Origin of the sequence: Nonomuraea sp. NPDC049158 (assembly GCF_040648335.1) — a bacterium.
Taxonomy (GTDB): domain Bacteria; phylum Actinomycetota; class Actinomycetes; order Streptosporangiales; family Streptosporangiaceae; genus Nonomuraea.
Genome location: NZ_JBEZDM010000006.1, coordinates 275,651 through 329,070, shown reverse-complemented (window position 1 = coordinate 329,070; position 53,420 = coordinate 275,651). Strand labels below are relative to the sequence as shown.

General features: G+C 67.5%; 65 protein-coding genes, 1 tRNA gene and 2 pseudogenes (2 of these 68 running past the window's edge). 25 read left to right on the top strand and 43 right to left on the bottom strand.

Annotated features, from left to right (window positions below; translation table 11 throughout):
- Positions 1 to 323 carry the end of an ABC transporter ATP-binding protein gene (locus AB0B61_RS16835; RefSeq protein ID WP_358432265.1) on the top strand. 652 nt of this gene lie to the left of the window's left edge, so only the last 323 of its 975 coding nucleotides appear in the window; the start codon falls outside the window, past its left edge; it ends in the stop codon at positions 321 to 323.
- Positions 320 to 1,324 carry an ABC transporter ATP-binding protein gene (locus AB0B61_RS16830; protein ID WP_358432263.1) on the top strand — a complete coding sequence of 335 codons (1,005 nt, stop codon included), beginning with the start codon at positions 320 to 322 and terminating at the stop codon, positions 1,322 to 1,324. Before AB0B61_RS16835 ends, AB0B61_RS16830 begins: the two co-directional genes overlap by 4 nt.
- Here the strand turns inward: AB0B61_RS16830 and AB0B61_RS16825 are convergent.
- Both AB0B61_RS16825 and AB0B61_RS16820 read right to left on the bottom strand, forming a co-directional pair.
- Entirely contained in the window at positions 1,314 to 2,138 is an 825-nt protein-coding gene (locus AB0B61_RS16825) for an NAD(P)H-binding protein (RefSeq protein ID WP_358432261.1), read from the bottom strand. The two genes, AB0B61_RS16830 and AB0B61_RS16825, sit on opposite strands and share 11 nt — an antisense overlap.
- Before the next feature lie 67 nt (positions 2,139 to 2,205).
- Positions 2,206 to 3,381, bottom strand: a complete 1,176-nt coding sequence (locus AB0B61_RS16820) for an FAD-dependent monooxygenase (protein ID WP_358432259.1) — start codon at positions 3,379 to 3,381, stop codon at positions 2,206 to 2,208.
- Between the two features lie 73 nt (positions 3,382 to 3,454).
- Between AB0B61_RS16820 and AB0B61_RS16815 the strand changes: the two genes are divergently transcribed.
- Positions 3,455 to 4,036 (top strand): helix-turn-helix domain-containing protein, encoded by a 582-nt coding sequence (locus tag AB0B61_RS16815; protein ID WP_358432257.1) that lies wholly within the window; start codon positions 3,455 to 3,457, stop codon positions 4,034 to 4,036.
- A gap of 53 nt (positions 4,037 to 4,089) precedes the next feature.
- On the opposite strand, the gene AB0B61_RS16810 is transcribed toward AB0B61_RS16815, so the two are convergent.
- Positions 4,090 to 4,728: a maleylpyruvate isomerase N-terminal domain-containing protein gene (locus AB0B61_RS16810; RefSeq protein WP_358432255.1), complete on the bottom strand. Its 639-nt coding sequence runs from the start codon at positions 4,726 to 4,728 to the stop codon at positions 4,090 to 4,092.
- A gap of 65 nt (positions 4,729 to 4,793) precedes the next feature.
- A complete protein-coding gene (locus tag AB0B61_RS16805) occupies positions 4,794 to 5,522 on the bottom strand; it encodes a nucleotidyltransferase domain-containing protein (RefSeq protein WP_358432253.1) in 729 nt (242 codons plus the stop codon).
- Positions 5,523 to 5,532: 10 nt separating this feature from the next.
- Here AB0B61_RS16805 and AB0B61_RS16800 point away from each other — a divergent pair, with 10 nt between their 5' ends.
- Positions 5,533 to 6,291, top strand: coding sequence for an SDR family oxidoreductase (locus tag AB0B61_RS16800; RefSeq protein ID WP_358432251.1), 759 nt, complete (start codon positions 5,533 to 5,535; stop codon positions 6,289 to 6,291).
- Here AB0B61_RS16800 and AB0B61_RS16795 read toward each other — a convergent pair.
- From AB0B61_RS16795 to AB0B61_RS16780, 4 genes are all read right to left on the bottom strand, one after another.
- Complete coding sequence (locus AB0B61_RS16795) at positions 6,288 to 7,064, bottom strand: SDR family oxidoreductase (RefSeq protein WP_358432249.1); 777 nt, start codon at positions 7,062 to 7,064, stop codon at positions 6,288 to 6,290. The two genes, AB0B61_RS16800 and AB0B61_RS16795, sit on opposite strands and share 4 nt — an antisense overlap.
- 93 nt (positions 7,065 to 7,157) lie before the next feature.
- On the bottom strand, positions 7,158 to 8,096 hold the full coding sequence (locus tag AB0B61_RS16790; protein ID WP_358432248.1) for a ribose-phosphate pyrophosphokinase: 939 nt from the start codon (positions 8,094 to 8,096) through the stop codon (positions 7,158 to 7,160).
- A gap of 18 nt (positions 8,097 to 8,114) precedes the next feature.
- A complete protein-coding gene (locus tag AB0B61_RS16785; protein WP_358432247.1) occupies positions 8,115 to 8,588 on the bottom strand; it encodes a GNAT family N-acetyltransferase in 474 nt (157 codons plus the stop codon).
- Between the two features lie 99 nt (positions 8,589 to 8,687).
- Positions 8,688 to 9,329 (bottom strand): HAD family phosphatase, encoded by a 642-nt coding sequence (locus AB0B61_RS16780; protein WP_358432246.1) that lies wholly within the window; start codon positions 9,327 to 9,329, stop codon positions 8,688 to 8,690.
- 79 nt (positions 9,330 to 9,408) lie between these two features.
- On the opposite strand from AB0B61_RS16780, the gene AB0B61_RS16775 reads away from it, so the two are divergent.
- The gene (locus AB0B61_RS16775) at positions 9,409 to 11,178 is read left to right on the top strand and encodes an alkyl sulfatase dimerization domain-containing protein (RefSeq protein WP_358432245.1); all 1,770 of its coding nucleotides are present in this window, start codon (positions 9,409 to 9,411) and stop codon (positions 11,176 to 11,178) included.
- Positions 11,179 to 11,183: 5 nt separating this feature from the next.
- On the opposite strand, the gene AB0B61_RS16770 is transcribed toward AB0B61_RS16775, so the two are convergent.
- Positions 11,184 to 11,516, bottom strand: a complete 333-nt coding sequence (locus AB0B61_RS16770; protein ID WP_358432244.1) for a cytosine permease — start codon at positions 11,514 to 11,516, stop codon at positions 11,184 to 11,186.
- Positions 11,517 to 11,564: 48 nt separating this feature from the next.
- Positions 11,565 to 12,554, bottom strand: coding sequence for a reductase (locus AB0B61_RS16765; RefSeq protein WP_358432243.1), 990 nt, complete (start codon positions 12,552 to 12,554; stop codon positions 11,565 to 11,567).
- A gap of 262 nt (positions 12,555 to 12,816) precedes the next feature.
- Between AB0B61_RS16765 and AB0B61_RS16760 the strand changes: the two genes are divergently transcribed.
- Positions 12,817 to 14,208 (top strand): ATP-binding protein, encoded by a 1,392-nt coding sequence (locus tag AB0B61_RS16760; protein ID WP_358432242.1) that lies wholly within the window; start codon positions 12,817 to 12,819, stop codon positions 14,206 to 14,208.
- Here AB0B61_RS16760 and AB0B61_RS16755 read toward each other — a convergent pair.
- Entirely contained in the window at positions 14,165 to 15,145 is a 981-nt protein-coding gene (locus AB0B61_RS16755) for a D-glycerate dehydrogenase (protein ID WP_358432241.1), read from the bottom strand. The genes AB0B61_RS16760 and AB0B61_RS16755 overlap by 44 nt on opposite strands.
- On the bottom strand, positions 15,142 to 16,155 hold the full coding sequence (locus tag AB0B61_RS16750) for an FGGY family carbohydrate kinase (RefSeq protein WP_358432240.1): 1,014 nt from the start codon (positions 16,153 to 16,155) through the stop codon (positions 15,142 to 15,144). Before AB0B61_RS16750 ends, AB0B61_RS16755 begins: the two co-directional genes overlap by 4 nt.
- 14 nt (positions 16,156 to 16,169) lie before the next feature.
- Here AB0B61_RS16750 and AB0B61_RS16745 point away from each other — a divergent pair, with 14 nt between their 5' ends.
- Positions 16,170 to 17,057, top strand: a complete 888-nt coding sequence (locus AB0B61_RS16745) for an MFS transporter (RefSeq protein ID WP_358432239.1) — start codon at positions 16,170 to 16,172, stop codon at positions 17,055 to 17,057.
- Between the two features lie 123 nt (positions 17,058 to 17,180).
- On the opposite strand, the gene AB0B61_RS16740 is transcribed toward AB0B61_RS16745, so the two are convergent.
- Positions 17,181 to 18,965: a bifunctional metallophosphatase/5'-nucleotidase gene (locus AB0B61_RS16740; RefSeq protein ID WP_358432238.1), complete on the bottom strand. Its 1,785-nt coding sequence runs from the start codon at positions 18,963 to 18,965 to the stop codon at positions 17,181 to 17,183.
- Between the two features lie 108 nt (positions 18,966 to 19,073).
- Here AB0B61_RS16740 and mshD point away from each other — a divergent pair, with 108 nt between their 5' ends.
- On the top strand, positions 19,074 to 20,042 hold the full coding sequence (gene mshD, locus AB0B61_RS16735) for a mycothiol synthase (RefSeq protein ID WP_358432237.1): 969 nt from the start codon (positions 19,074 to 19,076) through the stop codon (positions 20,040 to 20,042).
- Here mshD and AB0B61_RS16730 read toward each other — a convergent pair.
- The 3 genes from AB0B61_RS16730 to dcd all read right to left on the bottom strand — a co-directional run bounded on the left by AB0B61_RS16730 (position 19,975) and on the right by dcd (position 22,884).
- A complete protein-coding gene (locus AB0B61_RS16730) occupies positions 19,975 to 20,979 on the bottom strand; it encodes an inorganic phosphate transporter (protein WP_357959007.1) in 1,005 nt (334 codons plus the stop codon). The two genes, mshD and AB0B61_RS16730, sit on opposite strands and share 68 nt — an antisense overlap.
- Positions 20,980 to 20,984: 5 nt before the next feature.
- Positions 20,985 to 21,602 (bottom strand): DUF47 family protein, encoded by a 618-nt coding sequence (locus tag AB0B61_RS16725; protein WP_225294450.1) that lies wholly within the window; start codon positions 21,600 to 21,602, stop codon positions 20,985 to 20,987.
- 706 nt (positions 21,603 to 22,308) lie between these two features.
- Complete coding sequence (dcd, locus tag AB0B61_RS16720; RefSeq protein WP_358432236.1) at positions 22,309 to 22,884, bottom strand: dCTP deaminase; 576 nt, start codon at positions 22,882 to 22,884, stop codon at positions 22,309 to 22,311.
- Between the two features lie 98 nt (positions 22,885 to 22,982).
- On the opposite strand from dcd, the gene AB0B61_RS16715 reads away from it, so the two are divergent.
- A tRNA-Gly gene (locus AB0B61_RS16715) sits at positions 22,983 to 23,056 on the top strand.
- Between the two features lie 33 nt (positions 23,057 to 23,089).
- Here AB0B61_RS16715 and AB0B61_RS16710 read toward each other — a convergent pair.
- The 3 genes from AB0B61_RS16710 to AB0B61_RS16700 all read right to left on the bottom strand — a co-directional run bounded on the left by AB0B61_RS16710 (position 23,090) and on the right by AB0B61_RS16700 (position 24,685).
- Positions 23,090 to 23,716: a hypothetical protein gene (locus tag AB0B61_RS16710; protein ID WP_358432235.1), complete on the bottom strand. Its 627-nt coding sequence runs from the start codon at positions 23,714 to 23,716 to the stop codon at positions 23,090 to 23,092.
- Between the two features lie 323 nt (positions 23,717 to 24,039).
- Entirely contained in the window at positions 24,040 to 24,480 is a 441-nt protein-coding gene (locus AB0B61_RS16705) for a type II toxin-antitoxin system VapC family toxin (protein ID WP_358432234.1), read from the bottom strand.
- Positions 24,473 to 24,685 carry a hypothetical protein gene (locus AB0B61_RS16700; RefSeq protein ID WP_358432233.1) on the bottom strand — a complete coding sequence of 71 codons (213 nt, stop codon included), beginning with the start codon at positions 24,683 to 24,685 and terminating at the stop codon, positions 24,473 to 24,475. The genes AB0B61_RS16705 and AB0B61_RS16700 overlap by 8 nt, the downstream gene beginning before the upstream one ends.
- A gap of 284 nt (positions 24,686 to 24,969) precedes the next feature.
- Between AB0B61_RS16700 and AB0B61_RS16695 the strand changes: the two genes are divergently transcribed.
- On the top strand, positions 24,970 to 25,335 hold the full coding sequence (locus AB0B61_RS16695) for a hypothetical protein (protein ID WP_358432232.1): 366 nt from the start codon (positions 24,970 to 24,972) through the stop codon (positions 25,333 to 25,335).
- A 301-nt stretch (positions 25,336 to 25,636) separates the two neighbouring features.
- On the opposite strand, the gene AB0B61_RS16690 is transcribed toward AB0B61_RS16695, so the two are convergent.
- Both AB0B61_RS16690 and AB0B61_RS16685 read right to left on the bottom strand, forming a co-directional pair.
- Entirely contained in the window at positions 25,637 to 25,960 is a 324-nt protein-coding gene (locus AB0B61_RS16690; RefSeq protein WP_345000792.1) for a type II toxin-antitoxin system PemK/MazF family toxin, read from the bottom strand.
- Positions 25,957 to 26,265 carry a molecular chaperone GrpE gene (locus tag AB0B61_RS16685; RefSeq protein WP_358432231.1) on the bottom strand — a complete coding sequence of 103 codons (309 nt, stop codon included), beginning with the start codon at positions 26,263 to 26,265 and terminating at the stop codon, positions 25,957 to 25,959. Before AB0B61_RS16685 ends, AB0B61_RS16690 begins: the two co-directional genes overlap by 4 nt.
- A 1,373-nt stretch (positions 26,266 to 27,638) precedes the next feature.
- Here AB0B61_RS16685 and AB0B61_RS16680 point away from each other — a divergent pair.
- On the top strand, positions 27,639 to 28,058 hold the full coding sequence (locus AB0B61_RS16680; protein ID WP_358432230.1) for a hypothetical protein: 420 nt from the start codon (positions 27,639 to 27,641) through the stop codon (positions 28,056 to 28,058).
- Between the two features lie 936 nt (positions 28,059 to 28,994).
- Entirely contained in the window at positions 28,995 to 29,225 is a 231-nt protein-coding gene (locus AB0B61_RS16675; protein ID WP_358432229.1) for a DUF433 domain-containing protein, read from the top strand.
- A 141-nt stretch (positions 29,226 to 29,366) separates the two neighbouring features.
- Here AB0B61_RS16675 and AB0B61_RS16670 read toward each other — a convergent pair whose 3' ends face one another.
- The 6 genes from AB0B61_RS16670 to AB0B61_RS16645 all read right to left on the bottom strand — a co-directional run bounded on the left by AB0B61_RS16670 (position 29,367) and on the right by AB0B61_RS16645 (position 33,072).
- Positions 29,367 to 29,576: a hypothetical protein gene (locus AB0B61_RS16670; RefSeq protein WP_358432228.1), complete on the bottom strand. Its 210-nt coding sequence runs from the start codon at positions 29,574 to 29,576 to the stop codon at positions 29,367 to 29,369.
- Between the two features lie 543 nt (positions 29,577 to 30,119).
- Positions 30,120 to 30,545 (bottom strand): hypothetical protein, encoded by a 426-nt coding sequence (locus tag AB0B61_RS16665; RefSeq protein ID WP_358432227.1) that lies wholly within the window; start codon positions 30,543 to 30,545, stop codon positions 30,120 to 30,122.
- Positions 30,546 to 30,808: 263 nt separating this feature from the next.
- Positions 30,809 to 31,000 (bottom strand): hypothetical protein, encoded by a 192-nt coding sequence (locus tag AB0B61_RS16660; RefSeq protein WP_358432226.1) that lies wholly within the window; start codon positions 30,998 to 31,000, stop codon positions 30,809 to 30,811.
- 353 nt (positions 31,001 to 31,353) lie between these two features.
- Positions 31,354 to 31,845, bottom strand: coding sequence for a hypothetical protein (locus AB0B61_RS16655; protein WP_358432225.1), 492 nt, complete (start codon positions 31,843 to 31,845; stop codon positions 31,354 to 31,356).
- Positions 31,846 to 31,932: 87 nt separating this feature from the next.
- Positions 31,933 to 32,151 (bottom strand): hypothetical protein, encoded by a 219-nt coding sequence (locus AB0B61_RS16650; protein WP_358432224.1) that lies wholly within the window; start codon positions 32,149 to 32,151, stop codon positions 31,933 to 31,935.
- A gap of 18 nt (positions 32,152 to 32,169) precedes the next feature.
- Positions 32,170 to 33,072: a LysR family transcriptional regulator gene (locus tag AB0B61_RS16645; RefSeq protein ID WP_358432223.1), complete on the bottom strand. Its 903-nt coding sequence runs from the start codon at positions 33,070 to 33,072 to the stop codon at positions 32,170 to 32,172.
- Positions 33,073 to 33,163: 91 nt separating this feature from the next.
- Between AB0B61_RS16645 and AB0B61_RS16640 the strand changes: the two are divergent.
- Positions 33,164 to 34,186: pseudogene (locus AB0B61_RS16640) on the top strand (MFS transporter); the annotation flags it as partial.
- 124 nt (positions 34,187 to 34,310) lie between these two features.
- Here AB0B61_RS16640 and AB0B61_RS16635 read toward each other — a convergent pair.
- The 3 genes and pseudogenes from AB0B61_RS16635 to AB0B61_RS16625 all read right to left on the bottom strand — a co-directional run.
- A pseudogene (locus AB0B61_RS16635) lies at positions 34,311 to 34,397 on the bottom strand (zinc finger domain-containing protein); the annotation flags it as partial.
- A gap of 620 nt (positions 34,398 to 35,017) precedes the next feature.
- Positions 35,018 to 35,290, bottom strand: a complete 273-nt coding sequence (locus tag AB0B61_RS16630) for a hypothetical protein (protein ID WP_358432222.1) — start codon at positions 35,288 to 35,290, stop codon at positions 35,018 to 35,020.
- Between the two features lie 10 nt (positions 35,291 to 35,300).
- Entirely contained in the window at positions 35,301 to 35,666 is a 366-nt protein-coding gene (locus AB0B61_RS16625) for an Inorganic pyrophosphatase (RefSeq protein WP_358432221.1), read from the bottom strand.
- 165 nt (positions 35,667 to 35,831) lie between these two features.
- On the opposite strand from AB0B61_RS16625, the gene AB0B61_RS16620 reads away from it, so the two are divergent.
- The 3 genes from AB0B61_RS16620 (at position 35,832) to AB0B61_RS16610 (ending at position 38,037) form a co-directional block, all read left to right on the top strand.
- Positions 35,832 to 36,965, top strand: a complete 1,134-nt coding sequence (locus AB0B61_RS16620) for a hypothetical protein (protein WP_358432220.1) — start codon at positions 35,832 to 35,834, stop codon at positions 36,963 to 36,965.
- A complete protein-coding gene (gene istB, locus AB0B61_RS16615; RefSeq protein WP_358432219.1) occupies positions 36,962 to 37,774 on the top strand; it encodes an IS21-like element helper ATPase IstB in 813 nt (270 codons plus the stop codon). Before AB0B61_RS16620 ends, istB begins: the two co-directional genes overlap by 4 nt.
- Positions 37,775 to 37,836: 62 nt before the next feature.
- Positions 37,837 to 38,037, top strand: coding sequence for a hypothetical protein (locus AB0B61_RS16610; RefSeq protein ID WP_358432218.1), 201 nt, complete (start codon positions 37,837 to 37,839; stop codon positions 38,035 to 38,037).
- Positions 38,038 to 38,089: 52 nt separating this feature from the next.
- Here the strand turns inward: AB0B61_RS16610 and AB0B61_RS16605 are convergent, their stop codons facing one another.
- Positions 38,090 to 38,962: an alpha/beta hydrolase gene (locus AB0B61_RS16605; RefSeq protein ID WP_358432217.1), complete on the bottom strand. Its 873-nt coding sequence runs from the start codon at positions 38,960 to 38,962 to the stop codon at positions 38,090 to 38,092.
- 609 nt (positions 38,963 to 39,571) lie between these two features.
- Between AB0B61_RS16605 and AB0B61_RS16600 the strand changes: the two genes are divergently transcribed.
- Positions 39,572 to 39,994, top strand: coding sequence for a DUF5919 domain-containing protein (locus tag AB0B61_RS16600; RefSeq protein ID WP_358432216.1), 423 nt, complete (start codon positions 39,572 to 39,574; stop codon positions 39,992 to 39,994).
- Between the two features lie 46 nt (positions 39,995 to 40,040).
- Here the strand turns inward: AB0B61_RS16600 and AB0B61_RS16595 are convergent, their stop codons facing one another.
- Together AB0B61_RS16595 and AB0B61_RS16590 are read right to left on the bottom strand one after the other, a co-directional pair.
- Positions 40,041 to 40,631: a DinB family protein gene (locus AB0B61_RS16595; RefSeq protein ID WP_358432215.1), complete on the bottom strand. Its 591-nt coding sequence runs from the start codon at positions 40,629 to 40,631 to the stop codon at positions 40,041 to 40,043.
- A 165-nt stretch (positions 40,632 to 40,796) separates the two neighbouring features.
- A complete protein-coding gene (locus AB0B61_RS16590) occupies positions 40,797 to 41,408 on the bottom strand; it encodes a DUF6461 domain-containing protein (RefSeq protein ID WP_358432214.1) in 612 nt (203 codons plus the stop codon).
- Positions 41,409 to 41,652: 244 nt separating this feature from the next.
- On the opposite strand from AB0B61_RS16590, the gene AB0B61_RS16585 reads away from it, so the two are divergent.
- The 3 genes from AB0B61_RS16585 to AB0B61_RS16575 all read left to right on the top strand — a co-directional run bounded on the left by AB0B61_RS16585 (position 41,653) and on the right by AB0B61_RS16575 (position 43,302).
- The gene (locus tag AB0B61_RS16585) at positions 41,653 to 42,072 is read left to right on the top strand and encodes a DUF6461 domain-containing protein (protein WP_358432213.1); all 420 of its coding nucleotides are present in this window, start codon (positions 41,653 to 41,655) and stop codon (positions 42,070 to 42,072) included.
- A 191-nt stretch (positions 42,073 to 42,263) separates the two neighbouring features.
- Entirely contained in the window at positions 42,264 to 42,566 is a 303-nt protein-coding gene (locus AB0B61_RS16580; RefSeq protein ID WP_358432212.1) for a hypothetical protein, read from the top strand.
- Positions 42,567 to 42,735: 169 nt separating this feature from the next.
- Positions 42,736 to 43,302 (top strand): DUF4303 domain-containing protein, encoded by a 567-nt coding sequence (locus AB0B61_RS16575; protein ID WP_358432211.1) that lies wholly within the window; start codon positions 42,736 to 42,738, stop codon positions 43,300 to 43,302.
- A 74-nt stretch (positions 43,303 to 43,376) separates the two neighbouring features.
- Here the strand turns inward: AB0B61_RS16575 and AB0B61_RS16570 are convergent, their stop codons facing one another.
- From AB0B61_RS16570 to AB0B61_RS16560, 3 genes are all read right to left on the bottom strand, one after another.
- A complete protein-coding gene (locus AB0B61_RS16570; protein ID WP_358432210.1) occupies positions 43,377 to 43,718 on the bottom strand; it encodes a hypothetical protein in 342 nt (113 codons plus the stop codon).
- A gap of 244 nt (positions 43,719 to 43,962) precedes the next feature.
- Positions 43,963 to 44,283 (bottom strand): hypothetical protein, encoded by a 321-nt coding sequence (locus AB0B61_RS16565; RefSeq protein WP_358432209.1) that lies wholly within the window; start codon positions 44,281 to 44,283, stop codon positions 43,963 to 43,965.
- A gap of 96 nt (positions 44,284 to 44,379) precedes the next feature.
- Positions 44,380 to 44,727 (bottom strand): hypothetical protein, encoded by a 348-nt coding sequence (locus tag AB0B61_RS16560; RefSeq protein ID WP_358432208.1) that lies wholly within the window; start codon positions 44,725 to 44,727, stop codon positions 44,380 to 44,382.
- 116 nt (positions 44,728 to 44,843) lie between these two features.
- On the opposite strand from AB0B61_RS16560, the gene AB0B61_RS16555 reads away from it, so the two are divergent.
- Positions 44,844 to 45,521, top strand: coding sequence for a hypothetical protein (locus AB0B61_RS16555; protein WP_358432207.1), 678 nt, complete (start codon positions 44,844 to 44,846; stop codon positions 45,519 to 45,521).
- Positions 45,522 to 45,583: 62 nt separating this feature from the next.
- On the opposite strand, the gene AB0B61_RS16550 is transcribed toward AB0B61_RS16555, so the two are convergent.
- On the bottom strand, positions 45,584 to 46,441 hold the full coding sequence (locus tag AB0B61_RS16550) for a LysR family transcriptional regulator (protein WP_358432206.1): 858 nt from the start codon (positions 46,439 to 46,441) through the stop codon (positions 45,584 to 45,586).
- Positions 46,442 to 46,566: 125 nt separating this feature from the next.
- On the opposite strand from AB0B61_RS16550, the gene AB0B61_RS16545 reads away from it, so the two are divergent.
- Positions 46,567 to 47,379 carry an EamA family transporter gene (locus tag AB0B61_RS16545; protein WP_358432423.1) on the top strand — a complete coding sequence of 271 codons (813 nt, stop codon included), beginning with the start codon at positions 46,567 to 46,569 and terminating at the stop codon, positions 47,377 to 47,379.
- 54 nt (positions 47,380 to 47,433) lie between these two features.
- Positions 47,434 to 48,057, top strand: coding sequence for a DJ-1/PfpI family protein (locus tag AB0B61_RS16540; protein ID WP_358432205.1), 624 nt, complete (start codon positions 47,434 to 47,436; stop codon positions 48,055 to 48,057).
- Positions 48,058 to 48,123: 66 nt separating this feature from the next.
- Here AB0B61_RS16540 and AB0B61_RS16535 read toward each other — a convergent pair whose 3' ends face one another.
- From AB0B61_RS16535 to AB0B61_RS16525, 3 genes are all read right to left on the bottom strand, one after another.
- Positions 48,124 to 48,480: a hypothetical protein gene (locus AB0B61_RS16535; protein ID WP_358432204.1), complete on the bottom strand. Its 357-nt coding sequence runs from the start codon at positions 48,478 to 48,480 to the stop codon at positions 48,124 to 48,126.
- A gap of 191 nt (positions 48,481 to 48,671) precedes the next feature.
- The gene (locus AB0B61_RS16530; protein WP_358432203.1) at positions 48,672 to 49,991 is read right to left on the bottom strand and encodes a hypothetical protein; all 1,320 of its coding nucleotides are present in this window, start codon (positions 49,989 to 49,991) and stop codon (positions 48,672 to 48,674) included.
- 19 nt (positions 49,992 to 50,010) lie between these two features.
- Positions 50,011 to 50,502 carry a SigE family RNA polymerase sigma factor gene (locus AB0B61_RS16525; protein WP_358432202.1) on the bottom strand — a complete coding sequence of 164 codons (492 nt, stop codon included), beginning with the start codon at positions 50,500 to 50,502 and terminating at the stop codon, positions 50,011 to 50,013.
- A gap of 193 nt (positions 50,503 to 50,695) precedes the next feature.
- Between AB0B61_RS16525 and AB0B61_RS16520 the strand changes: the two genes are divergently transcribed.
- Positions 50,696 to 50,935 (top strand): hypothetical protein, encoded by a 240-nt coding sequence (locus tag AB0B61_RS16520; RefSeq protein ID WP_358432201.1) that lies wholly within the window; start codon positions 50,696 to 50,698, stop codon positions 50,933 to 50,935.
- Positions 50,936 to 51,001: 66 nt separating this feature from the next.
- Here the strand turns inward: AB0B61_RS16520 and AB0B61_RS16515 are convergent, their stop codons facing one another.
- Both AB0B61_RS16515 and AB0B61_RS16510 read right to left on the bottom strand, forming a co-directional pair.
- Positions 51,002 to 51,280 (bottom strand): hypothetical protein, encoded by a 279-nt coding sequence (locus tag AB0B61_RS16515; RefSeq protein WP_358432200.1) that lies wholly within the window; start codon positions 51,278 to 51,280, stop codon positions 51,002 to 51,004.
- A 492-nt stretch (positions 51,281 to 51,772) separates the two neighbouring features.
- Complete coding sequence (locus tag AB0B61_RS16510; protein ID WP_358432199.1) at positions 51,773 to 52,234, bottom strand: MarR family winged helix-turn-helix transcriptional regulator; 462 nt, start codon at positions 52,232 to 52,234, stop codon at positions 51,773 to 51,775.
- Positions 52,235 to 52,334: 100 nt separating this feature from the next.
- On the opposite strand from AB0B61_RS16510, the gene AB0B61_RS16505 reads away from it, so the two are divergent.
- Positions 52,335 to 53,189, top strand: a complete 855-nt coding sequence (locus AB0B61_RS16505) for an NAD(P)H-binding protein (RefSeq protein WP_358432198.1) — start codon at positions 52,335 to 52,337, stop codon at positions 53,187 to 53,189.
- Positions 53,190 to 53,339: 150 nt separating this feature from the next.
- On the opposite strand, the gene AB0B61_RS16500 is transcribed toward AB0B61_RS16505, so the two are convergent.
- Positions 53,340 to 53,420: the 3' portion of an MFS transporter gene (locus AB0B61_RS16500; protein WP_358432197.1), read on the bottom strand. It continues 1,191 nt past the right edge of the window; 81 of the gene's 1,272 nt are visible here — the last part of the coding sequence; its start codon lies beyond the right edge, outside the window — the gene reads right to left on this strand; it ends in the stop codon at positions 53,340 to 53,342.

The window sequence follows — 53,420 nt, the reverse complement described above, 5'->3', positions numbered from 1 at the left end:
GCGGGCAGCTCGCGGTCATGTACGCCGGCCGCGTCGTGGAGCACGGCCCGTCGCGCGAGGTGTTCCACGAGGCCAAGCACCCCTACACGCGGGCACTGGCGGCGGCGTTCCCCACGGTCGGCGACCCGGTGTCGCGGCTGGCGCCCAAGGGCCTCGGCGGCGATCCGCCGGACCCGATGGACCTGCCCACCGGCTGCGCCTTCCATCCGCGCTGCCCGGTGGCGCTGGAGGAGTGCGCGACCCTCGATGTCGGGCTCTGGCCCGCGGGCGACAGCCGTACCGCTGCCTGCGTGCACGTACGGGCGAAGGAGGAGGCCTCATGACCGAGACGGAGACGTCCTCGGAGACCGTCGCCACGGGGCACACCACCCTGCTGGAGGCCCGTGACCTGCACGTGGAGTTCCCGTCGCGCGGGCGGCGGGCCCGCGCGGTCGACGGGGTGAACCTGGCGATCGGCGCGGGCGAGATCGTCGCCCTCGTCGGTGAGTCCGGCTGCGGCAAGACCACCCTGGCGCGCACGCTGATGGGCCTGGAACGGCCCACGTCGGGGTCGGTCGTCTATGACGGTAAGGAGCTGGACTACCACTCCAAGGCGCTCAAGGCGTACCGGAAGGTCGTTCAGCTGGTCCTCCAGGACCCGATGGGTTCGCTGAACCCGCGGCACACCGTCTATGAGGCGGTCGCCGAGGGGCCGCGCATCCACGGCCTGTCCGGCGAGCGGGAGATCGTGGCCGAGGCGCTGTCCAGGGCCGGGCTGCGGCCTCCTGAGCGGTTCTTCCTGCGCTACCCGCACGAGCTGTCGGGCGGGCAGCGTCAGCGCGTGGTCATCGCCGGCGCGCTGGCCCTCAACCCGAAGGTGCTGGTCGCCGACGAGCCGGTGGCCTCGCTGGACGCCTCGGTGCGGGGCGAGATCCTCGCGCTGCTGCTCCGGCTCCGCACGGACCTGGGCCTGTCGGCGCTGGTCGTCACCCATGACCTCGGGCTGGCCTGGAACATCGCCGACCGGGTCGCGGTCATGTACCTCGGCCGGATCGTCGAGGTGGGGCCGGTCGAGCAGGTGCTGACCGCGCCGCGCCATCCGTACACGCAGGCCCTGATGTCGGTGCTGCCGGAGTCGCCCGAGCGGATCGTGCTCATGGGCGAGCCGCCGGATCCGACGCGGATCCCGGGCGGCTGCCGCTTTCACGCCCGCTGCCAGGTGCTCGCCTCCGGCAAGGCGGCCGAGGCGGGCGTGGACGCCAAGTGCAGGTCGCAGCAGCTCGACATCCTGCCCGCCGCTCCGGCGGCGCGGGCGGCCTGCCATTACGCGGAGCTCAGCGCTTGAATGCCGTGGCGTGCTCGGCGGCCCACTCGGCGAAGGAACGCGCTGCCCGGCCGGTGACCTGCTCAACGGTCGGGACCACCGTGTAGCCGACCTCGGGGGTGTTGCCGAGCGCGCCGATGAGGAACTCGATCGTCTCCGGGCCCATGCCGTCGGCGCTCCACTTCGCGCGGGCCTCGGCCTCGGAGAGTTCGACGAAGCGGATCTCCTGGCCGACGGCGTCGCTGAGGATGCGCACCTTCTCCGTGGTGGTGACGGCCTGCGGGCCGGTCAGCGTGTACGTCTTCCCCGCGTGGCCATCGCTCGTCAGCACGGTGGCCGCCACCGCGGCGATGTCACGCTCATGCACCATGGCGCTGAGCCGGCTGCCGAACGGCTCCCTGATGGCGCCCTCGGCCTTGATCGTCTGGGCCCACCACTGGAGCGTGTTGGACATGAACTCGACCGGCGTCAGCAGCGTCCACTCCAGCTCACTGGCGGCCAGGGCCTGCTCCAGGGGGCCGTCGGCGCGCCCGCCCAGGACGGTGACCTTGCGCACGCCCGACTTGACGGCCAGCTCCACGATCTGCTCGCCGGTCTTCAGCGGCGAGTAGTCGTCGCCGGCGAAGTTGATGAGGTGAACGGCCTGGACGCCCTCGAAGGCGGTCGTCAGGCTGCCCGGCTCGGCCAGGTCCCCGGCGACGACCTCCACGCCCTCGGGCAGGCCGGCCTTGGCCGGGTCGCGGGTCAGGGCGCGCACCTGGTGCCCGTTCCGGGCGAGCTCGTCGACGATGAGGCGGCCGACGGTTCCGGTGGCACCGGTGACGAGGATCGTCATGACAGGCTCCTTCTGGCTTTATGCGGAACGGAACGTTCGATTCCTTACTCTACCAGAACGGAATGCTTTATTCCACATAAGTTTTCAGCGTGATGGCCGTCGCGGCGCGGGCCATCGGCCCGGTGACGCGGTCGATCATCCGGTCGCGGCCGGGCAGGTGGGGGAGCAGCCTGAGCATCCTGGTCTGGAACCAGATGACCGCGCGTGAGGGAAGCACCATGCCCTTGACGTTGGCCGGGCCCAGCTGCTGGTTGGCGTCCACGAAGGCGCGCATCTCCCGCTCGTAGCCGTCCACGCCGCCGCCGGCGGCCAGCTCACCGGCCAGCACGTACGCCCCCACCAGGGCGAGACTGGTGCCCTGGCCCGACGCCGGCGAGGCGCAGTAGGCGGCGTCGCCGACCAGCACGACCCGGCCCTTTGACCAGCGGTCCATGTGGATCTGGCTGACGGAGTCGAAGTAGAAGTCCGTCGACCCGCGCACGGCCTCCAGCAGCGCCGGCACCTCCCACTCGACCCCGGCCATGGCCTGGGCCAGCAGCTCCTTCTGCTGGGCCAGGTCGCGGCGGTCGTAGGCGAGCGGCTGCGACGACCACATGAACAGCGCCTTGGCGTTGCTGTCCTGCTTGGTGCTGTAGACGTTCGCGGTCCGGCCGGGGGCGGCGTGGACCGCCTCCTCGCGGTCGAGGCCCAGGCGGTTGGGGACCGTACAGATCGAGATGTAGTAGCCCAGGTCGCGGACGAACGCCGACTCCGCGCCGAAGACCAGCCCGCGCGTGTTGGAGTGCATCCCGTCGGCCCCGACGACCAGGTCGAACCGCCGCGGCGCCGACCGCTCGAACGTCACCGTCCCGTCCTCGGCGATGCCGGTGATCGAGTCGTCGAAGAGGTATTCCACGTCGTCGCGGGTCAGGTCGTAGAGGAGCTCGTTGAGGTCGCCGCGCATGATCTCGGCGTCGGCGCCCTCGCGCCCGCCGAACAGGTCGGCGTCCATCTCCGCGATCCGCCGGCCCTTGCCGTCGTAGTGCGTCGCGATCCGCATCTCGGTGCTCCTGGCGCGGACCGCGTCGAGCAGGCCCATCCGCTCGACCACGTCGAGCGCCACGCCGCGGATGTCGACCTTGTAGCCGCCCTCGCGGATCGAGGGCGCCCGCTCCACCACGGTGGGGGTGAAGCCGTGCTGCCGCAGCCAGTAAGCGGTCGCGGTGCCGGCGATGCTCGCGCCGGAGATCAGGATGTTCGTCATGCCCTGAAAGGTACACACGTCTCAGACGCTTGTCTAGTACGGATTTCTGAGACGCTCGTGTTAGACTCTGGGCATGGGAAATCGTGAGGATCTGCTGGCCGGGGCCAAGCGCTGCCTGATCGAGAAGGGCTACTCGCGCACGACGGCGCGCGACATCGCCACGGCCTCCGGAGTGAGCCTGGCGGGCATCGGCTATCACTTCAGGTCGAAGGACGCGCTGATGAACGAGGTGCTGTTCGAGGTGATGCGGGAGTGGGGCGACGACCTGGCGGCGACGCTGACCGCCGACGTCAAGCCCGCCGACGTCAAGGCCAACACGGAGCCGCTCGAACGCTTCGAGGCGGCATGGGACCGGGTGATCGAGTCATTCGACCGGCTGCGGCCGCTCTGGGTCACCCAGTTCGAGCTGCTGGGCCAGATCGACCACCTGCCCGACATCCGGGAGCAGCTCGTGGCCGGCATTCAGGAGGGCCGACAGGGGCTCGCGGAGTTGTTCGAGGGCATCGACCCGGCGGCGGAGCCGGAACGGGCGCGGCTGGTCGGCACGTTCTACCAGGCCATGCTGACGGGGTTCCTGTCGCAGTGGCTGATCGATCCCGACAGCGCGCTGTCGGGCCGCGAGGTGGTCGCGGCCCTGCGCATGGTCCAGAGATAGCTTCTCGGGTGGGTCGGAAGGCGCTGATCGTGGCGCGGGTTTGAAAGCGCGGGTCAGAAGGCGCTGATCGTGGCGGGCGCCCGCTCGGCCCTGCTCAGGGTGCGGATCACCGCCGTCGCGCCATGACGGTGTACGGCCAGCCGCGCCAGCAGCTCGACGACCGGCTCGACGACCGAGGGCGGCAGCTCGGGAGTCTCCACACCCACGCTGGCGGCCAGGTCGTCGGAGTGCACGACCAGCTCCATCAGGCGGGTGAGCAGCAGGTCGTCGAACCGGAGCGACCAGCCCGACCACGGCAGGTACACCACCTTGTCGCTGGGCTGCGCGGGCAGGGCGACCCGCTGCCGGTCGAACAGCTCGCCCGCCCTGGCGGCCAGCGCCACCGGGCCGTCGGCGGCGGCCACCTCACCGGCCCGCCGGATGCCCACGTTGCTCTCGTGGTCGAGACCCGCCTGCACCCACGGCGACCTGGTGAAGTGCTCGATCAGCGGGATCGGCTCACCGATCGGTCCGCCGTCGTCGAGCAGGCTGTCGACCCGGACGATCTGGTGGGCCAGGTGCGCGGCCAGGCCGGCCACGCTGAACTCGGTCAACGCGCTCGGCTTCTCCCACGCGGCGGCCACGGCCGGCTCACGCAGCAGCGCCACCGCGGACGACGCGGCGACCAGATAGGACTCCCTGATCTCCCCCATGTCCCGCCTTTCCCCGTTTTCTGGTGGTGACCCGGCAAAGACTATCCGGGGCGGTGTCCTGATCGTCAGCCGAGGGCTCGCTTGATCGCCGCCCTGATGAAGACCCTGGCCAGGGTTCCGCGCCTGAACCGGCTCAGGAACGGCCGCGGCAGGCCGTACCTGCGGGCTCGGATGTCCTCCACCACGTTCATCGGCGCGCCGAGCTCGGCCAGCACGTCAAGGGCCTCCCGTTTGGTGATCAGCCGCCCGTCCCGCAAGGTGACCGTCGCCCGCGCCACGGTGATCATCCCGAGATCCACCCAGATGTCGCGCAGCCACAGCTTGCGCGCGCGTGTCTTGACCAGCCAGAAGTCCCGGAGATCCGCCCGGATGAACTCCTTCAGCTCCTCGTCCGACACCGGCGGCAGCAGGCCCGCGGGCGGCTCGCCGTACAGCTCGAGAGCGCCCGCGTGCAGCTCACGACGGGTCACCGGGGTGACCGGCCGCTCGTACAGCTCCTGGTGCGCCCAGGTCACATGGTCGGTCGCGAAGTCGCCCAGCCGGTGCCTGGGCATGTAGGAGCAGTGCAGATGCTCGGCGAGCGGCAGAACGAGCTCCTCGTGCAGCTTGGCCAGCCGTTGCCGCTGCTCCTCGGTGATGTCCGTCTCGACCACCGCGATGAGATCGAGATCGCTCTTGCCCGGCTGGTAGTCGCCCGCCGCGAGCGACCCGTGCGCCCACAGCGCGACCAGGGGCACGGCCGGCCTGATGTCGTGCAGGAAACGGGTTAGCAGAAGATCGGTGGGCGCATGCATGATGGCCACTATGGTCGACACGAGACGCGACGGAAAAGTGGCCCTGGTCACCGGTGTGGGCCGCACTGTCGGCATCGGCGCCGGCATCGCCCGCCGGCTGGCTGCCTCGGGCTGGGACATCGCCTTCACCTACTGGTCCCCGTACGACGAGCGCATGTCCTGGGGCGCCGAACCGGGGGCGGCCGACGCGATCGGCGAAAGCCTCGCCGGACGCGGCGCGGCGATCGAGGCCGACCTGACGGACGCCGACACCCCCGCACGGATCTTCGACGAGGCCGAACGCCGGCTGGGCAACGTCACCGCCCTGGTGATGTGCCACTGCGAATCGGTCGCCTCCGGCCTGCTCGACACCACCCTCGCGAGCTTCGACCGCCACTTCGCCGTCAACGCGCGGGCCACCTGGCTGCTGGTCCGTGAGTACGGCCGCCGCTTCTCGGGCGCCCACGGGACCGGCCGGATCATCGGCCTCACCAGCGACCACACCGTCGGCAACCTGCCCTACGGCGCGAGCAAGGGCGCACTGGACCGCATCGTCCTGGCCGCCGCCCGCGAGCTGGCCCACCTCGGCGTCAGCGCCAACGTCATCAACCCGGGCCCGGTGGACACCGGCTGGATGTCGGACGACATCCGGGAGCGCCACCTCCGCCAGACCCCGCTCAACCGCCTCGGCACGCCCAAGGAGACCGCCCACCTGGTCGACTTCCTGTGCTCACCAGAGGGCCAGTGGATCAACGGCCAACTGCTGCTGAGCAACGGCGGCTTCGCCTAGAGCGCGTGCCCGCCCGCCACTTGCAGGACCTGACCGGTGATCCACCGAGCCTGGTGCGAGGCGAGGAACACGACGGCGTCGGCGATGTCGGCGGGCTCACCCACCCGCCCCAGCGGCACGATCTCGCCGGCCCGCGCGTACGTCTCGGCGTCCATCCAGCCGGTCTGCACCGGGCCGGGAGCCACCGCGTTGACCCGGATGCCGGCCGCGCCGAGGTCGAGGGCGGCCGCCCGGGTGAGGGCCTCCAGCGCCGCCTTGGACGTCCCGTACCCGATCTGACCGGGGAAGGCGCGGGCGGCGTCCGTGGAGACGTTCACCACGCACGGCTCGCGGCCGTCCCGCTGCCGGCTCGCCAGTTCGGAGATGAGCAGCGCGGGGGCGATCGCGTTGACCTCGTAGTGGCGGCGCAGGCCATCGGTGGTGAGGGCGCCGAAGGTGTCCGGGGTCTCGCAGTGCGCGGCGTTGTTCACCAGCACGTCGACCGGCCCCAGCAGCCGCTCGACCGCGTCGAACAGCCGCCGCGCCGCGTCCGGCTCACGTAGATCGGCGGGTACGGCCACCGCGTCCCGGAGCCCGGCGGCCAGCGCCTCGGCGACGTCCGCGGCGGGGGTGACATGCTCCCAGGTGACGCCCGGGGGAGCGGTTCTCTCGCTGAAGTAGTGCACCGCCACCCGCGCCCCCTCAGCCGAGAAGGCCCGCGCGACCGCCGCCCCGATCCCGCCACTGGCGCCGGTGACGAGAACGGTCCGACCGGCGAGTTTCGTATCGACCATCCGAGGAGCATGTCGTGATAAATCCCTCATGGCGAGCCATGGGGGACCGGACCCGGCCTTTTGTCAGGGCGCGCTTTGTCAGGGCGCGCTGTGTCAGGGCGCGCTGAACAGCGCGCTCACCGACTCGCCGTCGTGGATCCGCCGCATCGCCTCGGCCAGCGCCGGAGCGATCGACAGGACCGTGAGCTTGTCCGTGGGCTTGGGCACGGGCACGGTGTTGGTGCAGACGATCTCTTCCACCTCGGGCAGCGCGCTCAGCCGCTCGATCGACCCGGCCGCGAACAACCCGTGCGTGCACGCGACACGTACGGAGTTGACGCCACGCTCGCGCAGCCGGTCGAGCAGCTCGATGACGGTCGTGCCCTTGGCGATCTCGTCATCCAGGATGATCACGTCCTTGCCCTTGACCTCGCCGATCACCGAGCTGATCACCACCCGGTCGTCGCTGAAGCGCTGCTTGGCCCCCATCGCCACGTCGGTGCCGAGCAGCCGGGCGAAGTGCGCCGCCTCCTTGGCGTTGCCCAGGTCGGGGGAGACGACGACGGTGTTGGACAGGTCGTAGCGGCGGAAATGGGCGGCCAGCTCGCGCAGCGCGTGCAGGTGGTCGACGGGCACGCTGAAGAAGCCGTGCACCTGTGGCGAGTGCAGCGTCATCGTCAGCACCCGCCCGGCGCCCGCCGTCACCATCAGGTCCGCCACCAGGCGCGCCCCCATGGAGATGCGCGGGGCGTCCTTCTTGTCGCTCCGGGCAAATGCATAATGCGGCATCACCACGGTCGTCCTGGCGGCGGACGCTCCACGGGCGGCGTCGAGCATCAGCAGCAGCTCGACCAGGTTCTCCTGTACGGGCGGGACCAGCGGCTGGATGATGAAGACGTCGCGTTCCCTGCAGTTGGCCTGGAGCTGGACCTCCAGCACGTCGTTGGCGAAGCGGTTGACCTTGACCGGGTGGAGCGGGGTGCCCAGGTGGGAGCAGATCTCCTCAGCCAGATCGGGGTGGGCGCTGCCGCTGAAAACCGTGATGTCTCGCACGATTCCGAAAGGATAGCTTCACGGGCTCAGGTAATGGTGCACCAGGGCGGGTTCACCGGCCGCGTTGCGCCATCGGGCGCGTGAGGTGGCGACGCGCTGCCAGCCGTACCTCTCGTAGGCGGCGATGGCCGCCCGGCCCTCGTCGGAGACCTCCAGGGTGAGACGTCCGTCCGCGTCGGCGAGGGCGGTGTCCAGCAGACGGGCGGCGAGTCCGCCGCGCCGGGCGGGCGGCGTGACGAACAGGCGGGTCACGGATGCGCGGACGGGCGTACCGACCAACTCGGTCACCCGCGACTCGACCTGAGCGAGCCCGACATGACCGACTATGACGCCTTGCTCGTCCAGGGCGACCCAGGCCCGGAGCAGGTCGCCGGGCGTTAGCCAGCCCTGCGGATCGTCGGGCCAGTCCACGGGGTAGCGGTCGGCGGCCTGGACCTCGGCCAGCGCCCGCACACACGCGTCGAGATCGGCGGGAGTTCTGAGTCGGATCATCGCTGGAGCGCCGCCATCGTGAGTCGGGTCATCGTACGGGAGTTACTGAGTCGGATCATCGTTCGACCGCCGCCATCGTGCGGGAGTTACTGGGTCGGATCATCGTTCGAGCGCCGCGACCGTGAGGGAGTCGAGGTCGGGGACGACCTTCCAGGCGAGCGCCAGTGCGTCGGCGGCGGGCGGATACCGGGGATGAGGCACGGCGATCACCCGCATCCCGGCCGCGTGCGCCGAGCGCAGGCCGTTGCTCGAATCCTCCACCGCCACGCACCCGCGCGGATCGACGCCCAGCTTGCCGGTCGCCTCCAGGTAGCCGTCGGGGGCGGGCTTGCCGCGCGGCACCTCCTCGGTGGAGACGGTGACGGCGAAGCAGTCGCGGAACTCGGCCGCGTCCAGCACCACCTCGATCAACGCGCGCGGCGAGGAGCTGGCCAGGCCCAGCGTGAGGTCCGCCGCCAGGCGCCGCACCGCCTCGGGCGCCCCCTTCATCAGCGGTACGCCGTGCCGGTAGCGCTCGGCCATCTGGTCCACCACGCCGCGCGCGATCTCGTCCGGAGGCAGCGTCACGCCGAGTTCGTGCAGGTAGGCGGCCCATTCCTGGGTGCTCATCCCCATGAGCCTGGACTGGGTGTCCTCCTGCCAGGTGCCGCCGTGTTCGGCGACGAACGCCCGCCGTACCTCCTCCCAGACCGGCTCGGAGTCGACGAGTACGCCGTCGAGGTCGAACACGCACGCTTCCACGGAACCCCCTAGCGGGCTTTGTCGGGATTGCCCATTAACGAGGATATGCGTTGACCGGTTCTCGGGAATGGGCCTGGGCATGGCCGACCTTCCACTCCATGATTCCAGCGACTTCGAGGCGGCGGCGGATCGCGGCTTCATCGCGAAGTTCAGCCCGGCGGTGGTCAGCGCCGCCGACAGCAAGGTCATCTGGGACGGCGAGTCGGCCGCCTTCCTGGAGCAGGACTGTCCCGGCAGCGCGCATCCCAGCCTGTGGCGGCAGGCGCGGCTCTCCGCCCGGCAGGGGCTGTACGAGGTGACGGACGGCGTCTACCAGGTGCGCGGGTTCGACCTGTCGAACATGTCGATCGTCGAGGGTGACTGCGGCGTGATCATCATCGACCCGCTCATCTCCACCGAGTGCGCGGCCGCGGCGCTGCGCCTCTACCGAACCCATCGCGGCGCCCGGCCCGTGACCGGGGTGATCTACACGCATCCGCACGTCGACCACTTCGGTGGCGTACGCGGCGTCACCGGCGGCGGCGTGCCGATCCTGGCGCCCGCGGGCTTCCTGCGGAACGTGGCCCGCGAGCACCTGCACGCCTGGTCCGCCACGGCCCGCCGATCGGTCTACCTGTACGGCCAGGCCCTCGAACGATCACCCGACGGCCAGATCGGTACGGGCCTGGGCAAGACCCGCTCCATCTCGCTCATCGCTCCCACGCTCGACATCGAACGTACGGGACAGGAGGAGACGATCGACGGGGTACGCATCGTCTTCCAGCTCGCCCAGGCACCACCGGAACTGGCCCTGTACCTGCCCGGCCACCGGGCCCTGTGCCTGGGCGAGAACGCCACCCGCAACCCGCACAACCTCCTGCCCCTGCGGGACGCCAAGGCCCTGGCCCGGCAGCTGGACGAGACGGTCGCGCTGTTCGCGGCCGAGCTCGACGTCGCCTTCGCCTCGCACCACTGGCCCACCTGGGGCGGGCCGGAGATCGTCCGGTTCCTGTCGCAGCAGCGTGACCTGTACTCCTACCTGCACGACCAGACCCTGCGGCTGATGAACAAAGGCCTGACCGGAGCCGAGATCGCCGAGGCCATGCGGGTGCCGCCCGAGCTGGAGCAGGTCTGGCACACGCACGGCTACCACGGGCCGGTCGGCCACAGCGTCAAGGCCATCTACCAGCGCTACCTGGGCTGGTTCGACGGCAACCCCGCGCACCTGTGGGAGCATCCGCCGAGGGAGAGCGCGACCCGCTACGTGGAGTGTCTCGGCGGCGGGGCGGCCGTCGTCGCCTTCGCCCGGCGCTACCTCAAGGAGAACGACCTGCGCTTCGCCGCGCAGCTGCTCAACCACGCGGTCTTCGCCGACGAGGGCAACAAGGAGGCGCGTGACCTGCTCGCCGAGGTGTACACCCGGCTCGGGCACGGCGCGGAGAACGCCACCTGGCGCAACCTCTACCTGACGGGCGCGCTGGAGCTGAGCGACGGCGTCGTGCCGGCCGCCACGGAGCAGGCCGCGCCCGGCCTGGTCGCGGCGCTCGGCGTCGATCAGATCCTCGACTCGATCGCCATCCGGATCGACGGGCCGCGGGCCTGGAACGAGAGCCTGTCCATCGACTGGCACCTGACCGATCTGGGCGAGAGGTATCGGACCACGCTGTCGAACGGCGCCCTCATCCAGCACGCCGACCCGCCCGAGGGGCCGGTCGACCTGACCTTGCGGCTGACGAAGGCGCAACTGCTCGGCCTGCTGGCCGGCCACGGCGTCGAGCGGGTCGAACGAGAAGGCGACATCGGCGTGCTGCGGCGGCTGGTGGCCGTACTCGACCACCCGATACCCGACTTCGCCATCGTGACCGCCTGACGCGGTCAGCCGCTACGGCGGGGCACCAGGCTCGAGATCGCGAAGTAGAGGACCCCGGCCAGCACCAGCGCGACCACCACGCCGATGTTGGCCGCCCCGAACGTCCCCGCGATCGCGACCAGCCCGACCAGCCCGAACGACAACGCGTAACCGATCACTGCGGTGATGATCGCCGGGAAGACGCCCAGGCCGAGCCCGACGACGTAGACACCGAAGGCGACGCCGAAGAGGGAGAGGTTGGCGCCGGCCCACGGCCATAACAGGTCCCGAGGCGTGCCCCGCCGCTCGGCTGCCGGAACGGCGTTGATGCCGTTCTGCTCAACGGTCATCATGTCCATGATCGGACGGTACACCCGGCACCCGCGGCTGCCCCAGAGCGGCCGGGATCAGCCGTCGAGTCCCAGCAGCGCGGCCTCCACCTTCGGGTCCAGGCCGACCGGCGGCCGGTCGGGACGCATGGGCGCCCGCCCGCCGATGCTCCGCAGCCAGGCCCACGTGTCGGCCACCGTCTCCGCCACCGGCCGGAACCGCAGCCCGGCCGCCACCGCCTTGGACACGTCGGTTCGGTGCATGGAGTCGTGGTCGTCGCCCTCCAGCCAGATCGGCAGATCGGTCCACGGCCGCACACCGGCCGCCAGGATCGGCTCCGGCGCCACCCACCGCAGCTCGGCCCCGGACCCGGTCACGTCTATGCAGGTCCGCAGCAACTCCTCCATGGTGACGAATCCCGATGGGCTCACCACGTTGTAGGCCCCACCCAGTCCGTCCTTGGCCACCTCAAGGCACCATTGGGCCATGTCGCGCGCGTCCACGTACTGCAGGGGCAGCTCGGCGGGCCCCGGCGCGAGCACCGGCCCGCCACGCGCGATCCTGGTCAGCCACCACGGCAGCCGCCCGATGTTCTCGTACGGGCCCAGGACCAACCCCGCCCGCGCCAGCAGCGCCCGCTCCCCGAAGGTCGCCACCGCCGCCAGCTCCCCACCGGCCTTGAGCTGCGCGTAACCCACGTCATCGCCGTCATCGGCCGAGGCCGCGACCACCGGAGCGTCCTCCCCGGAACCGGCCGCCATCGGGTAGTCGTAGACGGACCGGCTGGACACGTAGACGTAGTGTCCCGCCCGCCCGGCCAGCAGCGTCGCCGCGTCGCGTACGGCGGACGGCGCCCACGACCAGGTGTCGACCACGACGTCCCACTCACCACGCTCGAGCGCCGCCAGCCCGCCCGGCTTCGTCCGCTCGCCCCGCAGCGCCGTCACCGTGGGCGGCGGGGCATGCGTGCCCCGGTTGAACACGGTGACGTCCCAGCCGGCCGCGAGGGCCTCGTCGACGAAGACCCGCCCCACGAACTCCGTCCCGCCCAGCACCAGAAGTCTCATGGCCATCACCCTGCAGGTCGCGGCCGCCGCCAGGTAGCCGTGCACGCCGACAGCGGAATCGCCGGCAGCGAAACCACGGCATCGCCCACAGCGCGATTACCGACTGCGCCAGCGCTGACAGGGGAATCGCGGACGGCGAAGCCCCTCACTCTCCGCGACACTTTAGCGCTGCAAAGGTAGATATATCAGCAGGTCAGTGTCAATGCTGTTCCTCGCGGCATAATGGGGAAGTGTCACAGATAGTGATGCTAGGGACCATGGGATGGTGAAACGGATCTTCCCCTGCACGATCCGGGCGCGCCTGACCATGATCGCGACTCTGGTCGCGGCCGTGGTCTTCGCCGCCACGGTCGGCCTCACCCTGAGCACATTGCCGGGCAACCTCCGCGGCGCCGTGCAGAACCGGGTGGAGCTGGCCGTACGACGGGTGGCCAACGACGCCCGGACGAAGGAGCTGCGCAGCCTGCTCCCCACGCCGGCCCGCGTACCCCTCCTGCAGGTCGTCTCCTCCGAGGGCATCGTCCTCGCCTCCAGCCACAACCTGAGGGGTCAGCCCCCCATCGCGAACCTGCGGCTGCCCCAGCCGGAAACGATCTACGCCACCGAGATCGAGCTCACCGGCGACAGCGATAGTGTGGAGCACGGATCCAAGTACCTGGTCATGGCCATGCAGTCGCGGACGTCGTACGGCCTGATCACCGTGTACGGCGCGTCCTCGCTGAGCGACGTCAACCGGGCACTCGGGTGGCTCTATGCCCTGATCTTCCTCGGCACCCCACTGATGCTGCTCGGCGTCGCGGGCATCACCTGGGCCGTGGTCGGCCACACCCTGCGCCCGGTCGAGCGCATCCGAGCAGAGCTGGCCGAGATCACCGGGCACGACCTGAGCCGCCGGGTCCCCGTGCCCGGCGCCGGGGACGAGATCTCCAACCTCGCCATGACCACCAACGACACCCTCGACCGGCTGGAACGCTCCGCCGAGACGCAACGCCGCTTCGTGGCCGACGCCTCGCACGAGCTCCGCAGCCCCATCACCGCGCTGCGTACCCAGCTGGAGGTGGCCAGCGCCTATCCGGACGACACGGACTGGGCGTCGACGGGCGCCCGGGCCCTGAAGTCAGCCGACCGTCTGACGGACATCATCGAGGAGCTCCTGATGCTGGCCCGGCTCGACGCGGGCGCCGTCATCGAATGGCACGTTGTCGACGCCTGCCAGCTGGCGGAGGAGCAGGGGCGGCGCCGTGCGGAAGGCGACATCAGCGTCGTCACCCACGTGATGGGCACGGCCCCTGTCATGGGCTCCCGCATCCAGCTGGACCGGCTGCTGACCAACCTGCTCGACAACGCCACCCGGCACGCCGCCACCAGGATCGACCTCCAGGTGGCGGTCAACCGTGGAGACCAGACCGTCGACATCACGGTCACCGACGACGGGGCGGGCATCGCGGCCGACGAGCGCGAGCACGTTTTCGAGCGCTTCACCCGCCTGGCCGAGGGCCGGGCCAGGGACAAGGAGGGCAGCGGACTCGGCCTGGCCCTGTCGAGGGAGATCGCCCAGGCGCACCGGGGGACCCTGACGATCACCGACCACTATCCAGGCGCCCAGTTCGTCACCCGTTTGCCGTTGTACCTGGATGGAGATTCACCGGTGTGAGCGGTTCGCGCCCGTCCAGCACGGCCGCGACGTTCGACACCGACAGGTGGCACATCCGCTCGCGGGTCGCCGTGCCCGCGCTGCCGATGTGCGGGGTCAGCACGGTGTTGCCCAGCTCGACCAGCGCCGGATTCACCGCCGGCTCGCCCTCGAACACGTCGAGGGCCGCCCCCGCGATCGTCCCCGCCCGCAGCGCCCTCACCAGCGCGTCCTCGTCGACGATGCCGCCACGAGCGGTGTTGACCAGGATCGCGGTGCGCTTCATGCGGCCCAGGGCGTCGGCGTCGATGAGGTGGCGGGTGGCCGGGGTGAGCGGGCAGTGCAGGCTGACCACATCGGCGCGCTCCAGCAGCTCGGGCAGCTCGACGAACTCCACGCCCCGCTCATCGTCCTCCGGCAGCGGCGAGGAGGTGGGCGTGGCCAGGATCTCCATGTCGAACGCGCGGGCGCGCCGTGCGACGGCCCGCCCGATGCGGCCGTAGCCGACCACGCCCAGCGACGCCCCGGCACTGAGATCGAGCCCGAGCAGCATGCGCGGCCCCCAGATCCACGGGGTACGCTCCCGCAGCAGCCGGTCGCCGTCCAGTACGCGGCGCGCGGCGGCCAGGATCAGCGCCATCGTCAGGTCGGCGGTGGCGCCGTCGAGCACTCCCGGGGTGTTGGTGACCTGGATCCCGCGCTCGGTGGCCGCGGCCACGTCGATGTTGTCGTAGCCGACCGCGGTGTTGGCGACGACCCGCAGCGACGGGCCCGCCGCGTCGAGGAACTCGGCGTCGATGCGCTCGGTGAGCGTACACACGACCCCCTCCGCGCCCGCGGCCAGGCGCAGCAGCGTGGCGCGGTCGGGCGGGTCCTCCTCGCCGCACACCACGGGTCGGCCGAGCGAGCGCACGAGCGCCATGGCGGCGTCGGTCAAGGTGCGGGTCACGTAGATCATCGACTCTCCTCGCTCATCGGGGGTGCCGTGGGGGCCGGGCGGCCCACGATCCTGCCCCAGGTCTCGCCGTACGACTGCCAGCGCGCGGCGACGACGTGCGCCCATTCGGGACGCGGGTCGATGCGCCGATACGGCGGCGCGGGGAGTATGGCCCCGTCCGTCCCTTCGGCGGCCATCGCCGCGGCTCCCATCGCGGGCAGGTACGTCTCCTCCACGAGATGGACCGGCCGTCCGAACAGGTCCGCCACGATCCTGGCGTAATCCAGCGAGCCCACCATAACGACGTGATCGGAGTCGCCCAGCATCAGGCGGACCGCGAAGGCCACCCCCTCGACCACGCCCCACGCCGCCGACCAGGCGTCGGTATCGGGCAGGTAGCCGAGCAGGGCGGTGCGCGGCCGTTCCAGCCACAGTGGACCGCGCTCGGGCGTCACATGCGGAATGAACACGGGCGCCGCCTCGGCCTGCGCGATCGTGGCCGCTCCGGCTCTGGCGATCAGCTCCTCCACCGCGTCGCCGTAGCCGAGCAGCCGCGCCGCGACCGACAGAGCCACGCCGCCGTTCGTCGCGGAATGCCACAGCCATCTGCCCGGCCGTACGTCCGCGCGCTGCAACACCCGCGGCGCCCGATCAGGTACGGCGGAGCTCCGCGTGACCACATGCGTCGTGCCCACCGTGTACAGCGGCGCGCGAGACCCGTGGATGTCGAGCAGGCAGGCGGCGGCCGCCGTGTCAGCCGCTCCGGTGACGACCGGGATGCCGGGGCGCAGCCCCAGCTCGGCGGCGGCCTCGGGCAGGAGGGCGCCAAGGGGCGACAGCGACGGGACGACCGGCGGCAGGACGTGCCCGGGCACCCCCACCAGGGCGGCGAGGTCGTCGATCCAGTCACAGCCGTCGGTGCAGGCGAACAGGCCGCTGTAGGAGGCCTGCGTGGGGTCGATCGCGTCGCGGCCGGTCAGCCGGTGACCCAGCCAGGTGCCGACGAACCCCATCGTGCGCGTACGCGCCAAGGTCTCCGGCTCGTGTGTCGCTGTGGTTCCCGCCCAGTGAGCGGGGGAGGGCGACCGCCTTCTATGACAGTGGCGCCCGCATCGGGTCCGCGCTGGCGGTGCCGATCATCACGGCGATCATCGCGGCGTTCGTGGTGATGGCCGTTCTGGGGGTGCTGTGGACGCTCGGGTGGTGGTCGTACTACCGCTCACCGAAGTCCCACCCCAAGCCGAACGCCGCCGAACGCGCCCACATCACCGGCGCGTCCGTCGGTCCCACGGCCGGTGCTTCTGCCGCGCCGCAGCGGCGTGGGAGTGTGGCGTGGTTGCTGCGGCACCGCGTGGTCTGGGGCATGATCGGCGGCTTCTCCTGCCTCAACTTCGTGGTCACCTTCTTCCTCACCTGGTTCCCGAGCTACCTCGTTCAGGATCGCGGCTTCGACCTGCTCAAGCTGGGCTTCTTCGGCATGATCCCCGGCCTGACGGCCGTCGCGGGCGGCTGGGCGGGCGGGATCGCCGGTGACTGGCTGCTCAAGCGCGGCTGGAGCCTCACCAGGGCCAGGAAGACCTGCCTGGTGGCGGGCATGCTGCTGAGCTCCACTGTCGCGGCCGCCGTGCTGGTGGAGAGCGCCGCGCTGGCACTGGCCCTGCTGAGCATCAGCTACGCCGCGATCGCGTTCGCCATCGTGTCGCTCTGGTGCCTGCCCGCCGACGTCGCGCCCGCGCACCAGGTCGCCACGCTCGGCGGGCTGCAGAACTTCGCGGCCAACATCGCCAGCGCGCTCAGCCCGATCGTCATCGGCGCCCTCGCCCAGGCCACCGGCTCGTTCGTGGTCCCGCTGCTGGTAACCGGTGTGGTGGCGGTGCTCGGCGCACTCTGCTTCGGCCTGCTGATCCGCAAGGTGGAGCCGATCGCCGGCTGAGCACCAGGCGAAGAAGAGCGTCGAGCGTAGAAGGAGGAAGGGCCCGCTTCTCGTTTCCGAAGCGGGCCCTTCACATAAGGAGGGGCCCGCTTCTGCGTTAGAAGCGGGCCCTTCGCTAGTTCGCTACGGGGTTACGGTGATGCGGGTCGTGGCGGGCGGGGCGATCGGGTTGTCGCGGCCCAGCTGGTCGACGAAGGCGTCGATGTCCAGCGGCCCGCTCCAGAGGTCCGTACCGTCCTTGAAGCCGAGGAAGGCGTCGCCGCCCCCGACCAGGAAGTTGTTCGCGGCGACCCGGATCGTCTGCGCGTCCGTCACCGCGACGCCGTCGATCTTCATGTTCGACACCTTGGAGCCCCACGCCGCGCCGCTGCTGTAGGTGTAGGTGAAGTTCGCCGACGGCTGGAGGATCTTGGTGAACGGCTGGGCGTTCGGCCCGCCGGTGAACTGCTGCTCCAGGACCGTCTTGAGCTGCGCACCGGTCAGCGTCACGACCTGCATCAGGTTGTTGAACGGCTGCACGGTGAACGCCTCGCCATAGGTGACCACGCCGTCACCCTCGCCCGCCGCGGAGCCGGCGAAAGTGAGAGAAGCCCGCACGCCACCCGGGTTCATCAGGGCGATCTGCGCGTTGCCGCCGGTCTTGGTGCCGGCCAGCTGGCCGTCGGCGATGAGGTCGCCGAGCGGGGACTCGCCGCTGGGGGCGGCGGTGTTGGTGATGTCCGCGGTGATCCGGCCGACGGGCTTGTTGGCGACCGGGGCGACCCGGTCCTTCCAGGTCTGCACGAAGGCGGAAATTTCGGGATCCGGGGTTACCGTACGGGTCACGACCTGGTTGTCGGCAACCACCGAGGCGCGGTCGATGTCCCGCGTCTTGACGTTCACGTTGAGATCGACCTTCGTGATGACGCGGCCGAACGAGCCACCCTGCGAGTACAGGCGGTCCTGACCGGCGGGGTCCTTGACCTTGCACAGGTACGCCTGGTGCGAGTGCCCGCTGAGGATCACGTCGATCTCGGGGTCGACCTGCGTGGCGATGCGGTTGCCCGCGCCCGGGACGGCGCTGCAGGCGTCCGGCGACTGGCCCGCGGTCACCTGGTCGCCCTCGTGCACGAGTACGACCTGGGCCTTCACGCCCACCAGCTTGAGCAGCTTGGACGCCAGGTTCGCGGCCTTGACCTCGTCCACGAACTTGAGGTTCTTGATGCCATCGGCGGTGACGATGTTCGGGGTGGTCTGGGTGACCAGGCCGATGAAGCCGATCGGCACGCCGTTCATCCACTTGACGCTGACGGGCGGCAGGGCGGGCACGCCCCAGTCGCTCATCAGCTTCTTGACCTGGCTCTGCGGCGCGCCCAGCGCCGCGAGCGCGTCGGTCTTCTCGTTCGGGTTCTTGAACAGCACGTTGGCGCCGACGTAGTCGTACTGGGCGCCCTTCCACGTGCCGGCGGGCGAGCACCCGTCCACCGGGTGGCAGCCGCCCTTCATGATCCGGCGCAGCTCCGTGTATCCCTCGTCGAACTCGTGGTTGCCGACCGCGGCCACCTTGAGCCCGATCTTGCCCATGAACTCGACGGACGGCTCGTCGTGATAGGCCGCCGAGATCAGCGGGCTCGCGCCGATCAGGTCGCCCTGGGCCACCGCGATCGTGTTCTTGTCGCTGAGGGCCTTCATGTGCGTGGCGACGTACGCGGCGCCGCCCGCCTCGACGGTGGCGCCGTTCTCGTCGACCATCCGGCCGGAGGATCCGGTCGGGGGTTCGAGGTTGCCGTGGAAGTCGTTGAGCGCGAGCAGCCGTACCGGAACGGTCTTGGGTGCCTTACTCGCGTTCGCGGGGGCGGTCGCCGCGGCGAACCCGCCCGCGGCGACGGCTCCGGCCAGCACTAGCCGGAGGAGGGAACGTGGGGTCATGGCCTTAGACGTTACGGCCGGAACCTATGCAGCCAATGTCGCAAAGGTAACGATTCATCGGCCCGCCACATGGCGTTATTTGCCAGCAGTACCCCTAGAGTTCGGACTGTGACAGCGCACGTGGAGATCAGACAACGACTTGATGACCGCGAAATCGCTCAGGTGCTCGGCGTGGTGGACGCGGCGACGGAGGCCGACGGCGTCCGCCCGCTCAACGAGCATGTCATGCTCCACCTGCGCTACGGCGGCGATCCGCAGGCCCGTTCCCTGCTCTTGTACGACGACGATGAGGCTTTGGTGGGCTATGCCCACGTAGATCCCACCGACGAGGTCGAGGGTCCGAGTGGCGAACTGGCCATCCACCCCGCCCGCCGCCGGAAGGGGCACGGCACGCGGCTGCTGCGGGCCGTACTCGAGGTGTCGGGTGGCAGCCTGCGCCTGTGGGCGCACGGCGATCATGAGGGCGCGGGCGTCCTGGCGGCGTCGGCGGGATTCGAGCGCGTGCGCTCGCTCTGGCAGATGCGCCGGTCCCTGTCCACGCCGCTGCCCGCTTTCGAGATGCCTGATGGAGTACGGCTGCGTACCTTCGTACCAGGTCAGGACGAGGAGGCGTGGCTCAAGGTCAACGCCGCGGCCTTCGCCCACCACCCCGAACAGGGCGCCTGGACGGCCGGCGACCTGCGCCAGCGCGAGCAGGAGCCCTGGTTCGACCCGGAGGGTTTCTTCCTGGCCTTCCGCGGCGAGCGACTGGCCGGCTTCCACTGGACCAAGATCCATGGCTCGTCCGAGCACGGCCACGAGCCGATCGGCGAGGTGTACGTCGTCGGCGTCGACCCCTCCCAGCAGGGCACGGGGCTGGGCAAGGCGCTGACGCTGGCGGGTCTGGACCATCTACGCGCGCGTGGCCTCGCCCAGGCGATGCTCTACGTGGACGAGGCCAACACGGCGGCGATCCGCCTGTACGAGTCCCTGGGCTTCGACCGCTGGGACGTCGACGTGATGTACGCCGTTATTCCACCACCCAGTGCAGGGCGAAGTAGGACACAGCGGCCACCAGAGCCGCAGCCGGAATCGTAAGGATCCAGCCGGTCACGATGTTGCCCGCGACGCCCCAGCGCACGGCCGAGAGCCGCTTGGTGGCGCCGACGCCCATGATCGCCGAGGTGATCGTGTGCGTGGTGGAGATGGGCGCCCCGAACCCGATCGCCGCCGTGTACAGAACCACCGCCGCCGCGGACTCGGCGGCGAAGCCCTGCGGCGGGTCGAGCGCGATGATCCGGCGGCCGAGCGTACGCATGATGCGCCAGCCGCCGGAGTACGTGCCGAGCGAGATCGCCCCCGCCGACGCGAGGATGACCCACTGCGGGATCTCCGACCCCGGGCTGATGTAGCCGCCGACGACGAGGGACAGGAAGATGACGCCCATCGTCTTCTGCGCGTCCTGCAGGCCGTGGCCGAGCGCCATCGCCGCGGCCGAGACGGTCTGCGCGTAGCGGAAGCCGCGGTTGGTCTTGCCGGGCTGGCTGTTGCGGAAGATCCAATATATTGCGATCATGATCGCGCCGGCCAGCGTGAACCCGAGCAGCGGCGAGAGCACCATCGGGACCACCACCTTTTCCAGCACGCCGTCCCAGTGGACGGCGCTGGCCGACGCGAGGGCCGCGCCGACCAGGCCGCCGATGAGGGCGTGGCTGGAGGAGGAGGGCAGGCCGAAATACCAGGTGATCAGGTTCCAGCAGATGGCGCCGATGAGCGCCGAAGCCACGATGACCAGGCCATGCGAGCCGTCCGGCGCGTCGATGATGCCCTTGCCGACGGTCGCGGCGACCTGGGTGCCCAAATGGGCGCCGATGAAGTTCATCGCGGCGGCCATGAACAACGCGGCTCGGGGAGTGAGCGCGCGAGTCGAGACCGAGGTCGCGATGGCGTTCGCCGCGTCGTGGAAGCCGTTGGTGTAGTCGAAGGCCAGTGCGATGACGACCACGCCGATGACGAGGGCGAGCGAAAGGTCCACAGAGGTTAGCTTTCCTTGACCGCGATCGACTCGACCGTGTTGGCGACGTGCTCGAAGGCGTCGGCCGCCTCCTCGAGCGCGTCGACGACCTCCTTCATCTTCATGACCGTCAACGCGTCGTACTCACCGCTGAACAGCTTGGCCAGCAGCCTTCTGTAGACCTGGTCGCCCTGGTTCTCCAGCCGGTTGACCTCGATCCAGTACTCGTTCAGGTTCTTCATCGACCGCAGGCGCGGCATGGCCTCGGCGGTCAGCTCAGCGGCCCGCTCCAGCACCTCCACCTGGCGGACGACGTCCTTGGGGAGGTGGTCGATCTGGTAGAGCACGATGAGGTCGGATGCCGCCTCCATGGCGTCCATCACGTCATCGAGGTTCGAGGCCAGCCGGTAGATGTCCTCACGGTCGAACGGAGTGATGAAGCTCTCATTGAGGCGGTTCATGATCGCATGGGTGCGTTCGTCCCCGGCGTGCTCGCAGGCGCGCATCTTTTCGGCCAGGGTTTCCCTGTCCGAGCCCTCGCTAATGATCTCGACCAATAGGCGGGATGCAGTGACCAGGTTGTTCGCGGAGTCGGCGAACAGGTCGTAGTAGCTGTCCTCACGTGGCGTGAGACGCAGGCGCACGTCGTTCTCCAGATGTGCGGGGATGGTCCGTGGTAGAGAGTACGGGTTACCAGGAGAAATGCGAACTTCATGTCCCCTTCTCCTACTGGCTACCCTCCGTATGGTGTGCGACACCGGGCCAGTTGGTACTTTGGATGCCCTTTTTCCACGGCGGGGTGGGGGAGAGTCGGCCGTGGGTTTCGGTCACCGCTTGTCCAGTCCATCTTGGTGACATTTCCGGACCACCGCTAGTCCGGTCGTGGGTTGTTGGGGCGTGTCTTCGGGCGTCTTGTGGCTTCAGACGTCTTGTGTCCACCGGCAGGCGCATCGCCGCTGCTCATAGGTCGGACGCTGGAGACGCGCTGCTCTCCGCAAGCCGCCCGCCAGTTTTCAGAGACGCCCCCGCCAGCTACCCGCGGCCCGCCAGTACTCCGGGGGACGCCCGCCAGCCACCTGAGACACGCCCGCCAGTTTTCCGAGGGCCACCCGCCCGAGAGGCCCATCCGAGGGAACACCCGCAGGCCAGGTGGTCCGTCGGGAGACGTCCGCCCGGCTACTCGAGGGGACCTTGTCAATTGCCCGAGGGGCGCCCGCTGGCTTCCCGCAAGCCGCCCGCCAGTACTTGCGGGGACGCCCGCACCCCAGGCAAGCCCCAAACGGCACAGCTCGCCCTCAAACGCCCCAGAGCGTCCGACCTTCGTAAGAGACCTTCATCGGATCATCATCATCAGATCTTCGTCCGATGGAAGTTCCGGAACGACCGGGAGGGCGTCGGCCCCCGCTGCCCCTGGTACCGCGACCCGTACTTCGACGACCCGTACGGATGCTCAGCCGGCGAACTCAACCGAAACACACACAGCTGCCCGATCTTCATCCCCGGCCACAGCTTGATCGGCAACGTGGCCACATTGGACAGCTCCAACGTGACATGCCCACTGAACCCCGGATCGATGAACCCGGCAGTCGAGTGAGTCAACAGCCCGAGCCGCCCCAGCGAACTCTTCCCCTCCAGCCGCGACGCCAGGTGATCAGGCAGGCTGATCACCTCGTACGACGAGGCCAGCACGAACTCCCCGGGATGCAGAATGAACGGATCATCCCCTTCGGGCTCCACCATCCGCGTCAGATCCGGCTGCTCCACGGACGGATCGATATGCGGATACCGATGATTCTCAAACACCCGGAAGAACCGATCGAGCCGGACGTCGATACTGGACGGTTGAATCATGTCCCGATCAAACGGATCGATGGACAACCGTCCCGAGTCGATCTCGGCCAGGATGTCGCGGTCAGATAGCAGCACGCAGAGCAACCTACCGCGTGCCGGTGGGAAACTCGGGGGCACGGCTGGCTGATGTGGGCCGAGTTTCCGCTAGAGTGGTGGTCGCGGCTACGGCCGATGCGGGTGTAGTTCAATGGCAGAACATCAGCTTCCCAAGCTGACAGCGCGGGTTCGATTCCCGTCACCCGCTCCAAGCACGAGAGCGCTGTCTGGCATGCCGGATCGCCTACTCCTCGAACCAGGCCACCAAGCGGACAGCATCGTCTCCGTGAACGTGCGCGAGCGTACGCATGACTGTCCATACCCCGTGCCAGAGGCTGTCGGGCGGCACGGCACGGCGGCGCGTGGCACGCTCAACACGGAAGACGGTGTCTCTGTCCCTCCACTCGGTGCCTTCATCCCACAGCACAGCAACCTGATAAGGGTCGACCGTCAAGGTATCCACGCCACTTACCCGAGCGAATCTGCGGCTCCATACCGAGCGGTACACGAGTTCTAGGCTCCGATCGGGAAGCTGCCGGTACTGGGCTACGTTGGTCGGATGAAGCGCGGGTTCATCCCAGTCGATCGTGGTGACCTCATCCCAGTTCAACCACGTGACACCGAAGGCAGCTTCCCCCCATTCCGCCAAACCCGCTTTGGTGATCTCCGACGCATCCTGGGGGAGCCCGCGATCGGCCGTGATCGGTCGCCAGTGGCCTGAGCGGCGAACCCCGAAGAGGCACTCGAAGGCTTCGTAGTCTCTGCCCACCAACATCTTCAGCGAGATTGCAGCAACCCAAGCGGTCTCGCCGACATCGAGTCCGGGAGTCCATGTACGGCATTCGATGAATCCGTGGATGTCGGTTCCCATGCCGAGATCTTCTTGTCCGCGCAGAGGCGCTGTCCAACCCTTTGTGATCACGAGGCCGTAGGTGGGTGAGGTAGATGCTCGAGCAGAGCGAGCGGAGTGCGTGCGGGCCGCCAGGCCGTGCCCGCTGCGTGCCCGTTCAGACGGCGATCAATGGGCAGTCACGGGGACTCACGGTCACTCGACCGGCATACGACCAGGTCATCGGTTTCCCTGCTCAGGGTCCATGATCTTGAAAGAGTTCCCGAGCTGACAGCGCGGGTTCGATTCCCGTCACCCGCTCCAGCGTTCGTGTAACAGTGTTCAGTCCCACCGCTCAGCGGTGATCACTGAGGGCTTGCGTCTTTAAGGAGTTCGGTCTCGACGACGCCGTCAAGCGCCCGGTGGAGTTTTGCGTCGGTGGTCAGCAGCGGAATCTCTCGATCGAGAGCAAGCTGTGCGAAGACAGCGTCATACATGCGCAACGTCAACCGCACCGCCAGGGCGGCGGCCTGCTCCAGCCGGTCGGCGTCCACGGGATAGACCCGGACGCCGAGCTCGTCAATGATCCGAACGGCCGCAATGAACTCATCTGCGGACAGCCGACCCGCGAGCAGGCCCTTCTTTCGCAGCACTCCGGCAACCTCAATCCGCGCGAAGTCCGCTGTCTCCAGCTTTACCCGGTCGTGCAGGAAGTCATCCCGGATCTGGCGGGCGTGCTCGTAGCCAGGTTGATCGACGAACCACCGTAGGAACACACCGGTGTCCACGACGTACGCGTCAGCCACGTGCGCCTTCCCGGAGACGGTCCAGTTCCTCGTCGACATCCGTCACACCGCGCATCCGCTCCTGAACCCGTTCCATAATGGCCAGCGCTCGCTCACGCCGACCAGCCGTCTCAAGGTTCTCGCGGACAAGTGCGAGAACCGGCTGGACACGGTCATCCGGAAGCCGATCGACCAGAGCATGCAACTCTTCACGCATCGCGCTCATGCTCGCAGTCTATGCCTCGCCAGGCTCGCCTCCCTGGCCATTTGTGTAGGGCGAGGCAGACCGGTGGCGTGCCCGTTGTGTGCCCGTTCGCAGAGCGATCTACGGAGGCTCAGGGGGACTCACGGTCACTTGACCGGCATATGGCCAGGTCAGCGTTTCCCCAGCTCAGAGCTCATGGTCTCGAAAGAGTTCCCAAGCTGACAGCGCGGGTTCGATTCCCGTCACCCGCTCCAAGCATGAGGCTGAACTCAGAGAACCGCCCTCGATCGGCCTAGCATTGATCTGTGCATAGCGCCCAGGTCGACGCCGAAGGCATTTGGTCCTTCCTCGGGACGAGCCTGCGACATCTCGCGCAGTCCGCAGGTGAGCAGCTTGAGTGGATCGGACCGGCGAGCATCGATGAACTGGCGCTCGACTTCGACGCGGTCTATCCCGCCGCATGGCCGTGCCGGGACGCGGGATGGATCTCCGAGGAACTCGACAGCACACTCGGCTATATAGACCGAAAGTTGATGAGCCTCACTGACGACGGTCCTTTAGCATGGACTCAAGAGGCCCTGCGCTCCCACCCTCACTGGGAAGAGATCAGAGGACTCGCTTCCCACGCTCTCGCCCACATGCCAGTGGAGCCGTGGAACAACTCACGTTGATCATGGGAATCATGGACTCTCTCCATCCAAGGCGTGCCCGTTGCATGCCCGTTCCCCCGGTGGTCAGCGGGGAGTCACGGGAACTCACGGTCGCTCGACCGGCATATGCCCAGGTCGGCGTTTCCCCTGCTCAGAGGACATGATCCTGAAAGACTTCCCAAGCTGACAGCGCGGGTTCGATTCCCGTCACCCTGCTCCCATGCTAAAGGTCCAGGTCCGGGACATGATCCCAAACATAGTGCCTTGATCGTTCTTGGCTCAGAACGCTCGGAGGAGTCCGCCTGGCCTTGACCGAGAGGGGTTACAGAGCCAAGGCGTGCTGGAGCGCCCGGCCGACGTCCATCATTGTGGGCATCGACAGCGCCCCTAGATCGGCGACGATCTGGTCTCGGTACAGGGGGCCGAGGTCGTCGCAGTTGACGTAGCCAGCGAGCGGGTCACCAGCGCGCAGGGCGGCCCAGGATGGCAGATCGCGGCGGGTGGTGGTGATCCGTGCTACCAGGCAATCATCGATGGCGTTGTTGCGGGCATTGTTGGAGACCACGAGCCATGGCTTGAGCCCGAAACCGAGATCGGCTCGATAGATCCGGCCGCGGACGGGGACGATGTTGGGGGCAGCGTTCACGCTCGCGTTCCACCATCCATCATGTTGCCGCGGTCCCAGCCACGGCGGGCGGTGCGGTAAGCGCGGTCCTCGTCGTCCATCTCGGCCGCCCACGCCGCATACCCGGTGGTTGCCACCTGCTGAGTGACGGCATCCCGTCCTGCGCGGACCAACGCGGCGAGGATCTCGGCATCTGAGGCGCTGGCGTTCAACTCCTGGCCGGTGAGCTGCGCCAGGGCCTGGCGCTCGGGGCTGACAGGAGCGTGCATGCGCTCCAGAGTGGTGACATCCTCAGGTCCCATCGGGACGCTCTTGCGAACACTCATGCAGCCAAGTGTACAGCAGAGAGTGCAACAAAGGATGCTGCAAACTATGTTGCATGAATGTAGGAGCGTTGGAACGTCCTCGTGGCAGAGCCATCGCACGCGCCACTTGCCGCGCTCGCATAGAGGCCAGGTCGGCGAGGTGGTGGCGGGCCGCGCACGCCTATCGATCCTCACCATTGAGCGAGGGGCGCTCCGGCTCCGGGATGATCGCTGTACCCTGTGCCAGGTCGTAGACGGCTGAGGCGGAATCCTGATCATCCCGCCCACCATCAACCCGGCAGGCGGTCAGCGTGCGAGCGTTACGCAGGAAACCCCAGGTCACGGGCTGATCGTCATGCCATTAGCGTGCCATTAAGGGCGGTAACGAGGGGTCAACCACGGTCACTCACGACCGGCCTCAGACCCAGGTCAACGCCCCTACGAGGCAAGATCCCTGCAATTCCCAAGCTGACAGCGCGGGTTCGATTCCCGTCACCCGCTCCACAAGCAAGGCCTTCGAAGTGGGGCGCTTCGCGCTCAAGAACTCAGACTGTGCCCAGTGGGGGCGCGGCCCCCACACCCCGCTCAACTGCATCGCCTTCGCCCATGGGCGCTTCGCGCCGATCAAGCTCAGACTGTGTCTATTGGGGCTTCGCCCCAAACCCCAAACGAGGGGCTGCCGCCCCTCGAGCTCCCCGATCGCTGGGCCCGCAGGGAGTAGTTTCTTTGTCGACCTGAGTTCGGATCGTAAAGGCTGGATGGCCGTTGACATCGATCGAAAGGAAACTCAAGCCTCTGGTCGAGGTCCGTATGCCACGTCTGATGGCGATCGTCGACGTGAACATGGTGACCGCAGCCAAGCTGCTGGGCGAGGTCGGCGACATCACCCGGTCTCCGCCGCTCAGCTGCGTTCGCCCCGTACAACGGCACTGCCATCGATCCCGGTCTGGAGCGGAAACGACGACCGCCGCCGGCTCAACCGCAGCGGAATCCGCTAGCTCAACATCACCCTGCACTGCATTCCCATCACCCAGGCCCGCTGCCACGAAGGCGTCCGAGCACTGCTGAAACGGCGCCAGGAAACCACCCGAGACACCACCAAAGCCAGCTTCCGCGTCCTGAAACGGCACCTGTCAGACGTGATCTACCGCGCCCTCATCGCCGACCACCACAGCCACAACATCGAGGAATCACACCATCAGTGGCCCACCCCTTGCACATAGGAGCGTGTCAGGGGCAGCAGGTGGTTACGCCGGTGCGCGGGACAAGTCTTCCGTTCCGAGAACGTGACATGAAAAGCAGCGCTGATGATCCGAACCGGGATGTAGGAGTCGATGGTGCGCAGGAGGTCGCAGCAGGAACCGCCACCGAGCGACGCTGAGACTGCAGAGCACATGCGGAACCTGGCCGAGCTTTTCGTTGAGCACACGCGCGAGGACGGCTACTCCTTCGACTGGGACCCGGCGTTCATCCACCATCTCGACAACTACTGCACTGATTTTGCCGCCTCGAAGCCACCTCCTGAGGTCATCCACAGCGTCATCATGGGTGCAGGGGCGTATCTGGGCGAGATGATCGTCCGAAACGGCAGCTGGACATGGGTGTACTGCATGGTCCAGAACGCCGCCGCCGTGGAGAACTCTGAGCAGCTTCGAGGTTATCCGCATAGCAAGGTCGCCAAGCGGATCCACAACGGGAGCGAGCACGACCTTGAGGCGTTCTTCAAGTACGCCGTGACAGGAGAGACGCCACGCGGGACAACTGCCCGTGTCATCAAGCCTTCATGGTGGCAACGACTGACGTCGAGAGCCTGATCGTCCTGCCATCAGGTCTCCAATCAGCCGGCCGGGCGAGCACGCCAAGCGGGTCGTCGGGCGAGGAAACGTTCGGCACGGTGGGGGACTATCTGACTGCGCAACAGACGTCCCCCACCAACCGAGACGCGACGACCACGGGCACCCGGTATAAGCCCACTGTCGCGCCTGCTTTATCGAGCCCCACCGTCGAGCAGAGCCAGCCAGACACGTTGTGCGTCGCTGAACCGCCATCGGTAGGTCTCATGGCTTCGCACCGACACGCGGCTTTGCTGAGTTCTGCGGATGTATGCCTGACCGGCTGCGTGGCAGAGCTCGTACACCGTGTCCACGCAGTCGCAGGTCCAGGCGGCCACGCGGACCCGGTCCTCCGCCTTGAAGGGCTCTCGCCAGACCAGGCGCATGTGATCCGGACGGGGAGGGGCGACATGGAAGCTGAGGCAGTCGGCAATCAGGCTCACGACAGTGCCCCTGCCTTGCCGGTCCCGTTGCATCGCCAGCAGTCATCTCGGTGCCGCTCACCGGAAGAGGCGTCAGCAGAGTTCTCGGCCGCCACCAGGACGCGGCGCAGGCTCACGTACTTCCAGCCCCGCCCCGAGCAGGAAACACATCGCGCAGTCATGCAACGAGGATTGCCCGAGGCCCTGTCACGTCTCGATCGCTCCCAAGTACCGTCTGTGATCGACTGGTCTCTGTTCGTCTCCTCTTTGTCTCGTCCTCGCTCGTCTCTGTCGCTAACCTGGGCCCATATGGCACCCCAGCCCGAGGCGCGGATCATGACTGACCAGCCGATCTTGTTGAAGACGCTCCTGACGCAACGCCACTGGCAGACATACAGCACGTTCTGTAAGGAGTACGACAAGGCGGCCAAGAAGGTGGACCCCTCGTTGCAGGGCGGTTGGCGCGCTGGCAGCATCGAGATGGAGGGGAGACACCATGGACTTCGATCGGATCACTGTCGAGCTTGACAAGCTCGAAGGCAAACCGACCATCCGAGGGTTGCGCATCACCGTGGAGACGGTGGTACGGCTCGTCGCGGCTGGGTGGACCTTTGATGAGATCTTGTCGGACTACCCCGACCTCGAACGCGAGGACATCAAGCAGGGGCTGGAATATGCAGCGGCCTCCACGAACGTCCACTTCTACCGCCTCCGAGAGCCGGCCTGAACCTTCTGATCGATGAGAACCTCTCCCCGCGCGTCGCTGAACTGCTAGCGAAGGCCAGTCACGAGGGCCAGTCCCGGCCGCCGGCAGCTCTGGCCGCGCTGAAGCGAAGTGTGCCCCGCTAGCGCACAGTGCCCTATGGTCTCACCGATGTTCGGACTCATCGAGCAGGCGTGTCTTGCGCCATACACCGTCAACGCAGCGCCCCTCAGCCTCGACCCAATGACCGCTTTCGCACGTCGTATAGATCGCGAAGCGTTCCGGCAGCACAGCAGTTGCCTCATCTTCAGGAAGCTCATAGCCCGCTCCGGTAGGCACGACCGGGTGCCGAAACCCCTGATCGAACACCCCCACCTGCGCCATTATGACTCGACCTACTCACACAAAGCCTCCGGCGGGGGCGCCCCGACTCCGGGATGATCGCCGTACCAGGGAGCAACCGTAGGCGGCTGAGGTGTAAGCCTGATCATCCCGCCCGCCATCGACCCGGGACAGGCCGCTGCCACGCCCGCTCAGAGCACTCGGCCGGAGAGCAGTGACACCCGCATGGCGCCTGTCTCGTCGCGTGGCAAGGGGTGGGTCTCGAGGACTTCCGTCTTGGCCTGCGTGGTGGTGGCTCGGATGAATGCCTCGCTGCTGGCGTAGCAGAGTTCATAGATCGTGTCGCGGCAGGAGCAGGTCCAGGCGATCGCTCGGACTCGTCCGCTCGACCATGCCGGTAGCCAGTCCAGCCGGTGGACGTCCCGCTTCGGAGGGCTGTGGAACGGTCGCGATCTTGTCCAGATAGGCCGCCAGCCTGATCCAGACTGGCGGCCATGAAATCTCCAGACTGATGGTCACTTAGAGGGGATCTCCCATCCCTCTGACGATCTTTTCCGGGGGGTTAGAGGTGGGCTGTCAACCTCGGCGGTTTGATGCGGACGAGTCCAGTTCGTCTGCTCGGCGGAGGTCCTTGGGGCGGCCTATGGCGCGTCGCATCTGGATCAGGTCTTTTCGGGAGACGTAGTGAACTTCCAAGCCGCCCGGGTCGACTGCGGTGATCGCTCGGTCGAGGAACTCTCGGACGTTTAGGTTCCCCCAGGGGAGCGCCGGGGTGCAGCAGTCGCCGCTGGCTCCGGGCGAGGTGAACTGCACTTTGGGGCGGAGAAAGGAATCCGGGTGAGTGGCTAGGGGTTTGCCGGCTTCGTCGGCGAGTTGGGCGTTGACGGAGATGAAGGCGGCCGCCAGGGCTGGGGCATGGCCGGGGGTGCCGTCCCAGAGCAGGTCTAGATCGCCGGTCAGTTCTGCGGATCCATGCATGATGCCGGCAACTTGCCCGATCACTACGGCCTGGACCCCGTTGTAGTGGAGGGCTTCAAGCAGAGGGAATGGGTCGAACCCGAGGGCACGTCTGTGGCGATCGTGCCGACGTCGTCGTCGGCGTGCTGGTGGCCCAGGCCGGTGGTTTCCCGAGTTAGGGCTAGTTCACGGGTGCGTTGTGCGGCGATGCGGGTCGTTCGAGTGGTTCGTCGATCATCTGATTCATGCAACACCGGCTGTGCTCCTGGCGCACTCGAATTTCTTAAGGTCTGGCCGGGGCGGTCAGGTCAGGGGCACGACGCCTTTGCCGACGAGGGCTTCGGCCAGGCGGTGGTCTCGTAGCTGACCGGGAGCAGACTGATGTCGTCGACCACGATGATGTCGGATCGGCAGATCTTGGCGATGGTACGGGCGACGGAACTGTCGGCCTTGGCGCTGCCGATGGTGATGGCCAGGGTTTCCAGGGTGAACCAGGACACCCGCAGGCTGGCGTCGATGGCTTCATGGCAGAGGGCCTACATGAAGTGGGTCTTGCCGGTGCCCGAGGGGCCGGAGATCACGCAGTTTCTCGCGGTGGCCGGCGCACTCCAGGGTGGGCAGCGCGTCCTGGATGGTTGCGGGACAGAGGACAGTTCGCTCTGCCAGGAGTCGAAGGTCTTGCCGTTGGGCAGGTTGGCGTGCCTGCAGCGGCTGTGCGGGTGGCGTTGTCGCAGCCGACGGCTTCCTCGGCGAGCAGGACACGCACCACTTCGGCGTGCGCGTGCGGCCTGGCGGCCGTTCTCGCGCGCGCTTCGGGTGGCTTGAACCTAGGCCTCAAGGCCTTCGAAAGTTGCTACACGCGCGGATCAACCGGATCTACCATCAGCACCACTCGGTCAGCCTCGATGTCGAACCCAAGATCCGGATGGCCGGGAGATCCCTCCGCTGTCATCACCATGGACTTCCCGAGACGCCGTCCGATCACGCAGAAGAAATCCACCAGGATGTCCAACCGTTCCTGCCCCTGCAACTCTCTGAGATCGACGTCGAAGTCGATGGACTCGGTCTGATACATGCGAAAAATCATCAGCACGTCGGGGCTCGGCCAGACTCTCAGCTCAGGTATGCCGCCGGCATAGACAGCCGCGGCCATGTCAGCAGCCGAAGTGAGCTCCAAAGGCTCGCCATCCACCGAGTAGGCGTACTGCCAATCCCGCGCCCGAACGAGATCCAGCAGCACCTGCCAGTCCTCGACAGTCGTCCCCTCTACAACCACGTCAGGCAACGCTCCGTTGACCTCAAGGTCGAAGAGGACCTTCACGTCATCCCAGAGCAGGTCAGGCACAGCAGTCATCATCCCTTAAGAACGCGCCTCCGGCGGGGGACTCGGCTCCGGGATGATCGCCGCGCGTACCCGCTACTCGGGCCGCGCCTATGCGAGATCGCGCACCAGATAAAGCAGCTCACCTCGCTTGTAGGTTTCGACGTGGTCCAGCACCAGGCCCAGCCGTTCGCAGATCCTGAGCGAGGCAGCACTACTAGGTCGAACCGTCGCCCACAGACGTGCGGCTGGCAAGAATGCCACTTCAGCCTGGGTGACACCGGCGGCCTGACGGATCTCGGCGAACTGAACGCCGCGGACGTACAGCATTTTGTTGCCCGTTATGTCTTATGCCACCAGGGCCGCTGCCCCGAGCGCGTGCCCGACAGCCGCCTCGTTGAACGCACGGATCGCCGCAGTCTCCGCCGCCTTCACCCAAGCCAGGCCGAGGATCGAGGGAGGCAACCCCGCGACGGGAACGAAGCTGACGTCCGGGCGCCCGTGGTGAGCCGCCGTCGGAGTGCAGAACAACATGCCGCCCCGGTTGAGCGCCACCTGGGTCAGGCCCTCCTGGCTGGTGGCCACCGTACCGGCCAGGGGAATGGGCCGGCCGGAAGGGGTTACGGATGGTGTCACACGCTCGCGCCACGCGCGCGGAGCCGGGCCGTCCAGGCCGATCAGGGACAGGTCGGCCAGCTCCTCCGCGCCGATACTCGCACGAGCGGCCCACGGGTGGCGCGAGGAGAGGCCGAGCTGGTACGAGACCCGGTTCAGCCCTTCGCTCGTAGCCAGATCGGGCTCGTCCACCGGGAGCAGCGTGAACGCGATGTCCACCTGCTCGACGCGCAACTTGCCAAAAGGGTCGGAGAGCGGGATCTCCACCAGTTCGACCTCGCACCCCGGATACTGGCGCTCGAAGGCGCGCACGCTGCCGATGACGACGTCCGTGGGGGTGGCGAAAAAGCCGAGCCTGATCACGCCTGTCACCTCGCGGGCGGCTGCCTTGGCCCGGCTGACCGCGTTCGCGAGGCCGTCGTAGGAGGGGCGCAGGTCAGCCAGGAAACGTTCGCCCAGGGGTGTGAGGCGCACGCGTCTGCTGGTCCGGTGGAAGAGCCGGCCGCCGAGCCTTGTCTCCAGCGAGCGCATGAGCTGGCTCACCCGGCCAGGTGACAGGTAGAGACGCTCGGCCGTACGCGCGAAGTGCAGCTCCTCGCTGAGCACGACGAAGCACTCCAGCTCCCTGAATTCCATCCCCACCTCCATCTGATCGCTTAGTCCACCTAAACCAAGCCTTCGACTTCCGCCATTGTTCCCGCTGGTGGCCGGCAGAAAGCTGGCATGCATGACCATGACTGATGTTTCCGCCGCCACCCGGGCGCGCTGGCTCGCCGTGTTTTCGGTCGCGGTGGGCACCTTCACCATCGTGACCAGCGAGATGCTGCCCGTTGGCCTGCTGACCTCGATTGCCGCCACCCTCGACGTCTCCGACGGGACGGCCGGGCTGATGATGTCGGCGCCCGGACTGGTCGCCGCCGTCTCCGCCCCCGTGCTGGCGATCACCACCCGACGGCTCGACCGGCGCGTCACGCTACTGGGGCTGATGGCACTGCTGGCGGTGGCCAACCTCGCGGGCGCGTTCGCGCCGAACTACCCCGTCATGCTGGCCGCCCGGGTGCTGACCGGGGTGAGCATCGGCGGGTTCTGGGCCTTCGCGGCCGGACTCGGCCTGCGACTGGTGCCCGAAGGGTCCGTCGGGCGAGCCACGTCGATCATCTTGGCCGGGGTGTCGGTGGCGTCGGTACTGGGGGTGCCCGTGGCGACGTTCATCTCGTCGTTCGCGGGGTGGCGGACCGCGTTCATCGCCATGGGGGTGCTGGCCCTGGCCCTACTCGCGCTGCTGGCTACCACCCTGCCGCCCCTACCCGGCGATCCCCGAGCCCGCGCGTCCGAGCCGTTGCCACACGAGGCCCCGGCTCGCGCGTCGGAGGGGCGGCTCGCATGGCTCTCCGGACCGCTCAAGATCGTCCTCGTCCTGACCGTCCTGATCGTGTCCGGCCACTTCGCGGCCTACACCTACGTCCGGCCGTTCCTGGAGCAGGTCTCGCACGCCGGTCCCGCCCACGTCAGCGCCGCCCTTCTCATGTACGGCGCCGCGGGCGTGGCCGGCAATTTCGCGGCCGGCGCATGGGCGGCCAGGAACCCCAGGCCGGTCCTGGTCACGCTGGCCGTGCTCATGGCGCTCTCCACGGCGGCGCTGCCCCTGATCGGCCTGCCCCTGATCGTGCTCGTGGTGTGGGGCCTGGGCTACGGCGGCGTAGGAGTGACCCTGCAGCTCTGGATCATGCGGTCGGGCGGCGGCGAAATGGGCACGGCGCTCTTCGTCGGCGCCTTCAATGTCTCCATCGCGCTCGGCTCATTCGTCGGCGGCCGGGTCGTGGACGGAGTGTCGATATCCGCGGTGATGTGGGTGGGAGCGGCGCTCGCCGTGGTCAGCGCGGCCGCCGCTGGCATCGCGGGCAGGGGTAGGACGACCGCTTCATGAATGGAACGCGCCTGATCGGGGTGCCGCAGCGGGAGTAGCGCAGGTCGTGCCCGCCGATCAGGTACAGCACGACGATCGCCATGTTGTGGCCGGGCGGGTAGCCAGTTCAGCCGGTGAGCGTCCGGCTTCGGAGGGGCGACGTGCGGGATGACGCAGCCCATGATGATTGCCATCACGCGGCGCTCCTCGAGCACTCAAAGCAAGCGACCTTCGGCGGAGTGACAGCCGCACCCTAGATACGGCGTTCACTGTCGGCGCGGCTCTTACGCAACCACCGCCGGCCCTTCGCGCGGCAGGCCCGGCACCTCTGAGCCCGAGTGAGCATACCGAGATCTTGGCCCCCGCAGCGTCCGCCGGGCGTGCCCGCTGCGTGCCCGTTCGGACAGGGATCAACGAGGAGTCGTGGGAGCTCACGGTCGCTCGACCGGCGTCGGCCCAGGTCAGCACTTCCCCTGTTCAGCTTCTGTGATCTTGGAAGAGTTCCCAAGATGACAGCGTGGGTTCGATTCCCGTCACCCGCTCCACGCTTCAAGACCCAGGTGAAGGATGAATCCCCGATCCGGACCTTGATTTTCAATGGTCGTTTAAGCTGTGCACCCATTACGTGCCCCGGCCTACCGCCGGAATCGGCTAACGCTCGGACCTGCTAGGCCGCTACAAGGCTGATCGATAGATCTCGATAAAACCGTCCGAGGGCTGCAGCGTCGAGAGGTCAGGAACGTCGCATCCGGAACGGGCCGCGACAGCAGGTACGGCCTGCTGAAATCCCTCGATCATCTCGACGATGTCCATGTACTCCCCCGACACGTGACCGACATCCATCCCCACGACTCGCTGCTCATCAGGCGGAAGCAGGGATGCATATAGCCGCACCACGCCGTACCGAACCACCGCGCCGACCCCCGTCACGCCGCCCACCAGAGCCACGCGGCCTCGCTCAGCTCGGCCGGTGGATCACTACAGCCGCTTGAGGCTGAGGGGCGTAGAAACCCTCCACCAGCGCAATCTCATCCGACGAGCAGCACCACAAAAACTTGACCTCCGCGTTCCGCTTGAGCAGATCCACCGTGCAGGCCACGGCCGACACGGTCCGCACCGGAGACGAGCCGACCCACACATCGATGCCCTCACCGTCCCCGCCTTGCGTCCCCGACAAGAAGCCATAATCCAGCGGGTAGATGAAGCTCGACACCTTGGGATGCGGCGTGCCCGCAGGACGATCAATCACAATCTCGGCGTCACCCACGAGAGAGTCGGCCTGCTCCCATAGAGAAAGCCGCGCCCATGCGTCAAAGTCTGGCATGGGCAGACCATAGCCTCCGGCGGAGGTCTTCATCGAACAAAGCCACCAGCCCGGCGTCGAGGCCGAGGTGGACTTCGGGGACGTGTGGATCCGGCTGGCGGGCGAGCTGACCCGGTGCTACCTGTTCGCTTTCCGGCTGTCCTGGTCGGGCAGACCGTGCACAGGATGTTCCTCACCTGTTCCCAAGAGGCGTTCTTCGAGGGGCACGTGCACGCGATGACCGTGCTGGGCGGGCTGCCCACGGGCAAGGTGCGCTACGACAACCTCAAGCCCGCGGTGGCCAAGGTGCTGGGCTTTTCCCGGGCCCGGGTGGAGTCGGAGCGGTGGGTCGCCTTCAGAAGCTGGGCCGGTATCGACGCCTTCTACTGCCGCCCGGGACTGATCGGCGCGCATGAGAAGGGCGGGGTGGAGGGGCAGATCGGCTGGTTCCGCCGCAATCACATGGTGCCTGTCCCTGAAGTGAGCTCGATGAGTGAGCTCAACGCGCTGATCGACCGCTGGGATGTGAAGGATGAGCAGCGCCGGATCCGGATGCGCCCGCAGACCATCGGCGAGCGTTTCGCTCATGAGCAGAGGCTGCTGGCGCCGTTGCCGGTCGAGCCGTTCGAGATCGGCCGGCTGCTGACCCCGCGCGTCAATCTGCACGGGCAGATCAGCGTGCGCACCAACCGCTATTCGGTGCCGATCCGGCTGGCCGGGCACGAGGTGCGGGCCATGTTGTTCGCGTCTCACCTGGTCGTTTACCACAAGGGGGTGGAGGTGGCCCGGCACGAGCGGCTGATCGCCAAGGGCGGGGCCCGGCTGGAGTTGGACCACTACCTGGAGGCGCTGGCGCACAAGCCGGGCGCGCTGCCCGGCGCGACCGCGCTGGAGCAGGCCCGGGCCGCGGGCACGTTCACCGCCGCGCACGAGGCGTGGTGGGCGGCCGCGCGTCGCAAGCACGGGGACGCGGCCGGCACCCGGGCGCTGATCGAGGTGCTGCTGCTGCACCGGCACATGCAGCATCGCCACGTGGTGGCCGGGATCACGGCCGCGCTGACGGTGGGAGCTCTGACCGCTGATGCCGTCGCGCTGGAGGCGCGTAAGGCCGCACAGGCCGACGACGATCCCGTTCCGGGGCCGGTCTCGCCCCGGCCGGAGCGGCTGGCCTGGCTGGATGAGCCCGCGGTGGTGTCGCTGACCACCCGGCGGCTGGCCCAGTTGCCGCCCGATACCCGGCCGCTGCCGTCGGTGGCCGTCTATGACCAGTTGCTGCGCCGCCGACCGGGCGGCCGGCCCGCATCCGAGGGAGAGTCATGACCACCTTTCACCGCCGCGGGCTGACCGAGGAAGCCGCCGAGGCCGCCATCTACCAGGCGTGTCAGAAGCTGCGGCTGCCGACCATGCGCGGCCAGTTCACCGACCTGGCCGGTCAGGCCGCTCGCGAGCAGATGAGCTACCTGGGTTTCCTGGCCGAGCTGCTGATGGCCGAATGCGACTACCGCGCCCGCAAGGCCTCCGACCGGCGGATCAAGATGGCGAACTTCCCCCGGCAAAAATCGCTGCGCGAGTTCGACTTCGACGCCAACCCCCACGTCGACCCGGCCGTCATCAACACGCTGGCCGGCTGCGACTGGGTGCGCAAGCACCTGCCGCTGTGTCTGATCGGCGACTCCGGGACGGGCAAGTCGCACCTGCTCATCGCGCTGGGCACCGAGGCCGCGATGGCCGGGTTCAAGGTCAAGTACATCCTGGCCGCCAAGCTGGTCAACGAGCTGGTCGAGGCCGCCGATGAGAAGGTGCTGACCAAGACCATCGCCCGCTACGGCCGCGTCGATTTACTCTGCCTGGATGAGCTGGGCTACATGGAACTTGATCGTCGCGGAGCCGAACTGCTGTTCCAGGTGTTGACCGAAAGGGAGGAGACCAGCAGTGTTGCAATAGCCTCAAATGAGTCGTTTTCGGGATGGACCAAGACATTCACCGAGCCTAGGCTCTGCGCCGCCATCGTGGACCGGCTCACCTACGGCGGCAACATCATCGAGACCGGCACCGACTCCTACCGGCTCACCCAGACCACTCGCGCCCAGGCCGAAGCCGCCGCCGTGGCGAGCAAGGCCGCCGGCTAACCCCTTCTCGCCTGCCCTTCCTCGACAACGCCCTGGTCCGCCGCTGGGAGGAGCGGGTCAAGATGCAGCGCCCCCGCAGCGAAGCCAGGACGTACGATCTTGACGCGAGACGAGCAGCAGCCATCGTCGGCAGCGTCGAGGAAGAGCACACCACGCTGGCGTCGGCCAGCGACAAGATCGTGTCACTCCGCCTGAAGGGGGACCCGATGGCGGCTGCCGAATCCCCGGAACATGCCGTCGCCGTTCCCCGCTGGCCCCCCTAGAAGCGAAAGGGACGGCTTCACGAACGGGCCGCGAAGCCGTCCCCTGCCATTGCTAGCGCGCCGCCTTGTCCAGAATGGCGGCCACCTCATCAGCCCTGAACACGAACCCCACGTGCGAGGTGTCCAAGGTGTGCACATCGTAGGGGTTGCCGGGCGTCAGGGCGTCCGCTTCGGCGATCACCCTGTCCTGCATGGCCACGGGCAGGGTTCGGTCGCCGGTGAGACGGATGTAGGTGCGGGCGATCGTGCCCCAGGTGTCAGCCTGGACACGGGCGTCGCCCGTCATCACCGCGATCGATTCGTCCGGCTGCAGAATGTTGAGGAAGGCACGGAACTGCTCGTCGCTGACGTCCGCCATGGTCGCGGCCTTAAAGGCGTCGAGCAGCTCCGCGTCCGCGGTGCGGTAGTTGGCCCGGCCGACACCGAGCCGAGCGGGATCGCCGACGTTGAACGCGAACAGCGGGCCCATCAGGTTGTCGGCGAACTCGGGCTCCTGCATGTACTCGAACGGGTTGGCGCGCTGCACGCACGACCAGGCGGAGATGTAGACGAGCCGGCTCACCAGCTCGGGGATAGCGTTGCCCACACCGGAGATGGTCAGGCCGCCGAGGCTGGCCGCCACCAGCACCACGGGCCCGTGCTCGGCCACGCGGCGGACCACGTCGACGACCGCGTCGACGTTGTCCTGCAGGGTGACCCCGGCGAGCTTCGACGGCTCAGCCGCCCACGCGTCGAGGTCCTGCGGGGCCTGGTAGGCGAGCGGGTACTGCGCGTCGAGGCCGTGGCCCGGCAGATCGACGGCGAAGCTGCGGTGGCCGAGCAACGCCAGCTCACGCTGGACCGGAGCCCACATGAAAGAGCTGGTGCCGGAGCCGTGGACCAGCACGAACGTAGGCGACGACGAGTGGTTGGAGTTGGATCGCATGAAGAACAGTCCGTTTCGATGAAAGGCATGGCGAACATGCCTGCGTTGCCGAAGGCGGCGTGCGACTGCCGGATGGGAACGCGGCAGGGCAGGCCGTGAGGCGAAGCTGGCGGTCGGCGGCGGGCGGAACCCGGGTGGTGCACTGGCTGCTTAGCCACGTCACCTGTCTGCGGGAACGCCTCAACTGGCGCTGGTCGCTGAACGACCGGCGCGGGCAGACCGCGTCAGCTGTTACGAAGACGGATGAACTTCTGGATCATGCCTGACACAGTATCAGGGGGTCGGCACCGCACATCGCGACGGGGCCCTCGCTACGCGACCAGGCCGTCATCTACCTGCTGCTCGGCACCGGGCTGCGCCGCGCCGAGCTAGTCGGCCTGAACCTGGACGGCTGCAGCCGGCCCATGCACCCGGCGTGTTGGCCCCCCTCCAAGCCAGCCAATCCCATCTATATCAGTCACCGTTTGATCGCGGATGGTAATTCCGCGTCCCTCTGGGTGCTGCTACTTCTCGCCGACACGCCACGCCCGATCAGCCCTCAAGTGCTGTCCAAACTGACCAGCAAACGCTGCTGCTACTCACCCGCAAAATCAAACAGGCGGACGGCGTGTGCGCATCGCGCGAGAAATACCAGAAACCGAGCTCTGCGCCATGCAGCAGATGGCCGACGTGACCGCGGTCTTCAGCAGCCGCTCTGCCTTCTCCTCCGCCTATCCCGCCTCGACTCTGTTCGACAGCGCGAAGGAGATCAATGCGGCGGGCCTGTCACTCAACGTGCTTTGCCAGGGCTATCCCGATCACCAGCTCAGGCGCCTGCTGGACTCCGGCACTCGGATCCGGTGCCTCTTCCTCGACCCGAAGGGCCAGGCGATCCGCGCGCGCGAGGCAGAAGAGCACTACACAGACCGTACGTTGACAACCCTTACAGCGCTCAACACCACCATGCCGACGAGGTTGCGCGACCGGCTCGACACCGCATCGGCTCAGCGCCGCTGGCGGAGGTGCGGGCCGAGCGGGTGTGGCAGCGGATGAGTAAGCAGCTCGCCGACGAATGGGCCCAGGCCGGACCGCCGGTGGTTCAGGTGGCGGGTCGGGCAGCGAGGCTGGTCCCGGAGCGTGGGCCGGCTCCATCCTGCCAGCGGTAGAGGTCGCGCAGCAGGGAAATCTCGGCGCCGTGATGGATCAGCTCCCTGTTGACGTGCAGAACGATGCCCTCCATGGGAAACCGCTCGGGACCCACCGGGGGCGGATTCTCCAGGTCAGTGTCCGAGAGCTCGCGGACCCCCGCGTTCCATCTCCCATACATCTCATCGAGCTGTTTTAGCGCCTCGTCAGCGGTCCCCGCGTAGGCGAATGTCTGGGAATCGACGTCCTGGCCGCCGAAGTGCCATCCGACTCGATAGCCCAGGCACGAGACGATGATGTGCGCAAGCCGCCAGGCAATCGTGGTCACCGGCGCCGGCACCGGGTCAGGGGACGCGGAGTCCATCGTCCATTCCCCCGAACCTGCTGACATCGGTGCGGACGACGTGCCACGTGGGCGGATGCTCCAGCAGCCGCGCACCGGCTCCCAGAAGTACTCCTCATCGGCAAGACCGTCCAGCCGCGGCCGCAGGTTCTTGTGCCAGTGCCGGTCCAGCTGGTCCGCGAGCCGCTCGCTTCCTGTCATTTCCGCACACTACATACAACGGAGATTTGGCTGCGACCCTCGCACGTTCCGGCAGATCATCCCTGAGTCACCAAGCGTCCTGGACCCGCACCAGCGGGCCCTACAAGCGTGACACTGAGATCATCCCGCCCGCCATCGAGCGGCGCGGGGCGCCGCCGAGCCGCATCAGCCCTGGAAACGATGAACCGCGGGATCACCTGCAACCAGGGGAGCGTTCAAGACATCTTGGGTCAACATGACGCCCGTCAATCGCGCCGCGAGCAGCAGCGCCCCGTCCACCGACGGATGTTTGACCGCTCTCGCCTCGCGCTCGTCCGCGTCTCCCGGCGCGTATGTGGGATCAAAGCCCACGTCCCTCATCACGTCCACGAGACGATCTGGATCGCTCCCAGACCTCCATGCAGGAATCATCGGATTGAACGAGGTAATCAACTCCCCGTCCACGGCGTAGCCGAAGCAGTCGCTGGCGTAATCGTGCCGAAGAACAGACACGGCTTCCGTCTCAACCGAGAGCACCTCCAAGGCGTCGAGCGCGTCCCAGCCAGACTCTTCAACGACGACGATCCAGTCGCCTAAGCGACCAGCCAAGACGGTGTCAGGGAACAACCCTTCATCAATCAGCTCCTCGTACGTGAGCGGTCTGATACTTCTTTCTTCAGCCCCCATGCGCCGCAGCACATCGATTTCGCTTAGCCCTCGCACGAAGGTCAGACACCAGAGATCGCTGAAGCTATGGCCATTGGCGAGCCAGTCGACGTCGGCATAAGCGATCTCCATGTATACGCTCCCGTCTCAAAGCTGTCGCCACCGTTGCGATCAGCCTTGACGATTTTCACCTTGCAGGTTCTTAGCCCTTCACGCCGTCAGCCTCCGGCCTGCACGCTCCGGCTCCGGGATGGTCGCCTCGCGGGCCAGGCGTCTGTGAGTGGCTGAGGTGGAAGCCTGATCATCCCGCGCGCCATGGACCCGGGACAAGCCGCCACCACGCCCGCTCAGTCGGCCGGAGAGCAGTGACACCCACATGGGCCTGTCTCGTCGAGTGGGCAGAGGTGAATTCGGAGTCGAAGCTTATGCGGCCGAGGGCGGAACAGTCCTGATCGACTACGGATGGGGCACGTCAGTGGACGCGGCACCAGGACTCCTGTCGTCGGGCACGACCATGGCGACGGTGCTTTCCAATATCAAGAGCGACGACTTCAGCCTCCTCATCGACGGGGACGTGATCGCCAAGTTCGGCCTGTATGAATACTCCTATCGCTACGGAGAAGTCCCGGAGCACCTCCGTCCCCACCTTCAGGAACTGGGTCTCGACCGTGACGATCCCACCGAGAACCCCGTCCCCAGGGCTCTCGCCTTCGCCTCCCGTGCCACCGGTGTGCGTTTCTCACGCAAGCACTTCGCCCAGGACGCTCTGACCGGCGCAAGCGACCACCTCCAGTGAGGCCCATACCGTTGCCACGCTTCCCCGCTGTCTACTCGACGAACCCAGGGATGTCGGTTCCCGTGCCGGTTCGATTCTCGTCGCCCGCTCTCATCGTCAAAGCCCAGGTAGACCGACGGCTTCGTACCTGGGCCCTGAGGTTGTTGATCTCTGCGTGCCATTAGGCGTCCTATGAGTGCGATTATGACCGCGTGGTTGATGTGACCTTGGATGATTCCGGGGGCGTGGTGAAGCTCCGGACCGAAGCCTGGGAACTCAACATCCGGGCGCCCCTGGCGGATTTGGTGCGCCTCCGCGGGATCAGGGAGGCAGATTGGGATGCACGCCGCTCACTTCCAGTCGGGACCTGCGCTGACGCGCACGTGTTCTGGGTGGCAAACGAGGAGCAAGCGACGATTCTCATCGGCCAGGACGACGAGACATGGGACATCGCGGTTACGGTGCCGCTCGGAACCGTCGACCAGATCGCACGCCTCGCCGAGGAACGCATGTGATGCATTGGTGATCAGCTGACAGGAGCGAGCGAGTCGGACACATCCTCCTCGTCTTCGCGTGCCCGATCAGGTGCTTGTTGATCGCCGACGTGATCACCTTGTCATCGGCAGTGGAAAGCCCTTGATATCCAGACGGTCGTGGCTAAAAGATCCGCGCTAGCATGCGGCGATGGACTGGGGCGCCTTCGAGAAGGCATGGCATGACAGCGGATGCCGCATCCTGAGTGACCTTGCAGCGGCGTGTCCAGGCGAACGACTGTACGGCGCGGCCTTCCGCCTTTTCTACATGGACGACGTCAAGATCCTCCCGCCCGCCCTGGCCGCCAACACTGAGTCATCGGTGCACGAGGACTATGGGTACTCGACACGGTTCGTTCCGCCGGAGTGGCGGTGGGACGTCTTGGACGCCGCAAGCGATGCGATGTCGCCGTGGTATCGCCGTCTCACCGAAGAGTATCTGGCGCCCGCTACCACCGAGCCCGAACAAGGTGCGGCGATGAACGCACTCGAGGCAGCGCACGACACCGCGGTGGCCAACGCCTGCAAAGCGATGACCACGACAGCGCGCCGGGGCGACATTCACGGCTCGTTTCCGCCCGGGTTCGTCGTCGTCATCCTCGAAGGGCAACGCGGGGATGAGGAGGAGGCCGGTCTAATCCGGAAGAGCGTCGACCCGCAGATGCTGCCGACGGCCCCCAAACTGGCCGAATACCTGCGGCAGCTCGAGGAGACGTGAGCCTCGACCTCGCTTTGGTCATTCCAGGAGCACTTCAATCTTCCACGGCGGCACGCATGCCGTTCCGTCTCGCATCAAGCTTCGGACTCGTCCCGCCAAGCAGTCCAGGTCAGCGTTTCGCGCCAGCCGGGTAGCTGGTAGCGCCACATGGTGACAACCTGTGCCAGGATCGGCAGCGTCCGGCATGAAGTGCGAAAGTGCGCATCAGCGCTGCCGTCGCGGTGCTCCAGCCAGTAGGCGCCGTCGTCTCGCAGGTAAGCCTGTATGTAGTACTCATCATTTTCTGCGTCCAAGCGCTCGACCACGAGAAAACGGTTGGACAAGGTCAATCCGCGCAGCAAAGAATTCAGGTCACCAGAGGTTGGGCTCTCCACAGAATCGCCGCGTTCATTAAACGCCCGTACTGTCGCACTCATGGCACACAAGATAACAACCCTCTATGCCTCCGGCAGGGGCGCTCCGGCTCCGGGACGATCAGGGAGCAGGGTGCGCGCGTCGCTCGAGGAATGCCAGGTCACGGGCTGATCGTCCTGCCATTAAGGGGGGTAATGAGGGTCGGCCACGGTTACTCACGACCGGTCACTGGACCGGCATCGGCCCAGGCCGGCGTTTCTTAAGGTCAGCAGCCATGCTCTTGGAAGAGTTCCCAAGTTGATGGCCTCAGCTCGCCGGGCGTGGCAGCTTCGGGTAATGCAAGACCTCCACGAACATGATCCGCCCCTCAACGATGTCAAGGATCAGTTCACCTCTCGGTGGAAGCAGCGGCACGCATCTGTGCCCGGGACCGTACGCTCCGTCCGGCCGCTCGGCCGTATAGAAGCTCTGGCAGAAGTCATCACCGCATCCACACCTCTCATAGAACCGAATGTCCCAGGCGCAGACGGCGAGATCCTCTTCCCCTTCTTCTCTCAGACACGCGATGAGATCGGCGACGAGATCCGGGAACAACTCACGTACGAGGGACCGCTCGATCTTGCTCATGTCACACAGTCTCCAGCCTCCGTGGAGGCGCCATCAAGATAGCGCCTATGCGACGATCCGCACGGGGGGCCACACCGTCGCCATGTCATTTCGACCTCAGAACATGAGGTCGACCGCGCACCCGATCGCCATCAAGGCCATCGTTGCCAGCAGCGGGACGCGAAGCCACTGTGCGACCTTGCCATGGCGTCCTTCCCGGGCGTGCCAGCGTCGCACCAGAATGAGGGCACCGGCCTGGATCGCGACAACGGTTACGAAGCCCCAGACAGGGATCGGCCAGCCGGATGGCGTGGTGAGCAATAAAGCCTGTACGACGAAGGCCGGCGGGCCAAAGAACACCCAAACGATGAATAGCCCTTTCCATTCGATCAACCACGTCCAGAGTGTCAATGCGAAATAGGCCGGCAAACATAAACGCCGTAAGGCTGTCCGCTTCACTCGCATGTCATGATCTTGTCCTTTTTCTGTTTCCAGACAATAGCGTCAAGGTCGCAATCTATGCATCCGGCGGGAGCGTTCCGACTTCGGGAGGATCGCCCGCGGTCGGCCACCGTACACGCTTGGGGGCGATCGTTGCTCAGCATGGCTCACCGGAGAAGAATCGAAGGGTGTTCATTTCTGGCGGCTTCCGCGACACTGATCATGTGATTGACCACTACCGCGATCTCTTCAATCGGTACGGATGGTTGGAGAACTCCCTTTGCTGGACCGTAGTACAACCCCTCGACGAAGAAATAACGGTGGACGATCTTCTGTGGCGGCTGAACGGCGGCCGCGATCCTGAGCAACGCACGGTGGCATATCCCATCGAGATGGCCGCGGAGGAGGGCGGGCCTGTTCTCTTCGTCTACGAGGGTGAAGGAGCCTGGGGTTTCCTGGAGTTCACCTATGGCTACGCCACGCCTGACCATATTCTCACCGAACTCAGCAAGGGGTCACGCGTGTGGATGACGACGTGGCACTTCAACGGTGGTTACACGATGCTCTACGCGGCCGACGGCAAGATCAGGGCGCGGATGCGTAACTTCATTTTCGCCGAGCATGATGCCCCACAGGGCGATCCAGGCGTCCTGGCCGACTTCCAGGCCATGCTGAACAGCCTCGGCCCAGAGGACTATTGCGGCAAGCTCAGCGCTTCGTTCGCTTTCATCGAGGCGTCCACCGGCATGGGCCTTGAGAGTGAGTGGCTGGACGTGGAAGAAGCGTCCGTCATCATCCTCGACAACTCCGGTGCCTGACTCGTGGCCATCGCTGTCAGTTCAGGTCGACGATCGGCGCGCTGGCTGTTCGAGGAGGTGTGTCAGTCGCCCCGATAGAGGGCGGTGAGCAGTTCGATCGCCGCCTGGGTCGCGGGAGGCGGGTCGTCTCGCCACCAAGTGAGGCGTACGGCGATGGGCTCGGCGTCCCGGACCGGCCGGTAGACGACGCCGGGCCGGGGGTACTGGTGCGCGGTGGACTCCGCCGTCATGCCGACACAGCGTCCACTGGAGATCACGGTCAGCCAGTCGTCGAGCTCATGGGTCTCCTCCGTCGCCGGACGCGAGCCGGGCGGCCACAGCTCGGGTGTGGTGCTGCCGGTCCGCCGGTCGATCAGGAGAATGCGCTGGCTGAGGTCGGCGAGACGCAGCGACCGGCGTACGGCCAGGGGATCCTCGGCGGACAGGGCGCACAGGCGCCGCTCCAGGCCGATGATGGCCCCCTCGAAGCGGCGGTCGTCCAGGGGATTACGGATGACGGACAGATCGGAGACGCCCTCCGCCAGGCCGGCGGTCGCGGAGTTGACGCGTACCAGGTGCAGATCCGTTCCGGGGTGCATCTCGGCCCAGCGGCGCTGGAACGCGGGCGTGTGGCGGCCGATCGCCGACCAGGCGTAGCCGATCCGCAGGATGCTGTTGCCCGAGGTGGCCTCCTGGACCAGGTGGTGTACCTCACTGAGTACCCGCCTGGCCTGGGCGACCACCCGCAGCCCGGTCGTGGTCGGTGTCACCTCGCGTGAGGTACGCCTGAGCAGCCGCACCCCCAGGGCGCGTTCGAGCGAGGCCAGGGTCCGGGACACCGCCGCCTGGGATACGCCCAGAGTGATGGCGGCGTCGGTGAAGGTGCCCTCGTCGACGATGGCGACGAGGCACCGCAGCTGCCGCAGCTCCACATCATCCATGACTCAAGTGTATAGATCCCGCGATGAACGCATTTTGTGCAAACATCACCAGGTCCCACCATCTAGTCATGCGAAGCGCATCTAACACGTTGGTCCCAGCGCCCTCCAGGAGGCGGTTGGCCGGCGTGGTCACGATGGCCGGCAGCAGCCTGTCGAACCAGGTCGGCGCCGCGATCGGCGCGCTTGCCTTTCCCGTCCTTGGGCCGGTGGGCGTCGTCGCGGTCCGCCAGTACGTCGCCGCGTTCGTCCTGCTCGCCGTCGGCCGCCCTCGCCTGCGGGACTTCACCTGGGCGCAGTGGCGGCCGGTGCTGGGGCTCGCCGTGGTGTTCGCGACCATGAACCTGTCCCTCTACACCGCCATCGACCGCATCGGCCTCGGCCTGGCGGTCACGCTGGAGTTCCTCGGCCCGCTCACGATCGCCCTCGCCGCCACCCGTCGCCGCGTCGACGCCTTCTGCGCGGTGATCGCCGCGGTCGGCGTCGTCGTACTGATGCGCCCCCAGCCCTCGGCCGACTACGTGGGGATGGGCCTGGCCCTGCTGGCCGCGTGCTGCTGGGCGTCGTACATCCTCCTCAACCGCACCGTCGGCCGCCGCATCCCGGGCGCGCAGGGCACCGCCACGGCGGCCGGGATCTCCGCGCTGATGTTCCTGCCGGTCGGCATCATCCTCGTCCTGCGCCAGCCGCCGACCGCCGCGGCCGTCGGCTGTGCCGTCGCGGCCGGTGTGCTCTCCTCGGCGGTGCCCTACCTCGCCGACGTGTTCACGCTGCGCCGCGTACCGGCCCAGGCGTTCGGGCTCTTCATGAGCGTCAACCCGCTCCTGGCCGCCCTCGTCGGCTGGATCGGCCTGGACCAGAACCTGGGCTTGACGGAATGGGCGAGCATCGGCGCCATCGTGGCCGCCAATACTCTCAGCATCCTCGTACGGCGAGGCTGACCGGCGTTCGCGTAGCGTGATCCAGATGGTCACTCTTCAGGGGAAGGAGTCACGGTGCGTATCGCCATACCGTTGTTCGATCGGTTCACAGCGCTGGACGCGGTCGGCCCGTACGAGGTGCTGAAGTTCCTTCCCGATGCTGAGATCGTCTTCGTGGCCGCGGCGTCCGGGCCCATCCGGGACGTGCCAAAGTGGCTGGCCATCACTGCTGACGCTACGTTCGCCGAGGTTGACTCGTGCGACGTGCTCTTGGTGCCTGGAGGCCCGGGTAGCAGGGAACTGCTGGACAACCGCACGCTTCTGGACTGGATCGGCCGCATGCACGAGGGGAGTTCCTGGACGACCTCGGTGTGCACCGGCTCGTTGTTGCTGGCCGCGGCCGGGCTGCTCAGGGGGCTGCCTGCGACAACTCATTGGGGAGCGGTCGACGTGCTGGAGTCGTTCGGCGCGATCTACACCTCCGAAAGGGTGGTGTTTCACGGCAGGATCGTGACCGCCGCCGGTGTCTCCTCCGGTATCGACATGGCGCTGGCGCTAGTGGCGCGCATCGCTGACCAGACAACCGCGGAGGCTGTGCAACTCGCCATCGAGTACGACCCCCAACCGCCCTTCGACGCAGGCTCGCCGGCGAAGGCGCCTCAGGCCGCCAAAGACCTGCTCGCTCGGGGAATCCGCTGACCGCGAGCGAAGGGGTTCGGCCCCGGACGTACGGGCGTCCGGGGCCGGTCAATGGCGAGAGCGCCGTCAGGAGAGGCGCTGGATGGTCCACATGTTCTGGCTGATCCGGGACGGGTGACCACAGCTCGTCGGATCCCACTGGGTGTTGATGGTGACCCAGCCGACGGGCAACTGGTTGGAGCAGACGGTCATGATCGCGCCGACGGGCTGGTCGTAGTAGGACGCGATGTTCCACACGTTGTACGTGATCCTCGACGGATTTCCGCAGCGCGTCGGATCCCAGAAGTCGTTCGTCTTGACCCAGCCGGTCGGCAGGCTGCTGGCGCAGACTGTGTTGACGGCCGCGCCGGCCGGGCTGACAGGTAGGAACACGAGCGCGATCAGCGCGCTCAAGACCACGCTGAGGAACTTGAGGCTTTTCACGGACTTACCCCCTTCGACTCGACCTCCGCCGGGATGGCGGCTGGCTTGATCACCATTCGCCTTGAGTGGCGCGCTGGATCAGATCCGCTGTGAGTCGGTATGACGCCTCGGGTCGCGGCGACGCGACAGCGGAGGGACACGGGGCGACGACGCAGCCGCCAGCGACCCGCAAGTCCGTGCGTGTTCCCGCGTCACGGCACCGCGATCTCCTTCACGATCCGCCGCAGGTCACGCTCGGGCGAGGTCACCACGATGGCCAGGCCGAACTCGGGCGTCCAGACGAACGTCCGAGTGGTCGTGGAGGCTCCCTGGCCGAGCAGGTTCCCGGACAGCCCGGCGATGGTCGTCGGCTTGGCCTTGCCGCTGGACAGGCTGTTCCACCAGTCCTGGCTTGACATCCCCGACCCGCGCTGGACGGAGACCGTGACCGTGTCATCGCCGTTTCGGCCGGTCCATCGCCGGGTTGTGGTGCGCCAGCCAGTTGCGAGGGCGGTCCGCACGGGACCCGGTCGCAGCTTCGGATCGTCGACGGAGACCCCGATGCCGTCGACGGACTGGCTCCGGCCGTCAGGAATTGCCTGGATGCCCTCGGCGATCCGTTTCAGCTCGCTCTCCGGCAGGTGATCCGCTCTGACTCGTACGCCGATGCCCGGCTTGACCAGCCACAACATGACCCGGCCCGCCTGCCCGGTGGCGCCCGCGTAGGCCGGCAGATCGTGCACAGATGCCGGACGCGTCTCGGTCAGCGGCTCCTCCGGCGGCACGGCCGCGCGTAGCTTGTCCAGCGTCGCCGCGTCCCGGCCGTACACGACCTCGACCAGGACGCGCCGGCCGGAGTCGCCCTGCCAGAGCCGGTTCAGCGCGGCACCGTAGGTGTCCGCCGTTCCCGCGATCCACATGCCGGCCGGCATGTACGTGATGCCGAGTCCGGCGAAGGCGGAATCCCAGCCGGTCACTCGCAGCCCGCCGGCGATCCGGTCGCGCTCACCCTTCAAGCCGGCCGAGACCGTGACCTTCAGCAGGAGGCGGTGGTCGGCGACCCACATGCTGGCGGTGCCGTCGTCTGACAGCACGGGATCGCCGCTCCGCCGTGGCTCGACAGGGCTGCGGAAGACGTTCAGGGAGAGGATGTCCATCCCGTCGCGCATGATCTCGTCGGTGCGGAAGACCGAGACCTGGACGAAAGCGCCGCCCGCCTCCCATCTCAGCGCCTCACCGCGCAGCCGGACCTGCCCCGCCTGATCCGTCTCCTGGGTGCGCAGCCGTCGCGGGGCATCGAACCCCTTGGGCAGGTAACGGACCTGTACCCCCGCAACCTCCGGAGAGGTGACGACGGGGTCATACCGGGTGACAACGTACGGCGACACGATGCCGATCGCAATCAGCACGGCGGCAACGGCCGTGGCCACACTCGTCGCGATCCTGCGCCGCCTTCTGCGTACCGCCACCCGGGCCGCCACCCGTATGGCGAGCTCCGGCGCCGCCTGCACCGGCCGAGCCGCGTCGATCATCCCCTGACGAAGGCGTTCCTCAATAGCGCGCAATGTTCGCCACCTCCTCGCCCAGCACCGTCCGGAGGCGCTTGAGCGCCTTGAACGCCTGGCTCTTCACCGTGCCGACAGAGCAGCCGAGCACCCTCGCGACCTGCGCCTCGGTCATGTCCTCCCAGAACCTGAGCACGACCACCGCCCGCTGACGGGGCGGCAACCTCCGCAACCCCTCCATGACGACGTGCCGCAACTCGATGTCCACATGCGCGGCCGGGAGATCTGGAGGGGTGTGGGTCGGGATGAACCGCACGATCGCCAGCCGCCGCGCCCGGCTGATCGCCAGATTGACGATGATCCGCCGGATGTAGGGCTCGGGGTCACCGGCCCGGCACAGTTTCTCCCAGCGCATGCACGCTCGCTCCAGCGCGGTCTGCAACACGTCCTCGGCCTCACTGAGCGAACCGCAGGTCAGGTACGCCGTACGTAACAGGCTCGTGCTACGGGCGGCCACGAACTCCGTGAACCCACCCATATACGGCGTCACTTAACGCCCTCCACAATCATGCCCTCCTACACGCACGGCCCCCGACGATAGTTGCCTCGGTCGTACCGGGTCCCCGGATGCTTGCCGCGAGGCGCTACGCGTCTTAGGCGACCACGACTTCCAAAACCACCACTGGCGATCAGAGCAGGGATGGCCGGACCTCACCGCTGCCGTGCACTGGTTGATCGACGACACATTCATCGACCAAATGGGGGTGCGTGCATTGATCCCCTACCTCTTCTGCGATGAGCACGAAGCCGACCTCGTACAGACTGCGGTTGATGCCCTCCTGCACGTACTCGATGACCTCGGCCCTACCGCTCCAGACAACGCCTATCTCGCCCATCCCGGATGGATCAACGTCCTGAATTCGGCTGGCGCGGCCTACCTGGCCTTGTCCGCCGGCAAGTGCACCTCGTGAGGAACCGACGGTGAACCTCTGTGGGACCCGGAAGAGCTTGGAGCCGACACACTTCGACTTGAGCGCTCAGATGGGCAGGGTCGCGGTCAGCGGTGCGCCGATCTGGATGTGGAAGTACGCCACGAGGTCGTCTCCCTTGGCGGCTCCGAGATCCGCGTCGATGAGCACGATCGTTCCGGCCACGATGCCGGTGAAGCTGATGCCGGATCGCCGAGACTGCTCGATGCGTTCGGTGACCGGGCCGCGAACCGCCTCGGTGAGGAAGGCGAGGCCGTGCGGGAACTCCTCGCTGAGCAGATGTCGTTGCCGCCCTGCCTCGATCAGGCTGCCGATGCCGAACCGCACCGAGACGATCTGGTCCTCGCGGAGGCTGACGTTGAAGTAGCCGTTCGACTGGGGGCGATTGCAGTTCTGCTGGGGTGGATAGAAGCAGTCGTAACCACCGGCCCGAAGATCGTCCGCTCATCGTGGTCGCGTAGTGCTCGGCGCCGAACGGCCAGCGCCGCACCGGGTTGTCGCGGGCGGTGACAACGAGCCCGTCAAGCCAGGAATAGCTGTAGTCCGCATGCGTGTCGCGCCATGCGGTCCGAGGAACCTCGTCGTGATGGTGGCTCGGCCGATGGGGTGCAGCCGGTCAGCGCGAGCGGGCCGAGGATGATGATCATCGAGGCGATCATGATCGTGCGAAGGGCAGGCCAACGCCGGCGTGCGGCCATGGGGTACGGACGGGACACGGGGCTCATCGAAGCCGCTGGACCACTGATTCGGCGACTTTCAGGCCGGCGTCGCGGTGGTTGAGCTGACCGGCCCGGCGGGCCTGGGCTGGGATCGACACCATCAGTACGCGGCCGGACTAGAAGGAGCCGCGTTCGACGGGGGGTCCAGCAGGGCGGTCGCCGCGCCGTGGATCTTCCTCAGTGCGTTGAGCAGATGTTCGCGCTCGGCCTCGGTGAGGTCGGCGGTGACCTGCTCTTCGAGCAGCCGGCGTTCCCTCTCGATGGGAGCTTGCAGGGCGCGCCCGGCGTCGGTGAGCCACAGCCGGACCAGCCGGTTGTCCCGGTTGTCGCGGCGCCGGGTGAGCAGGCCGGCCGTGGTCATCCGGGTGGCCGCCTTGACCACGTTGGGGGTGGTGACGTTCAGCGCGGCGGCGACCTCGCCCGGGGTGCGGCCGTCCTGCCGCCACAGCACCGCAAGCAGGTGATCTTGCCCCAGGTGCAGCCCGTGGCGCCGCACGGCTGTCTCGGCCGCCGCCCGCAGCGCTTTGGACGCCTTGCTGTGCAGGTCCAGGAACTCGGGCACGTCGAGGCCTCCGATGATGTCGCGGTGCGATTGACATCCAGATCATGTACCGGTTAACGTTCTGCCGAATCATTAACCGGTACACGATCTAGGAGTCCTCATGATACTGGTCACCGGTGCCACCGGGAACGTCGGCCGTGAGCTCGTCCGCGAGCTGGACGAGAGCGGCGCGCCCTTCCGCATCATGGTCCGCGACCCCGCCCGCGCGGCCACCTTGCCCGAGCGGGCCGAACGGGTCGTGGCGGACCTGAGCGAGCCGGCGACGCTGCCGCCCGCCTTCGCCGGAGTCGACCGGCTGTTTCTGCTCACCCCCGGCATCGGCCTCGACCACACCAGGCACGCCATTGCCGCCGCCCAGGCCGCCGGGGTGCGCCACATCGTGCACCTGTCCTCGTTCAACGTGCTCGGCGACCCCATGCCCGCCATGGGCCGCTGGCACCACGAGCGCGAGCAGGCCATCCGCGCCTCCGGCATCCCGGCCACGTTCCTGCGGCCCGGCGGCTTCATGACCAACGCTTTCGACTGGCTGCCCACCATCCGCGAGGGGGGCTATGTCCTCGATCCGGTCGGCCCCGGCCGATACGCGCCGATCGACCCCGCCGACATCGCCGCCATAGCCGCCCTGGTCCTGACCGGTGATGGCCACCAAGGGCAGGAGTATGTCATCACCGGCGAGGAACTGTTCACCATCACCGAACAGGTCAAGATCCTTGCCGCGGCGGCCGACCGGGACATCGCGATCCGGCCGGTGACCACCGCGGAGGAGGCCGTAGCCTCCCGATTCCCCAACGGGGCACCTCCGGCGCTGGCCGAGGCCGTCACCGAGGGGTTCCACCTCATGCGCGCCGACACCGCCGGATTCCGCACCAACACCGTGGAGCAGCTGCTCGGGCGCAAGCCCCGCACCTTCGCCGCCTGGTGCGCACGCAATGCCGACGCCTTCAGGACCACCTGATCGGCATGGAGCCGCAGTAGTCGCGAGAAGTCATGAAGCCGTAGTGGCCGGGAGAAGTCATGAAGCCGTAGTAGCCGGGAGAAGCGCAGGAGCAGCACGCCGGCCTAGGCAAGCCCCTCAAGCTGCCGTACGACCTGCTCTGTCTTCTCATCAGCCGGGTCCACCCGCCGGATCAGGGAGCTGCCTCCCCAGGCGGGCGAGGGGAGACAGGGCCATGAACACCGGAGACAG

Bases quoted from the DNA above. Each gene is read 5' to 3' on its own strand.
- AB0B61_RS16595 (WP_358432215.1), bottom strand. From the start codon at position 40,631: ATGACAGGAAGCGAGCGGCTCGCGGACCAGCTGGACCGGCACTGGCAC.
- AB0B61_RS16590 (WP_358432214.1), bottom strand. From the start codon at position 41,408: ATGGAGATCGCTTATGCCGACGTCGACTGGCTCGCCAATGGCCATAGC.
- AB0B61_RS16800 (WP_358432251.1), top strand. From the start codon at position 5,533: ATGGTCGACACGAGACGCGACGGAAAAGTGGCCCTGGTCACCGGTGTG.
- AB0B61_RS16610 (WP_358432218.1), top strand. From the start codon at position 37,837: ATGCAGCGCCCCCGCAGCGAAGCCAGGACGTACGATCTTGACGCGAGA.
- AB0B61_RS16650 (WP_358432224.1), bottom strand. From the start codon at position 32,151: ATGCTGTACGTCCGCGGCGTTCAGTTCGCCGAGATCCGTCAGGCCGCC.
- AB0B61_RS16675 (WP_358432229.1), top strand. From the start codon at position 28,995: ATGGACTTCGATCGGATCACTGTCGAGCTTGACAAGCTCGAAGGCAAA.
- AB0B61_RS16620 (WP_358432220.1), top strand. From the start codon at position 35,832: ATGTTCCTCACCTGTTCCCAAGAGGCGTTCTTCGAGGGGCACGTGCAC.
- AB0B61_RS16810 (WP_358432255.1), bottom strand. From the start codon at position 4,728: ATGGGGGAGATCAGGGAGTCCTATCTGGTCGCCGCGTCGTCCGCGGTG.
- AB0B61_RS16565 (WP_358432209.1), bottom strand. From the start codon at position 44,283: ATGAGCAAGATCGAGCGGTCCCTCGTACGTGAGTTGTTCCCGGATCTC.
- AB0B61_RS16795 (WP_358432249.1), bottom strand. From the start codon at position 7,064: ATGGTCGATACGAAACTCGCCGGTCGGACCGTTCTCGTCACCGGCGCC.
- AB0B61_RS16505 (WP_358432198.1), top strand. From the start codon at position 52,335: ATGATACTGGTCACCGGTGCCACCGGGAACGTCGGCCGTGAGCTCGTC.
- AB0B61_RS16740 (WP_358432238.1), bottom strand. From the start codon at position 18,965: ATGACCCCACGTTCCCTCCTCCGGCTAGTGCTGGCCGGAGCCGTCGCC.
- AB0B61_RS16680 (WP_358432230.1), top strand. From the start codon at position 27,639: ATGCGGAACCTGGCCGAGCTTTTCGTTGAGCACACGCGCGAGGACGGC.
- AB0B61_RS16575 (WP_358432211.1), top strand. From the start codon at position 42,736: ATGGACTGGGGCGCCTTCGAGAAGGCATGGCATGACAGCGGATGCCGC.
- AB0B61_RS16765 (WP_358432243.1), bottom strand. From the start codon at position 12,554: ATGAGACTTCTGGTGCTGGGCGGGACGGAGTTCGTGGGGCGGGTCTTC.
- AB0B61_RS16825 (WP_358432261.1), bottom strand. From the start codon at position 2,138: ATGACGATCCTCGTCACCGGTGCCACCGGAACCGTCGGCCGCCTCATC.
- AB0B61_RS16570 (WP_358432210.1), bottom strand. From the start codon at position 43,718: ATGAGTGCGACAGTACGGGCGTTTAATGAACGCGGCGATTCTGTGGAG.
- AB0B61_RS16775 (WP_358432245.1), top strand. From the start codon at position 9,409: ATGGCCGACCTTCCACTCCATGATTCCAGCGACTTCGAGGCGGCGGCG.
- AB0B61_RS16645 (WP_358432223.1), bottom strand. From the start codon at position 33,072: ATGGAATTCAGGGAGCTGGAGTGCTTCGTCGTGCTCAGCGAGGAGCTG.
- AB0B61_RS16550 (WP_358432206.1), bottom strand. From the start codon at position 46,441: ATGGATGATGTGGAGCTGCGGCAGCTGCGGTGCCTCGTCGCCATCGTC.
- AB0B61_RS16525 (WP_358432202.1), bottom strand. From the start codon at position 50,502: ATGGGTGGGTTCACGGAGTTCGTGGCCGCCCGTAGCACGAGCCTGTTA.
- AB0B61_RS16700 (WP_358432233.1), bottom strand. From the start codon at position 24,685: ATGAGCGCGATGCGTGAAGAGTTGCATGCTCTGGTCGATCGGCTTCCG.
- AB0B61_RS16815 (WP_358432257.1), top strand. From the start codon at position 3,455: ATGGGAAATCGTGAGGATCTGCTGGCCGGGGCCAAGCGCTGCCTGATC.
- AB0B61_RS16685 (WP_358432231.1), bottom strand. From the start codon at position 26,265: ATGAGTGTTCGCAAGAGCGTCCCGATGGGACCTGAGGATGTCACCACT.
- istB (WP_358432219.1), top strand. From the start codon at position 36,962: ATGACCACCTTTCACCGCCGCGGGCTGACCGAGGAAGCCGCCGAGGCC.
- AB0B61_RS16625 (WP_358432221.1), bottom strand. From the start codon at position 35,666: ATGCCAGACTTTGACGCATGGGCGCGGCTTTCTCTATGGGAGCAGGCC.
- AB0B61_RS16755 (WP_358432241.1), bottom strand. From the start codon at position 15,145: ATGATCTACGTGACCCGCACCTTGACCGACGCCGCCATGGCGCTCGTG.
- AB0B61_RS16820 (WP_358432259.1), bottom strand. From the start codon at position 3,381: ATGACGAACATCCTGATCTCCGGCGCGAGCATCGCCGGCACCGCGACC.
- AB0B61_RS16710 (WP_358432235.1), bottom strand. From the start codon at position 23,716: ATGGGAACCGACATCCACGGATTCATCGAATGCCGTACATGGACTCCC.
- AB0B61_RS16560 (WP_358432208.1), bottom strand. From the start codon at position 44,727: ATGCGAGTGAAGCGGACAGCCTTACGGCGTTTATGTTTGCCGGCCTAT.
- AB0B61_RS16830 (WP_358432263.1), top strand. From the start codon at position 320: ATGACCGAGACGGAGACGTCCTCGGAGACCGTCGCCACGGGGCACACC.
- AB0B61_RS16605 (WP_358432217.1), bottom strand. From the start codon at position 38,962: ATGCGATCCAACTCCAACCACTCGTCGTCGCCTACGTTCGTGCTGGTC.
- AB0B61_RS16760 (WP_358432242.1), top strand. From the start codon at position 12,817: ATGGTGAAACGGATCTTCCCCTGCACGATCCGGGCGCGCCTGACCATG.
- AB0B61_RS16585 (WP_358432213.1), top strand. From the start codon at position 41,653: ATGGGCCTGTCTCGTCGAGTGGGCAGAGGTGAATTCGGAGTCGAAGCT.
- AB0B61_RS16805 (WP_358432253.1), bottom strand. From the start codon at position 5,522: ATGCATGCGCCCACCGATCTTCTGCTAACCCGTTTCCTGCACGACATC.
- AB0B61_RS16785 (WP_358432247.1), bottom strand. From the start codon at position 8,588: ATGATCCGACTCAGAACTCCCGCCGATCTCGACGCGTGTGTGCGGGCG.
- AB0B61_RS16770 (WP_358432244.1), bottom strand. From the start codon at position 11,516: ATGGACATGATGACCGTTGAGCAGAACGGCATCAACGCCGTTCCGGCA.
- AB0B61_RS16530 (WP_358432203.1), bottom strand. From the start codon at position 49,991: ATGATCGACGCGGCTCGGCCGGTGCAGGCGGCGCCGGAGCTCGCCATA.